Raw genomic sequence first — 56541 nt, forward strand, 5'->3', positions numbered from 1 at the left:
AACACTTTTTCTTCCCCGGTTTCGACCCCGCCAGCGGAGGACTAATCTGCGAGGACGGGCTGATGGACGCGCGGACCGCCTGGCAGGCTGACGAAGCGGCGCAAGACGCCTACTGGCGCCGCCGCGGCCTGCCGCCTCGCGCAGATGGCGAGCTGCGCGTCAGCCTGTTCGCCTATCACAACCCGGCGGCGGCCACGCTGCTGCAAGCGTGGGCCGACGGCTCGCAGCCGGTGCGCTGCCTGGTGCCGGAGGGCAAGGTGCTGCCCGACGTCGCCGGCCTGTTCGGCCATGCGCTGCAAGCCAGCGACCATGTCCGGCTGGGCAAGCTGGACGTCCACGTGCTGCCGCTGAGCGATCAGGACGACTACGACCGCCTGCTGTGGAGCTGCGATTTCAACTGCGTACGCGGCGAGGACAGCCTGGTGCGCTCGCAATGGGCGGCGCGGCCTATGCTGTGGCATATCTACCCGCAGGACGACGAGGCCCACATCGCCAAGCTGGAAGCTTTCCTGGCTCAATACTGCGCCGGCCTGCCGGCGGACATGGCCGCCGCGCTGCGCGCGCTGAACCTGGCCTGGAACCGCGACGGCGACATCGCCGCCGCCTGGCGTGACGCCGCGCCCTGGCTGCCGGCATGGCGCGCACATGCGACAAACTGGCAACAGCATCTGCTGAAAGACGGCGATCTCGCGGCCAGACTGCTGCACTTCATCGGCGAAATCGGCTAGAATGCCGTGTTTTGTCGGGAATCTTTCCCGGCTTCAATCAAGAGTTTGGGATTAGACAAGCATGAAAACCGCACAAGAACTGCGCGCTGGTAATGTATTCATGGTCGGCAGCGACCCGATGGTTGTTCAGAAGGCTGAATTCAGCAAGTCCGGCCGTAACGCCTCCGTCGTCAAGATGAAGATGAAGAACCTGCTGACCGGCGCCGGCAGCGAAGCCGTATACCGCGCGGACGACAAGTTCGACGTGGTGGTGCTGGATCGCAAGGATTGCACCTACTCCTACTTCGCCGACCCGATGTACGTGTTCATGGACACCGAATTCAATCAGTACGAAGTGGAAGCCGACAACCTGGGCGACACGCTGAACTTCATCGTCGACGGCATGGAAGACATCTGCCAGGTCACTTTCTACGATGGCAAGGCCATCTCCGTGGAACTGCCGACCACCGTCGTCCGCGAAGTGGAATACACCGAGCCGGCCGTGCGTGGCGATACCTCGGGCAAAGTGCTGAAGCCGGCCCGCCTGGTTGGCACCACGTTCGAAGTTCAGGTTCCGGCCTTCGTCAACACCGGCGAAAAGATCGAAATCGACACCCGCACCAACGAATTCAAGAAGCGCGCCTAAGCCTTCCGGATTGTTGTGCCGAAAAAAGCGCCCCATGGGGCGCTTTTTTGTTTCCGGACACGGCAAGGCCCGATCGGAATCCCATCCCCACGCACGTGGGGAACACGATCGCCAGTGAGCTGGCGAGCATGACGGACTCGGTTCATCCCCACGCACGTGGGGAACACTGAGCCTCGTCGATGATGGCGAGGCGAGGGGCCGGTTTATCCCCACGCACGTGGGGAACACACCAAATTCAAATCACTGATTTTTAAAGATAAAAATCCACCTCAAAAATCTACCGATTTTTCTACCCGCAAAACGCCGCTCAAATCCCCCATCAACACACCGCCCGCCTCGCTAGAATCACGGCTTTCGTCAGCAGCCAAAACCGCAGACGGCAAACGGCGGACATCATTGCTTGCGAATAGCGGGGGCGAGCCCGGCCAAGCTCCGTCGGGCAATAAAACCCCATCAGCATACCAACGCAAACCGCCGCCCGGCCGCTTTTTTCATGCCTGCCGCCAACTGGTATACTGTTTTCCCGCTCTATCCCGTCCGAACCGCGCCATGTCCGATCTTTTCTCCGTCGAACCGCAAAAACCGCTGGCCGAGGCCTTGCGTCCGCAGGCGCTCGATCAGGTGATAGGCCAGCAGCATCTGATCGGCCCGGACAAGCCGCTGAGCCTGGCCGTCGTGTCCGGCAAGCCACACTCGATGATATTGTGGGGCCCCCCCGGCGTAGGCAAGACCACGCTGGCGCGCATCCTGGCGGCCAGCTTCGACGCCGAGTTCATTCCGATCTCGGCGGTGTTCGCCGGCGTCAAGGACATCCGCGAGGCGGTGGAACGCGCCAATGCCGTGCTGCAGCGCTCCGGCCGGCGCACCATCCTGTTCGTCGACGAGGTGCACCGCTTCAACAAGAGCCAGCAGGACGCCTTCCTGCCCTTCGTCGAATCGGGCCTGGTCACCTTCATCGGCGCCACCACCGAGAACCCGTCGTTCGAGGTCAACTCGGCGCTGTTGTCGCGCGCCCAGGTCTATGTGCTGAACAGCCTGAGCGAGGACGAGCTGAAGCGATTGTTCGAGCGGGCGCGGACCGAGGGCGCGCTGGACGGGCTGAATTTCGCCGACGCGGCGGTCTCGACGCTGACCGGCTACGCCGACGGCGACGCCCGCCGTTTCCTGAACCTGCTGGAGCAAACCCGCACCGCTGCGCAGGCGCGCGGCATCGCCGATATCGACGCCGCCTTCCTCGAAGACGTGCTGACGCTGAACGCCCGCCGCTTCGACAAGGGAGGCGACGCCTTCTACGACCAGATCTCGGCGCTGCACAAATCGGTGCGCGGCTCCAATCCGGACGCGGCGCTGTACTGGCTGTGCCGGATGCTGGACGGCGGCGCCGACCCGCGCTATCTGTCGCGCCGCATCGTGCGCATGGCCTGGGAGGATATCGGCCTGGCCGATCCGCGCGCGATGCAGATCGCCAACGACGCCGCCGCCACCTACGAGCGGCTGGGCAGTCCGGAGGGCGAACTGGCGCTGGGACAGGCGGTGATTTATCTGGCGGTCGCCGCCAAGAGCAACGCCGGCTACCAGGCGTATAATGAGGCCCGCGCCTTCGTCAGGCAGGACAAGTCGCGGCCGGTGCCGGTACACTTGCGCAATGCGCCCACCCGGCTGATGAAGGAACTGGGCTACGGCCACGCCTACCGCTACGCGCACGACGAGCCCCATGGCTACGCCGCCGGCGAGACCTATTTGCCGGAGGGCCTGGACGATATCGAGTGGTACCGCCCGGTGCCGCGCGGGCTGGAAGGCAAGATTCAGGATAAACTGGCTTTTTTGCGCCGGCTGGACGCCGACGCGCAGCAGAATACCGATAGTGAAAAATAGGAATAACCATGCTCGACATCAATCTGCTTCGTAACGACATCGAAGCCGTAGCCGCCCGTCTGGCGGCCCGCGGATACGCCCTGGACACCGCAGCCTTCAATCAGCTGGAAGCCGAGCGCAAGTCTCTGCAATCCCGGATGCAGGAGCTGCAGGCCAAACGCAACGCCACCTCCAAGCAGATCGGCATCGCCAAGAGCAAGGGTGAGGATGTCTCCGCCATCATGGCCGAAGTGGCCACGCTGGGCGACGAGCTGAAGGCCGCCGAACAAGGCTTCGACGGTGTGCAGGGCAAGCTGGACGCCTGGCTGATGTCCATCCCCAACCTGCCGCACGAATCGGTGCCGGCCGGCAAGGACGAGGCGGACAATGTGGAAGTGCGCCGCGTCGGCGTGCCGCGCCAGTTCGATTTCGAAGCGAAGGACCACGTAGACGTCGGCACCCCGCTGGGCCTGGATTTCGACACCGGCGCCAAATTGTCCGGCGCCCGCTTCACCGTGCTGAAGGGCGACATCGCCCGCCTGCACCGCGCGCTGGCCCAGTTCATGCTGAACACCCATACCGGCGATCACGGCTATCAGGAACACTACACCCCGTACATCGTCAACGACAGCGCGCTGCTTGGCACCGGCCAGCTGCCCAAGTTCGCCGACGACATGTTCAAGGTGACCCGCGGCGGCGACGAGAGCGCCGTGCCGCAATACCTGATCTCCACGTCCGAAGTGACGCTGACCAATACCGTCGCCGACACCATTCTGCAGGCCGACGAGCTGCCGAAGAAGATGACCGCGCACTCGCCGTGCTTCCGCTCCGAAGCCGGCAGCTACGGCCGCGACACCCGCGGCATGATCCGCCAGCACCAGTTCGACAAGGTCGAGATGGTGCGCGTCGAGAAGCCGGAAGACTCCTACGCCGCGCTGGAAGAGATGGTGGGCCACGCCGAGAACATCCTGAAGGCGCTGGAACTGCCGTACCGCGTGATCACGCTGTGCACCGGCGACATGGGCTTCGGCTCGGCCAAGACCTACGATCTGGAAGTCTGGCTGCCGGCGCAGAACACCTACCGCGAAATCAGTTCCTGCTCCAATATGGGCGATTTCCAGGCCCGCCGGATGAAGGCGCGCTACAAGGACGAAAACGGCAAGAACCAACTGGTGCACACGCTGAACGGCTCCGGCCTGGCGGTGGGCCGCACGCTGGTGGCGGTGCTGGAGAACTACCAGCACGCCGACGGCAGCGTCACCATCCCGACCGTGCTGCGCCCCTACATGGGCGGCAAGGACAAGATAGGCGGCTGATCGCCGCCTGGCGAAACGACCGGCATCGCGCGATGCCGGTTTTTTTTGCGCCCGTTCAGGCCAGGCTGCCCGCCTGCGCCTCCGCCAGCAATGCGGCAAAGGCCTCGCGCGGCAGCGGCTTGCTGAACAGATAGCCCTGGGCGCAATTGCAGCCCTGCTCCAACAGGAATCGGCGCTGCGCCTCTTCCTCCACCCCCTCGGCCACCACGTCCAGCCCCAGGCTGCGGGCGATGGAGACGATGGCGCGGGTGATGGCGGCGTCGTCGCCGTCCCGGTGCAGGTCCATGATGAAGGAGCGGTCTATCTTCAATCCGCGCACCGGCAGCCGCTTCAGATAGGACAAGGACGAATAACCGGTGCCGAAATCGTCTATCGACAGATACAGCCCCAGCCGCTGCAGCCGCCGCAGCATCTCCACCATGCCCCCGTCGTCCTCCATCGCCACGCTTTCGGTGATCTCCAGCTCCAGCGCCCCGCTGTCCAACCGGTATTCGCTCAGCGCCCTCTCCAGCTGGCCGACGAAGTCGCCGTGCTTCAGCTGGCGCCCGGACACATTGACCGCCACCCGCCCCGGCCACAGGCCGGCGTCGCGCCAGCGGCGGATGTCGGCGCAGGCGGTGCTCAGCACCCAGTCGCCGATCTGCGCGATCAGCGCGCTCTCCTCGGCTATCGGAATGAAGCGTTCCGGCGACACCAGCCCCAGCTCCGGGTGGCGCCATCGCAGCAGCGCCTCGGCGCCGATCATCCGGCCGCTGTCCAGCGCCACCTTGGGCTGATACCACAACTCCAGCTCCTGCTGCGCCAGCGCGCGGTGCAGGCTGTATTCCAGCTTCAGCCGCTCCAGCGCGCGCGCGTTCATGTCGGCGGTGTAGAACTGGAAACCGTTCTTGCCGCGCTCCTTGGCCAGATACATCGCGGTGTCGGCATGCACCAGCAGCGTGTCGGCGTCGCGGCCGTCGTCCGGAAACATGCTGATGCCTATGCTGGCGGAAATGAACATCTGCTGCCCCGCCGCGCCGGACAGCGCGGTGATGGCGTCCAGCACCTGCTGCGCGCGCCCCGCCGCCTGCGCTTCGCCGCCTATGTCCTCCAGCAGCACGGTGAACTCGTCGCCGGCCAGCCTCGCCACCGTCTCGCCGGGTCGCAGTTGCAACTGCAATGCGCGCGCGATGCGGATCAGCAGCTGATCGCCGGCGTGGTGGCCCAAGGTGTCGTTGACCAGCTTGAAGCGGTCCAGGTCGATGAACAGCAGCGCCACGCCGTGGCCGCTGGCGCCGGCCCGCTCCAGCGCGCCCTGCAGCCGCTCCAGGAACAGGGTGCGGTTGGGCAGGCTGGTCAGCGCGTCGTGGTTGGCCAGGAAATGCAGCCTCTCCTCGGCCTGCTTGCGCTGGGTGATGTCGGAAAACACCGCCACATAGTGCAGGCATTCGCCGGCGCCGTCGCGTATCGCGGTGATGCTCAGGTGCTCGGTGTACAGCAGGCCGCCCTTGCGGCGGTTCACCACCTCGCCCTGCCAACGGCCGTCGCGCAATAGATTGTTCCACAGCTGCCGGTAGAATTCCGGCGGCTGCTTGCCGGATTTCAACAGCGCCGGCGTCTTGCCCAGCGCCTCCTCGCGGCTGTAGCCGGTGATGCGCGAAAAAGCCGGATTCACCGACTGGATCACGCCGTTGCGGTCGGTGATGACGATGCCCTCCATCGTCGACTCGAATACCTTGTCGGCCAGCAGCAGGCTGCGGCGCGACTGCTGCAGGGCCTCGTCGCGCTGCCGCAGCGCCTCGTTCAGCTCATGTAGATACTCGTGCTCTATGCCCTGGACGATGTCGTCGAAGCCCAAGAGCCGCGACAGCCGGCCGGCGGCATCGAACACGCCCAGATGGCGGATATTGTGTTGCTGGATCAGCCGCCTGGCCTGCAGCAGGCTGTCCGACTCCCCCACCCCTATCAGCGGCCGGCGGCAGCCTTCGCCCAGCGTGGCCGGCAGCGTGTCGGCCGCCAGCCAGCGCAGCACGTCGCGCTGGGTGACGATGCCGTAGCCGCCATCGTCCAGCGTCACCGCCAGCGCGGACAACGCGTGCTCGCGCATCTGCCGCATCGCCTGGCGCGGCTTGGCCGATCCCGGCAGCGCCCGCGCCGGCGGGCCGGACAGATCGCGCACGCGCTTGACGATCAGAAAGGATTCCAGTCCCTGGTTGCGCACGATGTCGGTCAGCGTGACCATGCCCAGCGGCTGGCCGTTCCGCAGCACCAGCGCGTGGCGCAGGCGGCGGCGGCGAAACTCCCCCACCGCCTCCGGCAGCGACATGTCGTGCGGCAGGCTGGCCAGCCGCGCGCTGACCGCCTGCTCCACCGGCAACGCCGGATCGCGCCGGCCAAGCGAAGCCTCCAGCGCGTCGGTCTCGGTCCAGATGCCTAGAATCTCGCCGCTCTCCTCGTCTCTCACCACGATGGAGCTGCAAGCCGCTGCCATCATCCGGCTGGCCGCTTCGCGTATCGGCAGCGACGGCGGGCAGCACAGCAGGTCTCGGGAGGCGATTTCATCTAGCGTTTGGCTGGAAACGGACATGGGCTTGCAATGGCTTCGTCATAATTCGTCCGGCCATTATACCGTTAACCATGCCGTGACAAGGGCCTACTGGTCAAAATCCTTGCACAAAGCAAAAACGGCGCAGGGCCAGGGGCCATGCGCCGTCTCATCGGAGGAAAACCGCCGTATTACTTGCGCACGCCCCACAGGTCGTGTTCGCTGCAATCGACGATTTCCACCTGGTAAAACTCGCCCGCCTTCATGCCGGCCGCGTCCTCGACGAACACCAGGCCGTCGATCTCCGGCGCGTCGGCGTAGCTGCGGCAAACCGCGGTGCCCTCGTCGTCGATCTCGTCCACCAGCACCTGCAGGGTCTGGCCGATGCGACGTTCCAGACGGCGCGCGCTGATCTCGGCCTGCACTTCCATGAAGCGCTCCTTGCGCGCCTCCTTCACGTCCTCCGGCACCGGATTCGGCAGCTCGTTGGCGGTGGCGCCGTCGACCGGGGAATAGGTGAAACAGCCCACGCGGTCCAGTTCAGCTTCGCGGATGAAGGTCAGCAGCTCCTCGAAATCCTCCTCGGTCTCGCCGGGGAAACCGACGATGAAGGTGGAGCGAATCACCAGCTCCGGGCAAATCTCGCGCCACTTCTTGATGCGCGCCAGCACATTGTCGCTGTTGGCCGGCCGCTTCATCAGCTTCAGCACCTTCTGGCTGGCATGCTGGAACGGGATGTCCAGATAGGGCAGGATCTTGCCGTCGCGCATCAGCGGAATCACCTCGTCCACATGCGGGTACGGGTAGACGTAGTGCAGGCGCACCCAGATGCCGTGGCTACCCAGCTCCTCGCACAGCTCGGTCATCCGGGTCTTGACCGGACGGCCGTTGTGGAAGCCCAGCTTGTACTTGGTATCCACGCCGTAAGCCGAGGTGTCCTGCGAAATCACCAGGATTTCCTTGACGCCGGCCTTGGCCAGGCTCTCGGCCTCGCGCAGCACGTCGTGGATGGGTCGGCTCTCCAGATCGCCGCGCATCGACGGAATGATGCAGAAGGTGCAGCGGTGGTTGCAGCCCTCGGAAATCTTCAGATAGGCGTAGTGCTTCGGCGTCAGGCGCACGCCGATGTCCGGCACCAGGTCGACGAAGGGATCGTGCGGCTTCGGCAGGTGGGTGTGCACCGCGCTCATCACTTCGTCGGCGGCATGCGGACCGGTCACGGCCAAGACCGACGGGTGGACTTCCCTCACCACATCGCCCTTGGCCCCCAGACAGCCGGTCACAATCACTTTGCCGTTTTCATTCAGCGCCTCGCCGATGGCGTCCAGCGACTCGGTGACTGCGGAATCGATGAAGCCGCAGGTGTTCACCACTACCAGGTCCACTCCGTCATAGGAGGCGGCGATATCGTAGCCTTCGGCGCGAAGGCGGGTAAGGATCTGTTCGGAATCGCTGGCGGCCTTGGGGCAGCCCAGCGAGACGAAACCGACGCGGGGGGTCTTATTCATAGCGGGATCGCGGGAAACGAAAAACGCGAAAGTATACAACGATTTACTGCCGCTGAGCATAGCGCCGCCTACGCCGGGGAAAACCGCGCGGCGCAGCCATCAGAAACCGCCGCACTCGCGCGATCAAGGCATTTCGAATCAATGCCTTGCAGGCGGGATCGCAGGCAGGGAAGCAGCGACACCGGTCGGTGCAGACTGCGCGTTTGGCCGCCGCGCCAATCCCCGCCGGCCCGCTTGCGGGAAACCCGCGGCAGGTAGCCGGCAGCCGATCCGTAATAAATTGGCTAAGCCTGATCTGCGCTAGCCGACACATTCAGCCGGGCGACGCATCGGGAAAGGGTGCGGCCATGGTGACGGATGAACCGCCCCCTCACCCGCCGTATCTGGCGTTGCGTTCAGCCGCAGCGAGTTATTGCCCCCCGTCGACAAAGGAGCCGGCATGAATCAATCCACATGCGTCGCCTCCGTCCCACCACGGCGCCAATCCGCGACCGGCGGGCGCGCGGTCCCCATCGCATCGACTGCCGGCACGCCGCCCACGCGGCTGTACCGAATTGAACCGGTTCGGCAATGGCGACCTTAAGCAGACGATCGATATTGAAGGCCTTTGCTGCCTTTCAGGACGCCAGAAAATACTGCATCCAGGAATTCGCCAAACTAGGCGTAAGAATCTATACGCCCACTCAACAGGAGCACACTGCCCTGGCCACGGCTTTCGGCCCCGCCAACCATGCCTGGGCTCCGGTCAAGACGGCCTTGCTCGGCCCGAACGGCATGGCGATATTCGACGAGCTGTACAAGGCGGCCATCGGCTAGCCGGCCGATGCCAGGCCAAACGGCGGCGCAGCCTTATCGGTTCAACGCGCCACATGGACCACGATTGATTGCGGGCTCCGCCACATTGCAGCGAGGTCACCGACAGGCCGGTCGTATCGGCGCTCAGGCCCAACCCTCCCCGCTCGCTGTGAATCTGGCCGCTGCTCAGCGGCCAGCGGCTGCTGCCGTTGCAACTACCCGTTCAAATCCCGGCAGCTCACAAGCCAGGGCGCTCAACAATCATCCCGATACTGCGCGGCGAGGCTTGCCATGCTGCTTGTACTGGCTGCCTCGGCGCGTCTCGCCGCTGACATAACGCTGACTCTGTTAGCTGCGCCGAGCTCATGCAAGCGTTGGCATCAAGATCAACGCCATCGCCTACATGGCAGGTATCGACCTTTGTCCATCGTCGCCCGTCCAATAAAGCGGAATGCCACCTTATGCACCCACCCAGTAAAGTAGACATGTATTCATGTTTACGATGACTGACATGCCAATCAATGATCTGTCTGGCGCAGACATGTTCCTACACAATGCGAGCCCGCAAAAATAGCGATAGGCACAATGCAAGTATTTCATTGCCAGTTAAATTTCAGACATTTCCCATCCAAAGCGGATTGACACCGGCATTTTCAAATCTCAGACTACCCCTACATCATCGATGATGCCTAATTACTTTGTGAGGAATTTTCCATGAATTCTACAAATGACTTGCAGTATGCAAATACCGATGCGGCAAGCGACTCTACATCAAGTAAAGACCCGATGGCCATCCGTACTCTGGCAACGATCCTGATGCGTGAAATTCCGGCAGCTGAATTAGAACTTGCAATAGGAGGGGCAATGATGCCCGATGCCGCTACATCTCAATACGCCGGCGGTGGAGACATTTCCATAATGTATTAGCTTGATTTAGCAGCCTCTATATAATTCATATGGAGGCTGCCAAATGCACAAACCATGAAAAAAGACTACTGATCATCTCCCACCCACTCGACTTACATGCCGCAATGGTTTCATTTTCATTAAAGTCGGCTGGTTATTTTGTCGACCTATGGCATCCATCAGAGTTTCCAGCATTTCAACAAATATCATATTGCATCGAAAACAACACTGAATCCTTTTACGTTGAAAATACTGACATTTTCAAAGCTAACTATACCTCCATCTGGAACCGAAAAGCGCCCATACCTGCCATCCCCAAAACCCTTCACCCTTTAGATATACAGAGCGCAACAAGACAGAGTCGTTGGTTTCTTGAATACATCCAGCACTTACTTCGACAGTGCCGATGGATCAACCCGCTAGAGAGTTGGCGCAAGGCCGAATACAAGCCATTACAGTTGAAAATAGCAAAAAAATGCGGCTTTAAAATCCCTCCCACCTTGATATCAAATGATTCTTTTCAAATAAAAGAATTTTTTCAAAAAGCACATGGCGAAATAATTGCCAAGCCTTTACTGCCTGAGTGCATTGAACTAGATAGCGGAGCGGTTGGGGCTGTTTTTGTGGAAAAATTGAATGAGAGTGACTTAGGTAATGAGCAGACACTGCACGCTATGCCTTACATATATCAATATAAAATAGATATTGATTATGAAATAAGAATAGTCGCTCTTGGAAAAGATCTCATTGCCGCAAAAATAATGCGGGATGAACGTAAAAAAATGTCAGATTCGCACTTAGATACTCACAATATAAAACCATTTACATTATCATCACAGGTAACATCTTGTTGTCTGAAATTAATGAAGGAAATGAATCTTGAATTTTCCTGCATTGACTTAGCAGTCAACAAAAAGGGAGAAGTGTTTTTTCTGGAGATTAATCAAGCAGGGCAGTTTCTTTTCTTAGATCAGGCATTAAAAAACAATAACATACTTAAAAAATTTTGCTCTTTCTTCACGCAAGACCTCAATCTTCAAGAAAAATCAATCAAATCGCTTACTGATACAGTATCCAATCCAGAATTTATCAAATATTTCAAACATATAATTCAAAATACTAAAAATCATGAAGGTTTAATTCCTAAAACCTCCGAAAAAAGCTTAAAACTATTATAAACACCAGAGCACCACTTGCCTGAAATCAAGGATTGAATATGCAAAACTCTATTGCCCCAGCTCAACCTCGATATGAAGCCAATGGTACTGGAAAAAACCTACCGGCACTCACTACCGATCAAAATCAGCTACTACAGTATCTGACAAAACCAGCAGACTGCTTTTCTCTACAGATGTCATATGATGGGAAATATATTTATTATATAAAGAATGAAAAAGCAGGCTCATCTATCATGTCCAGAAACATCGCCAATGGCGATGAGATTCAGTTATACAAGCACAATTCGTTCGTCTCGTCACTAAAGGTATCACCATCAAGTGAAAAACTCTCCTTGGATGTCTCTCTGGATGGCTCCATAAACACGCAAGTACTCACTATCAATTCAGCAGGAGAAACAATAAGGCAAATTCAGATTCCGAATACCATATGCCAGGCATCCGGCTGGATGAAAAATATAGACAACCTTGTAGTTTGGGTCTCTGGCTTTGATAAAACACCACGAGGGCTTTACATCATTGATGATACCTTGGCATGGCGACCACTCTTCATAGCTCGGGGCAGAAGCTGGCTCGCAGACTCGTCCAGAGACGGCCGCAAAGCCTTGATCATCAATCGCCCAGAGCGTGGCCTATCCCATTTGTATCTAGTTGATTGTTCCACTCAAGAAGCCAAACCACTCATACCGCTTAGTCTGGAGGCTGAAATACATTTTGCGCAGTTTTCTCAATGTGAAAAATACATCTATATCGTCAGCAATATAAATTCAGATCGATACTACTTAGGCATCATCTCGACCATTGAAGATTCTCCAATGCTGCCAGCCATAATCCAAGCATACGAAAACGCAGATTTGACACTTTTTTCAATGCTAAAAAAAAGGACCGCTGCCGCAGCGTGCTGGACCACTCCCAGATCCACTATGCTGGAAACTTACAAGCTTATAGGAAGTCAATTGCAAACCAGGAGAAAACGGGCATTCGCCCACATCAGAGAACTATCGTCGGCCATCGATGGAAAAACAATCGCCATTTCATCGTCCAGCGCCACGATGCCGAGCACCATTCATGCTCTCGACCTGGATATCAATCCAGATAAAGTCATACTGTCATCACTCAATAGAGACTTTGTAGAACCGGAATATATTACCTTGCAGGCGAGCGATGGACTTGAGATGTCTGGCTGGCTATATCAGGCCCGCTCTATCACGAGCCGCCCCGGACCCATTGTGATTTCTTTTCATGGTGGACCGGAAGCACAGGAAACTTCAGCATTCAACCCACTTTATCAATTCTTGCTGAAAACCGGCATTGCCATTTTCGCCCCCAATGTCAGAGGCTCCACCGGATTTGGCAAGAAGTTCGCAGAAATGGATAATGGAATTTTGCGGAAAAATGCGGTTCACGACATCAAGGACTGTGTTGAATGGATACTAAAAAAAGGCCTAAGCACTGCAGGGAGAATTGGAATCATGGGTAGCTCATACGGTGGTTATATGACTATGATGGGCATGATGGAATTTCCAGAATACTTTGGCGCCGGAGTTAGCACCTGCGGAATGTCAAGTTTTTTGACATTCTTCAAAAACACGACACCGTACATGGCAGAAATATCAAAACGAGAGTATGGCAACCCGAAAAAGGATTTCGCATTACTTAAATCACTATCTCCTTATTACAAGCTAGCATCTCTTAACGCCCCTATTTTATTGATACATGGAGAAAATGATGGCAATGTGCCATATACGGAATCACTCGCCGCATTTAAAAAACTTACAACACTAAAAAAGGACTCCGGCTTACTAAGCATCCCAAATGAAGGGCATTGCATTTCCGACAAGGAAAATCAGGCCCTGATATATGAGTACATTACCAGATGGTTTCTACGCTTTCTATGAGCGCATGCTTCACCATCAATGAATGGATTCGCGACAGAGCTCCAACCACCTAAATTATTTGCAACCGCTTCTCAGGGCTGCCTCCAAACCATATTACCGGCAAGCCATCCCCACCTCTGAATCTCATACCGTTGCCTGTGTGTCTTTCCGGTTTCGTTTCCTCTCACAACGCCGCAGCATCACCAGTTCAACGCGCCGGTGTGGACCATAATTGATTCCCAGCTCCGCCGCATTGCAATAACGTCACCGGCTGGCCGGTCGCATTGGCGCTCAGACACAGGCCGCTCTGCTTGCTGCGGATCTGGCCGCCGCTCAGCTGCCAGCGGCTGTTGCCGCTGCAACTGGCCACTTTCACGCCGGCCGCGTTTTCTTCCAGGCAATAATTGTTCTGCAACTGCAGCGTGGCATCGCGGGCATATACCCAGGACTGGTTGCTACCGCCGGTGCAGCCGTAGGTAATCGCCGCCACGCCCTCGCCCAGGCCGCCGCTGGCGTCCAGGCAGCGGCCGCCGTTGCTGATCGGCGCGCGGACGCTGTTGCCGATGGCGTTCTGCTGCGCACTGCCGCCGGCCTTCGCGCTCGCCTTGGAAAAGTCCGGGCAGGCCTTGCTAACCGAGGTGCCGCTGATGGCCGCAGCCACTTCGCGACCACCCGCCGTACCGCGCGGCAAGGCGAAGGTGGCCTGGCTATACGGCTGGCCAAGGCAGGTCGAACGGTTGTTGTTCCATTCGAAGTACTCGGTCCAGTTGACCATATTGTTCGGTGAAATCTTGTTCGACGCGGTCTTGATGCTGCCGAGCTTGAACGAAGTCCCCGCAGTCAGATCGCTGACGGTGACACCCAGCCAGCCGCCGCCTTCGTAAGCGACATGGAAGCGATAGCGGTGTCCCTGGTTCCAGTCGACGTGGATGCGGCAACTGCGGCCGCTGCCCTCGCCGGAGAAGGTCAGGCAATAGCTGCCGGCGGAGCCGGCCTTGGCGTCGGTGGTGTCCCAGGCGGAAAACAGGAAGGTGCGCTGGCTGCCGCCATTGCTCTGCATGCCGGCGTAGGCGCCGGATGTGCCAACCAGATCGAACTGGTTGGCCCAGTACACATTGGCGGAATAACCGGGATCGCGATCGACGGTGATCTCGAAATCGACGGCGTCAAGGCCGGCGGTGCCGGTCGGGAAGCGGTAATGGGTGTAGGTGCCCGGCGTCTTGCCCGCGGCATGCGCCATCGGCGCCAGTGACAACAGCAGCAAAACGGGAACGGCGGATTTCAGACTCATGGCGTATCCTCTCGGCGCGGCGCGCGCTGTGAGCGGATGGAGCCATCACGCCATCCGGCAGAAAACGGCCGACGCCGCAAAAAGATCGTGAACAGGCTTTAAAAATCCAAACTGATAATAACAGCTTGCAAGTTAAAAATTTCCATGCGTTTACACCATGCTGGAAAATTACCTATCGTCATTATACTGGGCGCAAACAAACCAGCCCTCGACCGGACAACCGGCCTCCTCTCGCAGAATGATCTCGCGCCATGCGGCGGCGCGCAGACCGGCCCTGCCCAGCGCCTCGGACAGATAGCGCCGGCCATGCCGGTAACGGCCGCAGTGATGCAGCCGGTAATCGCCGTCATCGTCGTCGGCCAGCCGCTCGACGCTCAACAGCAGCGCGCCGTTCGGGGCCAGCCGCGTCGCCAGCAGCGCGAACAGCCTGTCCAGGCTGCCCAGATAGATCAATGTGTCGATGCAGGCGATCAATGGGTAGCGCCGTTGATCGGCAGCCAGAAAATCGTGCAGTTCGGATTGCACCGTCGCGTCATACACCGCTTTGGCGCGCGCCTGCTCCAGCATGCCGGCGCTGAGATCCACGCCGATCAGCTCGCTCGCAAACGGCCGGAGTTCGGCGCCGACCAAGCCGGTACCGCAGCCCAGGTCCAGCGCCAGCAGCGAACGCGGCGCAAGCTCCTCCGCTTTCAGCCAGTCGGCGACCAGCCGCGGCCCGCGATAATGCAGGGCGCCCAGCGTCGTATCGAAATCGGCGGCGGCGGCATCGAAAGTCTGGCCGACGTAGGCGGCGCTGCAGGCCGATGGCGTCTCGCGCCAGCCGAAAGCCGCCAGCCAGTGGCTCGCCGCCGGGTGGTCCGGCCGGCCGTTCAGCCAATCCTCGGCCAAGGCCCGGGCCTCGGCCCGCCGTCCCAGCTCGACCAGGGCCTGCGCCCGCGCGACAGGCGCCGCCCGCTGCGGCGGCTCGGCCAGCACGCCTTCGGCATTGCTGCGCCTGGCCTCGTCGTAACGACCCTGGCGCAGCAACAGCCCGGTCAACAAGTGAAAGGCGTCCGGACGGACGGCATCCAGCGCGATCGCGCGGCGGCAAGCCTCCTCGGCCGGCGCCTGCTGCCCGTCTTCGTCCAGCAGCGCCGCCAGATTGGTCCAGTAGAAGTAGCCGGCGGGGTCAAGTGAGCTCGCCTGCCTCAACGCGGCGATGGCCTCGTCCCGCCGCCGCAGCCGGGCGCAGGCCATGCCCAGGTTGAAATGCCATTCGGCGTGGCCGCCATCGTCGGCCACCGCCTGCGCCAGCAGTTGCCGCGCCTCGGTCAGCCGGTCTTGCTGCAGCAACAGAAAACCCAGCCAATGACGCGCGGCGGCGCCGGCGGGACCATCGACGATCAGCGCGCGATAGCTGGACTCGGCCGCTGCCAGCTCACCCGCCAGATGCAGGCGCTGGGCGTCGCTCAAGCGTGGATCTTCCGTACTCATCGCGTCTCCCGTCCGTCAAAAAGACAAAGCCGGAGGCATCCCTGCCTCCGGCCGATATCGGGTGAGCCGCGGCGCCGACGGCGCCGGCCCAAGCCACTCAGGGCTTGTCCTTGTCTTCCGCGCCGGGGTAGCCGGGAAACGAGAAGCCGCCGAACAGCTGCTTGGTCTGTTCCTGCATCCGGTTCTGCATTTCCAGGAACATGCCGGTGCTCTGTTCCATGTAATTGGCCATCATGCTCTGGATCGCCGGGCCCTGCAGCTTCATGAATTCGCCCCACAGCGAGGTGTTGAGCATGGCGTTTTCGCCGTACATCGCGCGGGTCTGCTCCTGCATCTTTTGCTGCAACTGCGAGAACAACTGCAGGTTCTTCTCCAGGAACGGCCCCATCATGCCCTGCATGGCCTGGCCGTAATAGCGGATGAACTGGGTCAGCACTTCGTAGCTGAACATCGGCATGCCGCCGTTTTCTTCTTCCAGGATGATCTGCAACAACACGCTGCGGGTGATGTCTTCCTGCGTCTTCGCGTCCTGCACCTGGATGTCCACATTGTCCAGAACCAGCTGCTTGACATCGCCCAGCGTGATGTAGGAACTAGTGGCCGTATCGTACAAACGACGGTTCGGGTACTTCTTGATGACCCGTTTCTCAACACTCATTTAACGCTCCTGGTTTATTGTCATGGCGTTGTACGCTGGCAATCTAACATAAATACAACAGGCTAGAGTAAATCTTCTATCACCCCGGAATACGGTGTGCTACATTTCCACGTCATTGTGCGGCGCACAATCATCCCACACGGAAATCGTTGGACCCCATTTTCCACGCAATGGAGGTTTTACACCATGTCCTTCAATAATGAACAGTTGAACAAGCTCTCGCTGACCGGCCTCGAATCGACGCTGCGCTTCGCCCAGATCGCCCTGGACAGCTCCGAGCGGCTGATCAAGCTGCAGTTGGAAGTATCCAAACAGTCGCTGGAAGACAATACCAAGGCCGCCCGCCAACTGGCCGAGTTCAAGGATGCCCAGGACGCGGTCAACCATCTGAACAAGCTGGCTACCCAGTCTGTGGACAAGATCGTCAGCCACTCGCGCAATCTGTATGAAGTGGTATCCGGCGCGCAGAGCGAACTGAGCAAGCTGATCGAAGAGAGCGTCGGCCTGTTCAACAAGTCGCTGATCAACTCCATCGAATCGGTCGCCAAGAACGCCCCGGCCGGCTCCGACGCCACGCTGAACGCGGTGAAGACCTCGGTCGCCGCCGCCGCCGCCGCCGTCAACACCTTCAGCAAGGCCGCCCAACAAGTGGCCGAGTTCACCGACAGCAGCGTCAAGGCCGCCACCAGCGCCACCGTCGACGCGGTGAAACAGTCCGCCAAACGCGGCGCCACCGTCTGAGTCCGACCGGACTCGCGCACCGAACCCCGCCCCGACGCGGGGTTTTCTCTTTATAACGGATGCGCGCAGCCCGCTCGCGGGGTTACAATCCCGATTCCAGAGTATCGAGCAAGCCCCACAGGTCCACCCATGAAGATCAGCAGCAACTTCGACGCCGGCAGTATCGAAATCGTCGCCACCGACCACCTTGAAGACATCCAGCTGCGCATCCGCCGCGACAACGCGGCCGAGTTCGCCCAGTGGTTCTACTTCCGCGTGCAAGGGGCTGCCTATCAACACTGCACCTTCCGCTTCCTCAATGCCGCCGAGTGCGCCTATCCGCAAGGCTGGGTCGACTACCAGGCGATGGCCTCCTACGACCGCGTCAACTGGTTCCGCGTCCCCACCCGCTACGAAGACGGCGTGATGGTGATCGAACACGTGCCGCTGTCGGGCAGCATCTACTACGCCTACTTCGAACCGTACTCCTATGAGCAGCACCTGAGCCTGATCGGCCAGGCGCAAGGCTCGGGCCTGTGCCAGGTGTCCGATCTCGGCTCCACCGTGCAGGGCCGCGACATGAACCTGCTGACGATAGGCCACGAGGTCGAGTCCGATCTGAAGATCTGGGTCACCGCGCGCCAGCATCCAGGCGAGACGATGGCCGAATGGTTCGTCGAGGGCCTGCTGACCCGTCTGCTGGATCCGCAGGATCCGACCAGCCGCGCGCTGCTGGACCGGGCCACGTTCTACGTGGTGCCCAATATGAACCCGGACGGTTCGGTGCTGGGCAATCTGCGCACCAACGCCGCCGGCGCCAATCTGAACCGCGAATGGGCGGAACCCAGCGCCGAACGCAGCCCGGAAGTGCTGGCCGTCAGACAGAAAATGCTGGAAACCGGCGTCGATCTGTTCCTGGACATCCACGGCGACGAGAACATCCCTTACGTGTTCCTGGCCGGCACCGAGGGCGTGCCGTCGTGGAACGCCAAGCTGGAGCAGCTGGCCGACAGCTTCCGCCACCACTTCCTGCTGGCCAGCCCGGACTTCCAGACCGAGCACGGCTACCCGCGCAACGAAGCCGGTCAGGCCAATATGGGCATCGCCACCAACTGGGTGTGCGAGCAATTCGGCTGTCTCGCCTTCACGCTGGAAATGCCGTTCAAGGACAATAACAACCTGCCCGACGACGACTTTGGCTGGAGCGGCCAGCGCAGCCTGCGCCTGGGCGAAGCGGTATTGTCGCCGCTGTACGCGGTGGTCAACGAGCTGGTGCGCGGATAAGACGCGTCAGCAACGAAAAAAGCCGGCAAACGCCGGCTTTTTTCATGCCCTGCTCAGCCCACCGGCAATTTATCCAGCGTCTTCACCAGCTCCACCTCGGCCATGCACCAGTCGCTGCCCTTTTCCAGCACCTTGCCCAGCGCGATCTGGAAGTGCTTGCCGCGGGCGGTCATGTAGAACTGCTTGCCCAGCATGTACAGCGACAACGGCAGGATCAGCGCGTTGATCAGCTTGCCGGCGCGCCGGTACGGCATGAAGAGGCTGATGTGGCCGGCCAGCCATACCTGGTCCGGCGGCAGCGTCGGATCGATCAGCCTGGCGTCGGTCGGGCGCAGCGAAGCCGCCAGCGGCCGGCTGCTGAGGCTTTCTATGCCCAGATAGATCCGCTCCCGGCCGGTGCGTTTGACTCGCCGGATGATGCCGAGGCTCCAGCTGTCGTTGTCCGACTCGCGAAAGCCGATCAAGCCGCCCAGCCCCACCCACTCATTGCCCATCACGTCCAGCGACACGCCTAGCCCGGTCTGGCTGATATTCTCCAGTTCCCATTTCAGGAACTCGCTCGGCGCGGCCGACTCCCCGGTTTCTCCGGACAGCGACAGGGAGCTGCTGCCCGGCGTCGGCGACAAGGATTTGTCGCGCTTGCGGCTAGTGACGAAGCCGTAAATCCGGAGATTGGCGGCATCGTCGTAGGTATCCCGCTCGCCCATTCGCGGCGACTGCATCGTCTCCTCGTCCGGCTTGCGGATCAATTTGTGCAGCACCGTCAACCGGTGCGCCACCTCGACCTGGCGGTTGCTGACCGCCACCCGCTCGGCCCGCTCGAACACCACCGCTCGAGGCGCCCATTCCCGGGTCAGCACCCGCAACAGGCCCGCATCGATGCCCGGCTCCACCAGGCGCTTCAGGTCCGGTGGGATGCGACCGGCCTCCATCACCACCGCCCAGCCATGCAGCATCTCGACCAGGTCGGTGGTACTCCAGTAGCGGCTCCATTCGCCGCCGGCCTCATGAACCCGAGAGGCCGGTCGCGGATCGCTCAGGGCGACGCCGAAGCTCGCCTCGGCGAAATAGGATTTCTTCAATGTCATCCGGTTGCTGAGCAACGCCAGCAACTCGTAGGAAAAATTGGTCTGGCGAACGCTGAGGTTGCCGTTGCACGTCACCGACAACATCTGCAATACCAGATACAGGTCCTGCACCGTGGTGGCGGCGGTCTTGTCGCCAAACAGGAAAACCGGTTGCGAGTCGAAACCGCGCTGTTCGGCCAACCGGTACAGCTGATTTACATTCAGCCAGAAAACCTCGTCCGGTTGAAAGTTACGGATATATTGCCAACGCGCGTATTCGGTCAGGTAATACATCATCCGCGCCAGCACCAGCGGCAATAACCCCTGAATCTTCACGCCATTGGGGCTGTCGGCCACCACCGGCAAGGCATATTGATAGAAATCGGTAAATTGCTTGCCATAATTGAGAATCTGCCCGCGCAACTGGCTTTCCAGCACCTTGGGCATGCGGCTGTTCATCAGGTACTGCACGCACAGGCTGTCGTGCAGCGATTGGGTTTCCTGATTAAGCGTCAGCACCGCTTCCAGCAGATCGGCCGACAATTCCAGCGACGGCGAATTGAGGCCGCCAAGCAGATCGCTTACCCGGTCATGGGTGGCCGCGCCGAACTCCAGCTTCAGGGCATCTGCATAGGCCTTGGCCGTCACGGCGTTGGTCAGGGGATCCGGCTTGCCCTTGGACCCCCTCGAAAAGAAATCCAGCATGCTTTTGTCCAGTCTCGTTCAACATCCGGGCAATGCCTCGGCATCGCGATCTCGGCACTGCTACAAGTCGTTATAGCAACGGCCAAACACTATCGCAGCGTGGCCTACAGGTCAAAAAAAAGCGCCCGGAAGGCGCTTTTTTCATACAGTGCGGGTCCAAACTCAGATGGTCAGCGCGTCCAGCGACTTGCCGCTGTCGATCCAGGCCTGCACCCAGGCCGGCTTGCGGCCGCGGCCGGTCCAGGTCAGGTCGGCGCTGTCCGGATGGCGATATTTGGCTTCCACCGGCTTGCGCACAACGACGGACTTGCTCAACACGTCTTCCACGCTCAGGCCGTAAGCGCGGGCCAGCTCGATAATCTGCTTCTTGGCCTTGGACTTTTCTTCCACTTCGCGGCGCTTGATTTCGTTCTCGACTTCACCCTTCAACGCCACCAGCGCGGTAAATTCCAGTTTGGACAGATCCATGAGATGTTCCTTGAATTATTGGTTCCCAATTACAGGATGTAATGTAGCCAATACAATTGGGACAAGTCAAGAATTAAAAAGAAAACAGATTACCCATTATTCAGTCACGGACTCCAATGGATAAGGCAATTCCAGCGCCTGCAAGGCAATAGTATGGCCCTCATCGGCGAATACCCCGTCAGACCAGGTTTGCGACTGCACGACAGCCAGTCCGAGATAACGTTCTTCGTCCACTTGGCAAACCGCCGCCAGCATACCGACAGACTGCGCCGGCAATTGAGGGCTATATAACTTGCAACCGGCAAGCAGCGGCTGAGCAAACTGAACCTTGAACATCCGGCGCTTCATCTTGCCAAGATACTGGCTACGGGCCACGATTTCCTGTCCCGGATAGCAGCCTTTCTTGAAATTGACGGCGCCGATCAATTCCATATTCGCCATTTGCGGCACGAACTGTTCCTGGGTTGCCAAAGTCACCCACGCCACGCCGGCCTCGATATCGTGCAGCGCCCATACTTCGGGCGCCACCGCCTGCCACTCATCCGCCGCGGCGATATCTTTCGGCAAAGCGCCGGCCCCGGCCAGCAAATACACCCCTTGACGCAACTTCACCAGGCTCGCATCGCCGCTTGCCTGCTGCTGCAATTCAAGCCAGGACTCAACATCCGGGAAATACCGCTGCAATATCTGCTCCACGCGCGGACCGGACAGACCCAGCAGGGAGCAGTCTTCCACCAGGCTAACCTTGACTTTTGAACGCAGGACAAACATCGCCAGCCGTTTGGCAATCGCCTGGGCGACATCGATCGACACCATCAAATAATAGGCGTTCTGCTGTTGCCAGATCAGGAAACTGGCCAGCATCCGGCCTTTGGCTGTCGAATAGGTGCTGTACTGCGCGCGCCCGTCTTTCACATCCCGAATATCACTGGACAATTGCCCTTGCAGGAAAGTTTCTGCGTCGTCGCCTTCCACCCGGATCACGGCGTAATTATCGAGCGGAGCCAGCGCCGATCCGTTTTTCAAGGCCTGTACCTGCTGCAGATGCTGCGCCGTCGGCAATTTGCCTTCCCCATCTCTCGCCACGCCTTTTTGACGCAGCCATTCGTCCCAGAATGCATTCATTCCTTGCGGCTCCCTAATTGATTTCGATGCGCGATCTTAACGCCAAGCGCCATCGCATCGCCAGCCATCCGCTGCCGCGCGCGCGCCACATAGCAAAATATCCTGTCACAACAACAACCTAGCTGCCAAGCGCTGCCGCAACGAGCCGATAGCGGCACTTTTTGCCCCGCCAAGCATTGACAGCCCAACCCGGCTCCGTATATAGTTCGCCCTCACTCAATTCCCTGATAGCTCAGTTGGTAGAGCGACGGACTGTTAATCCGCAGGTCGCAGGTTCGAGCCCTGCTCGGGGAGCCAGTTAACCCTGGCGAGTTGAGTATCATGTGTTCCCTGATAGCTCAGTTGGTAGAGCGACGGACTGTTAATCCGCAGGTCGCAGGTTCGAGCCCTGCTCGGGGAGCCACATACCGCCTTGAAAAGGCATACGAATTCCAAGTTTTGTTCCCTGATAGCTCAGTTGGTAGAGCGACGGACTGTTAATCCGCAGGTCGCAGGTTCGAGCCCTGCTCGGGGAGCCAGAATACGATAAGCCGCAGCGAAACGCTGCGGCTTTTTCGTTTGGCCTTTCCCACTTACAATCGTTTCCATCCACCGGAGAAACGATGTTGAACAAACCGATACCGCTCGCCATCGGCGCCATCCTGCTTTGGGCTTCGCTGGCCACGCTGGGCGCGCTGACCCGAGGCCTTCCGCCCTTTTTCGTCGTCGGCGTCAGCCTCTGCGTCGGCAGCCTGCTGTCCATCCATCGCGCCCGCGACTGGAAAGTCCCGCCGCTGACCATGCTGATCGGCGTCTACGGCCTGTTCGGCTACCATTTCCTGTTGTTTTTCGCCTTCCGCCTGGCGCCGGCGCTGGAGGCCAATCTGCTCAACTATCTGTGGCCGCTGCTGATGGTGATGCTGTCGCCGCTGCTGCGCCCCGGCACCCGGCTGACGCGCCGGCACGTCATCGGCGGCGTCCTGGGCTTCATCGGCGCCGGCCTGATCGTCACCGGCGGCAAGCTGGCGCTGTCGCAACAGTACTTGCCCGGCTATCTGCTCGCCCTCTCTGCCGCCGTGGTCTGGTCCACCTTCAGCCTGTTGCTGGGCCGCCTGCCGGCCTTTTCCGGCAGCGCGATGGGCGGCTTCTGCCTGGCATCCGGCCTGCTGTCGCTGCTGTGCCACGCGCTGTTCGAACCGGCGGCGCAAGCCACCGCCTCCCAGTGGGCCGCGCTGCTGCTGCTCGGGCTGGGTCCGATGGGCGGCGCCTTCTTCCTGTGGGCGCGCGCGCTGAGGCTTGGCGATCCCCGCCAGATAGGCTCGCTGTCCTACGCGACGCCGCTGCTGTCGACGCTGTTGCTGACCGCCAGCGGCCAGGGCCGGCTCAATCCGCTGGCCGCCGTCGCCATCCTGCTGATCCTCGGCGGCGCCCTGCTAGGCACGCTGCCCGACAGGCGCGCCGCCGCGCCGCAGACGCAGTAATCTTTGCACAGCCGGTGTTAACAGTTAACATTCTTTCCATTCAAGCAAAGGGAAAACCATGTCGGTATTGAAGGAATTCAGGGAGTTCGCCGTCAAAGGCAATGTGATCGACCTCGCGGTCGGCGTGGTGATAGGCGGCGCTTTCGGCTCCATCGTCAAATCGCTGGTCGACGACGTGATCATGCCGCCGGTCGGCCTGCTGATCGGCAATGTCGACTTCTCCAACCTGTTCTTCGTGCTGAAGGAAGGCGCCAAGCAGGCCGGCCCCTATGTTTCGGTGGCCGCCGCCAAGCAGGCCGGCGCCGTGACGCTGAATCTGGGTCTGTTCATCAACTCGCTGGTCAGCTTCACCATCGTCGCCTTCGCCATCTTCATGCTGGTCAAGGCGATCAACCGCCTGAAACGCGAACAGCCGGCGGCCGAAGCCGCCGCCGCACCGGCCACCCAGGAATGCCGCTATTGCCTGTCGACCATTGCGGAAAAGGCAACCCGCTGCCCCTGCTGCACTTCGCAACTGAACTAGAACACGCGCCAGACCTCTTGCCCGCGCCGGGCAATTCCCCTACAATCCGCCTCGTTCTGGGGGAGTAGCCTCGGCGCGCGACAGCGCCGGCAACTGTCAACATGCTTGGCCTTCGGCCATGGCAGTTGCGACGAGCTTCCGTTTGGCAAGACCTATGACATGCTTGCGCGCAGCGGGGCCGCCGCGCAAGTTTGTCATGGTGTGCGCGCGGCCCCTGGAGTTTCCATGCAAGCCTTCCTGATTTCCACCGGTGTGGTGGCGCTGGCCGAGATCGGCGACAAGACGCAATTGTTGGCGCTGTTGCTCGCCTCCCGCTTCAAAAAACCGGTACCCATCATTCTCGGCATCTTCGCCGCGACGCTGATCAACCATTTCGCCGCCGCCGCCGTCGGTCAATGGTTGATGAGCAAGATCGGCCCGGACATCATGCGCTGGGGCCTCGGTCTGTCCTTCGTCACCATGGCCGCCTGGATGATGATCCCCGACAAGCTGGACGACGACAGCCGGCTGAGCGAGCGCTTCGGCGTTTTCGGCACCACGGTGCTCGCCTTCTTCCTGGCCGAGATGGGCGACAAGACCCAGATCGCCACGGTGGCGCTGTCGGCTCGCTTCCCGGAACAGTTGTACATGGTGGTGACCGGCACCACGCTGGGCATGATGATCGCCAACGTGCCGGCGGTGCTGCTGGGCGAGGTGGCGGCGAAGAAAGTGCCGCAGAAACTGATGCACGCGATTGCCGCGCTGCTGTTCGTCGCCCTCGGCATCGTCACGCTGATGACGCCGCTGTCGTTCTGAAGATCGATGCGAAAAGGGAGGCCGAGGCCTCCCTTTTTCTTTCCCGCGATCCGGATCAGACCTGGGCCAGCAGGCTGTTCGGATCGAAGCCGACCCGCAGCGCTCCCCAGTGGCGTCCGCGCACTTCCAGCGGCAACACCACCTCGGACAGCACCTCGCCGGTGTCGCGGCTATAGGTCTGCATCAGGAAGGGCTGCACATTGCGGGCCGCCCGCAGGCCGGCCGGATCGTTGAAGATGCGCTTGTCGCGGCTCTCCGCCAGATCCCGCGCCGGATCGCCCGACTGCGGCCTGCTGTACCAGCTGTTATGCGTCGGCGCATAGCCGTTGCCATCCACCGCCACGCAGAACTTGCCGCCCGGAATCAACTGCACCAGGCGGTCCAGCATAGGCTGCAGCAGCTTCTCCAGCCTGCCGTCGTAAGCGGTCCGGTACTTGATCGGCTGAGTGCCGGCGATCTGCTGGTAACGCTGGTCGAACAGATCGACGCCGCGCTGCAGCTCGCCCTGCAGCAACTGCTGCACCTCGTCGCGCACCTCGCGCGCCTGGCTCACCGCCTGATCGAACGCGCCCTCGCCGATCACGAACTTGGAAACCAGCTCCTGCACCTGCTCCGCCGCCGCCGTCAATTCGTTGGCGGCATGCTCGGTCCGGCCCAAGCGGCTGCTGACCTGCTCGCCCAGCTGGTGGATTTCCGCCACATGCTGGTTCACCTGATGATTGGCGGTGGCGAATTCCTGCATCGTCGCCGCGATCTGGCTGAGACTGCTGGACGTCGATTCGAAATCGCCCATCATCTTGCTGAAATGCTCGGACGCGCGCGAAATCACCTCGCGCGCGCGGTGGGTATCCTCGGTGATCTCCATCGTTTCCTGCTGCGTCTCCGACACCAGGCCCAACATGCCGTCGATATTGTGCGAAATCTCGTCGGTGGCCTTCTTCACCCGCTCCGCCAGCTTGCGCACCTCGTCGGCCACCACCGAGAAGCCGCGGCCGCTTTCGCCGGCCCGCGCCGCCTCGATCGCCGCGTTCAGGGCCAGCAGATTGGTCTGCTCCGACACATCCTTGATCAGGTCGACGATGGTCTTGATGCTGGCCGAACGCTGGCTCAAATCCTCCACCGTGTGGTTGAAATGGCCGACCTTGCGGCTGATGTCGTGGATGCTGTCGGTCACCGAACGCAATTCCTCGTACGATTCGCGCGCCACGTCCAGATTTTCGCCGGTGGTGGCGGAGATCGCCTGGGTCTGGTCGGTCACCTGCTCGACGCCGCGCGTGGACTGCTCGCTAGCCTGGCGCACCTGGCGCGCCAGTTCGTCCTGCTGCTGGGCGCCGCTCAGCGATTCGCCGACATTGCGCCGCGTCACCGCCGAATCCATCGCGATGCGCACCGTCATCAGCCGCACATTGCTGATGATCTCGCGCATCTTCAACAAGAAGCGGTTGTACGACAGCGACAGGTCGCGGATCTCGTCATGGGTGATCGCCGGGATGTCGCGCGACAGATCGCCGGCGCCGGCGCCGATCTCGTTGAAGATCTGGATGATCATCCGCAGCGGCCGCACGATCAGATAGCGCAGATACCACACCATGAAGGCGATGAAGACCAAACTCAGCGCCCACAGTCCGATCGTCCAATACAGCGCGCTGTCGACGCGCCCCTCCACCTGCGCCAGCACCTGCGGCGCGATGCCGGCGGCGCGCAGCGTGTCGCGGATGTCGCCGAGCACGTAGTAGCAATAGCCGGCCATCAACAACTGGAACAGGCTGATGAAGAAGAAGCTGCACAGCTTCTTGGTCAAGCTGTTCCAGAATGTCTTTTCCGAAAACGTGTACAAACGCCAGAACCACTCCATTTGCTCTCCTCCTGAACAATCTGCGTCGTTATTTTTATTGGACGGTTATTTTTTCCGAAATCGATGCCAATGGCCAGACAATCACGGCGTCAAACCTTGATCCAGATCAAGCTTGCGCCTGCGCCACACCATCCAGCCCTCCCGGCCGCGGAACACCGGCAGGCCATTCGGCAACGATTCGCTCTCCTCCAGCTCGAACCATGGCTCCAGCAAGTCGGCCAGTTGCTCGCAAGCGATGCCGAACGGAGGCCCGGTCTCGGTGTCGGCCAGGAAGAACACGCCGGCCAGCGCGCCGCCGGGTTTCACCATGCCCGCCACCCTGACAGCATATTGCTTTCGCATATTAATCGGCAAGGCGCACAAAAAAGCCCGCTCGAACACACAGTCGAAAACGGGCATTTCCAGATGAAAAAAATCGGCCAACAGCAATTGCTCCGCCAGCGCCGGCCACTGCCGCCTGGCCATCTCCAGCGCGGCCTCGCTGAAATCGACGGCCAGCACCTCGTGCCCCAGCGCCTGCAACTGCGGCAGGTCCGACGCGCTGCCGCAGCCCGGCATCAACACCCGGCACGGCGACCCGGCGGCGAAAAAGCGCCGCGCCGGCTCCGGCAGGCTGGCGCCGTCCCACGGCATCACCCCTTCGCGATAGCGCTGCTCCCAGAAATCCACCTGCGAACTATCGGCCATGTCCTCTCCTTAAGAGCCGGTTCAAAGTCTTTTTGCGAGCCGCGCAGGCCAGCCGACGGGCCAGATGCAGGGCGGAGGGCGCAGCCTCTTATTGCCGCATCAGCCAGGCCGCCGCATCCTCCAGCGACAGTGCCGGCGCCCTCAGGCAGTCGACGCGGTCATCAGCCCCCCGCCAGTGGAGTCCGCCGGTCTCGTCCAGCCGATAACGGCCTCCGCCGGGCAGCCGCCCCCATTCCATTCCGTCCAGATCATCCAGCTCCAGCAGCGCGCCGCAGGCCGCCGCCAACTGCAGCAGCCGCTGCCGCCGCGGCAGGCATTGCCAAACCCGTTCGCGCTCGGCTTCGTCCATGAAGCACCACTGGCTGATTTCGCCGAAAGTGCGCGCGCAGCCGCGGCAGACATTGTCCCCCAGCGCGGTGGAACACAGGGCGATGCACGGTGAATCGGGGCGGGTGCTGCTCATTGGGATCAATCACTCAATTCGAAAATAGAAACAAAGACTTGTCGTCGCGCACTCCAGGCTGTCGCGCAACGGGAATCGGCCTGCACGAGTATATCAGCTGGCACCGTGATCGGGACCCATCACAAACGGACAACGGCCGGATCGTGAAATAGCGCCCCCTCCCCGATTCGAGCGACATGGTTACGCAATGCGTGTCAATCGATTTGCCGGCGCATCCCGGATACCTGTTGAAGCGCTTTTGCGACAGCGGCAGTGTCATTCACGGCGAGAGGCGCTTGATCATGCAGAAAACAGCCCGGGATGCTCACGAAAAAACCTGAAACAGGCTCTAAGACTATTCCGAATTAAACCGTGCCCCCTTAAAACATCAGCACATACAACTAATTTCAAACCGCAATATCGCTTTAAGGTGTACCGGGAAGCGGCATATCGCGTCCACCATCCCATCGACTGGAATCCACATGAAACACTATTAATTCGGCAGTAATAATCCGTACAGATTGTATACTTCCGGCATGGAAAAAATCGATGTGCGCAAGCTTGAACTGGCCGCCCGTGAGCAGCTGAGGCGTACCGCTATCCGGATGTACAAGCGAGGCCGGTCTCAAGCCAGTATTGCCGAAGAACTCGGGCTGCGCCGCCCCACCATTTCCGCCTGGGTGGTGCGTGAGGCAGCACTAGGTGCGCAGGGATTCAAAGAACAGAAGCGCGGTCGCGCCGAAGGCACCGGCCGTCGGCTGACCGAGGCGCAGGAAGCCCGGATCAAGCAGGACATCGTGGATCGCACGCCAGACCAGATGAAGCTGAGGTTTGCCCTGTGGAGTGCTCAGGCGGTCAAGGCTGTAATCAAGCAGATGTTTCTGATCGATCTGCCGATCCGTACTGTCCGTCTGTACTTGGCCCGCTGGGGCTTTACGCCGCAGCGCCCGCTCAAACGCGCTTATGAGCAGCGACCGGCAGCAGTCGAGAAATGGCTCAAGGAGGAATACCCGGCTATCGTCGCGCGTGCCAAAGCGGAAATGGCTGAAATCAGCTGGGGCGACGAATCGGCGGTGTCGAGTGTTGAGCACTTTCCGCGTGGCTACGCCCCAAAAGGCCAAACCCCAGTTCTGGTGTTATCCCAATCGAAAAGAGCGCGCATCAACTTGATTTCGGCCATTACCAACCAAGGCAAGATGCGCTTCATGCTGTACCGGGAGACCTTGACGGCCCGGGTGCTGATCAAGTTTCTGATGCGGCTGATCCGTGATGCTGGCGGCAAGAAGGTGTTCTTGATCCTCGACAACTTGCGCGTGCATCACAGCAAGCTGGTGCAAGCATGGTTGGAGGAGGAAGAGAACAAGAAGGCGATTGAGTTGTTCTTCCTGCCCAGCTACTCACCGGAACTGAACCCGGATGAATACTTGAACGGCGACCTGAAGGCCAGAATGAGCGCAGGTGAGCCGGTTCGATCAGACGGTCAACTTCAAGGGAAAGTGCTGTCCCATTTACGCTCATTGCAGAAGCAGCCGGCCAGAATCCGGTCGTACTTCCGGCATGAAAAAATCCGCTACGCGGCATGAGCTTTCTGTACGGTATTTGACTGCCGGATTAATATCCCTCCCTCGCAATGGCATTGCATTGGCTGAGCGCGGCGGTCATATTATGGGCGCTGTGCAGCGGATTCGCGCTAGCCGCCCATGCCTTGCCGCCGCCGCTGGCCAAAGCAGTGCCACCAGTGAACGTCGCTCTGACCACACTGCTGCTCCCGTTCTGGCTGCTTCGAATTTTCTATCGCTTCCGCTTTCACATGCCGCCGCCGGAAAACATGCCTGCGAGGTCCTGGAAAATGGCCCGGTACGGACACCTGGCGCTCTACGCATTCGGATCGCTGTCTTTGCTCAGCGGCGTCTTGATGATGGAACGTGCGGTAAGCGTCTTCGGGTGGTTCACGCTGGCCCCGCCCCTGCCCCCCGGCCTGCTTACGCATGGACTCGCGCGAGTCCATTTCGCCAGCAATGTGCTATTGGCCCTGACGGTGATGTCCCACGTCACGGCGGTTGCCTTGCACCACCGGCAAGGCTTGTTCATTTTGCGGCGCATGGGACTGGGCCAGACAGGGTGATGGCGGATCGAGCGACGGCCGCCCCAACACCACTCAACTCTGGGCGTGGCATGGATACAGGCTCGGCGCGACAAGCGCGAAACAAGTCCGTCTTGAATAGAACAAAATGGCAGAACGCCGTGCACGGCGGCAGAGGGAAACGTACCAATCCCGCTGCGCGGAAAGGCAATAAAAAAGCCCTGCGGGAACAGGGCTGAATTTCTTTTAAAACTTAATTTCTATAATGGTCGGGGTGAGAAGATTCGAACTTCCGACCCCCTGCACCCCATGCAGGTGCGCTACCAGGCTGCGCTACACCCCGACTCAAGAGAAACACAGTCTAACCGATTTATTATTTCTTGCCAATACCCGAATCCAGCCATTCGAGAATGGATTCCAATTCGGCGCGCACTTCCTGCGCCGTGATCGGACGATCGTCGACATCGCCCATGCCCAAGCGCTGGCGCGCGCCCTGAATGGTGAAGCCATCGTCGTAAAGCAAAGCGCGAATACGCCGCACCAGCAAAACCTCATGGTGCTGATAATAACGGCGATTGCCGCGCCGTTTCACCTGGCGCAGCTGGGAAAATTCCTGCTCCCAATATCGCAGCACATGCGGCTTTACCCCGGCCAGTTCGCCGACTTCGCTAATGGTAAAGTAGCGCTTCGATGGAATCGACGGCAGATCAGCCTTGCTTGTTAGCATGGTATTGCTCAACCATTCCCTTGAGTTTCTGGCTAGCGTGGAACGTTACCACACGGCGCGCGGTGATGGGGATCTCTTCCCCGGTCTTGGGGTTGCGGCCAGGACGCTGTGGCTTGTCGCGCAGCTGGAAATTGCCGAAACCGGACAACTTCACCGAATCCCCGGACTCCAGAGCCAGCCGGATTTCCTCGAAAAACGACTCGACCATGTCCTTGGCTTCACGTTTGTTCAGACCTACCTGGTCAAACAGCAAATCGGCCAGTTCAGCCTTCGTCAAAGTCATGACATTCCCCTCAAACTTCTAAACCCAATCGACGGGCGTCCCATCCGGACACGCCCGCCCACTTCCACTAATCAAACGCGCAGTTGCGCGCCCAGTTCCGACGCGGCCTCGAGCAGAGCCTGCATCGCCGGCTCCACGTCCTCGTCGGTCAGGGTCCGGCTATTGTCCTGCATCAGCACGCTAAAGGCCAGACTCTTCTTGCCTTCGGCGACGCCTTTGCCTCGATAGACGTCAAACAGTGCGATATCGGTAACGATCTGCGCGCGTTTTGCGGCAAAAGCGCCCTGCAGTTGCGCCACAGTCACCTGCTCGTCCACCAGCAAGGCCAGGTCGCGGCGCACCGGCTGGAACTTGCTGACCGACTGCGCCTTGACGCGGCCTCGGGCCACGACGCCGCCCAGGTCCAGCTCGAACAGCACCGGAGCGTTGATCAGATCATACGCCTGCACCCACTGCGGATGCAGCTCGCCGATCACGCCGACAGGCTTGCCGTCCACCAGCACCTCGGCGCAACGGCCGGGGTGGAAGGCCGGATGGGCGGCCTTGCGGTACTCGGCCTTGACCGGGTGCAGCAGAGCCTCGACATCGGCCTTGGCGTCGAAGAAGTCGACACGCTCGGCCTTGGCGCCCCACTGCTCCGGCAGACGCGGCCCCCAGGCCAGGCCGGCGACCTTCTCCGGCTGGTCGAAACCGTCGTCGCCGCGCAGGAAGACCCGCGCCACTTCGAACAGCCGCACGCGCGGGTGCTTGCGATTGATGTTGCCGGCCAACACATCGACCAGGCCGCCGATCAGCGTCGAGCGCATCACGCTCATCTGACTGGCGATAGGGTTCTGCAAACGGATCGCCTTGTCGTTGCCGGCGAAATCATGCTCCCAGCGCTCGTCGACGAAGGCGTAGCTGACCACCTCCTGATAATCGCGGGAGGCCAGCAGGTGGCGCAACTGGTCTACCGGGCGTTTTTCCTCCGGCTGCGTCAACATCCGCATGCCGGAGCGCGGCGCGTCGGACGGGATATTGTTGTAGCCGTAGACACGGGCCACTTCCTCGATCAGATCTTCCTCGATCTCGATATCGAAGCGGAACGACGGCGCCTGCACGGTGAAGATTTCGTTTTCCAGCGTGAACGCGAGGCCCAGACGGGACAGGATGCCGCCGATCTCTTCGCTGGACAGCGTCACGCCCAGCACCTTGGGCACCCGCGCCACGCGCAGCTGGACGGCATGCCGCTTCGGCAGCTCGGCCACGTCCTCGACCACCGGACCGGCTTCGCCGCCGCAGATGTCCAGCACCAGGCGGGTGGCGCGCTCGATCGCGTCGCGTTGCAGCTCGAAATCGACGCCGCGCTCGTAACGGTAAGACGAATCGGAACCGAAGCCCAGTTCCCGCGCCTTGCCGGCGATCGCCTCCGGCGCGAAGAACGCCGATTCCAGGAAGATGTCGCGGCTTGCCGTGGTGACGCCGCTATGTTCGCCGCCCATGATGCCGCCCATGGCCAGCACCTTGGCGTCGTCGGCGATCACCAGGTGTCCGGCTTGCAGTTCGACAGTCTTCTCGTTCAGACACAGCAGGCTCTCGCCGGCGCGCGCCATGCGCACGGTGATGCCGCCGTCCAGCCTGGCCAGATCGAAGGCGTGCATAGGCTGGCCCTGCTCGAGCAGGATGTAGTTGGTGATGTCGACGACGGCCGAGATCGAACGCAGGCCGGAACGCTCCAGGCGCTGACGCATCCAGTCCGGCGTCGCCGCGGCGGCGTTGACACCCTTCAGCACGCGGCCCAGGTAGCGGCCGCAGGCTTCGCGGGCGGCGATCTTGACCGGACGGACGTCGTCGATCGACGGCGCCACCGGGGCGATGGCCACCGGCTTCAACTCGGCGCCGGTCAGCGCCGCCACTTCGCGGGCGATGCCGCGGATCGACAGGCTGTCGGCGCGGTTCGGCGTGATCTTCAGCGTGAACAGCGCGTCGTCCAGGCCCAGGTAGTCGCGTATGCTCTGCCCTACCGGCGCGTCGGCCGGCAGCAGCATCAGGCCGTCGACGTCTTCCGGCACGCCCAGCTCCTTGCCGGAGCACAACATGCCGTTCGATTCCACGCCGCGCATCTTGGTCGGTTTGATTTTGAATTCGCCGGGCAGCACCGCGCCCGGCAGCGCGCACGGCACGCGCACGCCGACGGCGACATTCGGCGCGCCGCAGACGATCTGGATCAGTTCGCCGGTGCCGACGTCCACCTTGGTGACGCGCAGACGGTCGGCGTTTTCATGCTTGGCGCACTCCTTCACTTCGGCGATCACCACGCCGGAGAAGGCCGGCGCGGCGGCGGCGGTTTCTTCCACCTCCAGGCCCGCCATCGTCAGCAGCTCGGACAATTGTTCGGTGTTCAGCGCCGGATTGACCCAGCTTCTCAGCCATTGTTCGGAAAATTGCATAGTCGGCTCCGTGCGCGATCAGTTGAATTGCTTCAGGAAGTTGAGATCGTTCTCGAAGAACAGCCGCAGGTCGTTGACGCCATAGCGCAGCATGGCGAAACGGTCGAGGCCGATGCCGAAGGCGAAGCCGGTGTATTTTTCCGGATCGATATTGGCGATGCGCAACACTTTCGGGTGCACCATGCCGCAGCCGCCCACCTCCAGCCAACGCCCCTGCTCGTCCAGCACGTCGATCTCGGCCGAGGTCTCGGTGAACGGGAAGAAGGACGGGCGGAAACGCACCTGCAGGTCGTCGCGCTCGAAGAAGCGGCGCAGGAAGTCGGTGACCACCGCCTTCAGATCGGCAAAGGACACGCCCTCCTCGACCCACAGACCTTCCATTTGGTGGAACATCGGCGAATGGGTGGCGTCCGAGTCGACGCGGTATACGCGGCCGGGCGCGACGATCTTGATCGGCGGCTGATGGCTTTCCATGAAGCGCGCCTGGATCGGACTGGTATGAGTGCGCAACACGTCGCCGTTCTCGACGTAGAAGGTGTCCTGCATCGCGCGGGCCGGGTGGTTCTCCGGGATGTTCAACGCCTGGAAGTTGTAGAAATCGCTTTCGATTTCCGGGCCGTCGGCCACTTCGAAGCCCATGCTGCGGAACAGGCCGGCGATGCGCTCCAGCGTCAGCGCCACCGGATGCAGGCCGCCGCCGACCGCGCCGCGGCCCGGCAGCGTGACGTCCAGCGCCTCGGCGGCCAGCTGGGTTTCCAGCTTGGCCCGGTTCAGCGCGTCGCGCTTGTCGTTGTGCGCGGCCTCGAACGCCTGCTTGGCCTGGTTGATCGTGGCGCCGGCAGCCTTGCGCTGCTCCGGCTCCAGCTTGCCCAGCTGCTTCAACAGTTCGGTCAGCTCGCCGCTCTTGCCCAGATAACGGGCCTTGACCTGCTCAAGCTCGATCGGATCGCTCACCGCGGCCACGGCGGCCAGACCGGCTTGGAGAATCGCGTCAACGTTGTTCATCGTGTTCCACACCGTATGCGAATAGAAGGCTGATCACAGCGGGCATTGCGCATACCCGTTCTGATCAGCGTTCTGAAAGGGAGCCGGCAGAAAAAAAAGGGAGGCATGTGCCTCCCTTTCAGATTCCGTCCCGGCGATTAAGCAGCGAGGCTTGCTTTCGCCTTTTCGACGATCTGCGCAAAAGCCGGCTTGTCGAACACGGCCAGATCGGCCAGGACCTTGCGGTCGATTTCGATGGCGGCTTTCTTCAGACCGTTCATGAACTTGCTGTACGGCAGACCGTTTTCACGGGAAGCTGCGTTGATACGAGCAATCCACAGTTGGCGGAACTGACGCTTTTTCTGACGACGGTCGCGGTAGGCGTATTGACCCGCCTTCATCACCGCCTGTTTGGCGATGCGATAGACGTTCTTCCGGCGGCCGCGATAGCCTTTCGCCAGGGCGAGGATTTTCTTGTGACGAGCACGTGCGGTTACACCGCGTTTTACGCGTGGCATCTTTCAGGTCTCCTTAAGCGTAGGGCAGCATGGCGCGAACAGAAGCCATGTTGGTTGCGTCCACCATGGAGGTGCCGCGCAGTTGGCGCTTGGTCTTGGTGGTCTTCTTGGTCAGAATGTGACGCTTGAAGGCGTGACCACGCTTAACACCGCCATTGCCCAGTACTTTGAGACGCTTCTTCGCGCTCGACTTGGTCTTCATTTTCGGCATGGAAATGCTCCTGCTGAATTTTGTTTAGATTAGACACAGGGTGGCCCCAGACGAGTCTGGTTGCTCTTGAAACCACTGCGTCACGCTTTTGAGCAGATCGTTGCCGACCTACAAAACCGACACGGCAGAGCGAACTCTGCCGTGTCGAAGTGACGATTATACCGATTATTTCTTCTTCGGCGCAATCATCATCACCATCTGACGGCCTTCGAGGCGCGGGAACTGTTCCACCGTGCCTACTTCCGCCAGATCGGCTTCGACGCGCTTGAGCAGCGCGAGGCCGATGTCCTGGTGCGCCATTTCACGACCGCGGAAGCGCAGGGTGACCTTGGCCTTGTCGCCTTCAGTCAGGAAACGGACCAGGTTGCGCAACTTGACGTTGTAGTCGCCATCGTCGGTGCCCGGACGGAACTTGATTTCCTTGATCTGAACCTGTTTCTGCTTCTGCTTGGCTTCGTGACGCTTCTTGGACTGCTCGTACTTGTACTTGCCGTAGTCCATCAGCTTGCACACCGGCGGCTGAGCGGTCGGGGAAATCTCCACCAGATCCACATCGCCCTCTTCGGCAAGAGCCATTGCTTCACGCAGACTGACGATGCCAATCTGCTCACCTTCCTTACCAACCAGACGGATCTCGCGAGCGGTAATCTCGCCGTTGATCCGTGCTTCGCGTTCCTGAGCTATAGCTGAAATCTCCTAATAAATGTTTAGTTCGCCGCCGCCGGATCAAGCCTCGGGCATCTCAGCCTTGAGGCGGGCCACGAAGGCATCCAGCGTGAGCTGGCCCAGATCTTCGCCCCGGGCGCGCACGGCAACCAGTTCGTCCGCCTTTTCCTTGTCGCCGACGATGATCTGATACGGCAACTTTTGCAGACTGTGTTCGCGGATTTTATAGCCGATCTTCTCGTTTCTCAAGTCGAGCTCGACACGGAAGCCTTGTTTCTCAAGCGCTTTGGCAATGCCAACCGCATAATCAGCCTGTGCTTCGGTAATATTCATCACCACCATCTGCACCGGAGCCAGCCACAGCGGGAAGGCGCCGGCATGGTTTTCGATCAGAATGCCGAGGAAGCGCTCCAGCGAGCCCAAGGCCGCGCGATGCAGCATTACCGGGCGTTTGCGGCTGTTGTCGTCGGCCACGTACTCGGCGTCCAGGCGCTCCGGCAGCATCAGATCCAGTTGCAGCGTGCCGCACTGCCAGGAACGGCCCAGCGCGTCCTTGATGTGATATTCGATCTTCGGGCCGTAGAAGGCGCCCTCGCCCGGCAACTCCTCCCATTCGACGCCGCAGGCGCGCAACGCGTCGCGCATGCCTTCCTCGGCCTTATCCCAGGTGGACTCTTCGCCGATGCGCTTTTCCGGACGCAAGGCCAGCTTGATCGACACCTTGTCGAAGCCGAAGCGCTCGTACACTTCCATCACCAGGCGGTGGAAAGCCGTAGCCTCCTGGTTGATCTGATCCTCGGTACAGAAGATGTGGCCGTCGTCCTGCACGAAGCCGCGCACCCGCATGATGCCGTGCAGCGCGCCGGACGGCTCGTTGCGGTGGCAGGAGCCGAACTCGGCGTAGCGCAGCGGCAAATCGCGGTAGGAACGCAGGCCGCTGTTGAAGATCTGCACGTGACCCGGGCAGTTCATCGGCTTGACCGCGTAGTCGCGCTTCTCGGACTCGGTGATGAACATGTTCTCGCGATAGTTGGCGGCGTGGCCGGAACGCTCCCACAGATTGGCGTCCATCATCATCGGCGTGCGCACTTCCTGATAGCCCTCGCGGTTCAGCTTGGCGCGCATATACTGCTCGACGTTTTGCCACAGCTGCCAGCCTTTCGGGTGCCAGAACACCATGCCCGGCGCCTCGTCCTGCAGGTGGAACAGGTCCAGTTGCACGCCCAGCTTGCGGTGGTCGCGCTTCTCCGCCTCCTCCAGCATATAAAGGTAGGCGTCCAGGTCTTCCTTCTTGGCCCAGGCGGTGCCGTAGACGCGCTGCAGCATCTCGTTCTTGCTGTCGCCGCGCCAGTAGGCGCCGGCCACCTTCATCAGCTTGAACACCTTCAGCTTGCCGGTGGACGGCACGTGCGGGCCGCGGCACAGGTCGGTGAACTCGCCTTCGCGGTACAGGCTCAACACCTCGCCCTGCGGGATCGACGCGATGATCTCGGCCTTATAAGCCTCGCCTATGCTCTTGAAGTAGGCGATGGCCTCGTCGCGCGGCAGCTCGTAGCGCTCGACCGGAATGTCCTTCTTCGCCAGCTCGGCCATTTTCTTCTCGATCGCCACCAGATCTTCCGGCGTGAACGGGCGCTTGTAGGCGAAATCGTAGTAGAAGCCGTTCTCGATCTCCGGCCCGATGGTCACCTGCGCCTCCGGGAACAGCTCCTTGACGGCGTAGGCCAGCAAGTGGGCGGTGGAGTGGCGGATGATGGACAGGCCGTCGGCGTCCTTGTCGGTGACGATGGCCAGATCGGCATTGCCGTCGATGCGGTAGCTGGTATCGACCAGCTTGCCGTCGACCCGGCCGGCCAGCGCGGCGCGCGCCAGGCCGGCGCCGATGGAGGCGGCGACTTCATGAACCGTTACCGGTTTGTCGAAAGAACGGACCGAGCCGTCCGGCAAGCGAATGTCTGGCATGTCAACTCCAACGAGGGCGTGAGGTTTTCTGTGATCGAGTCTAAAGCAAAAGGACAAAAAAAAAGTGCGGCCTGAGCCGCACTTCTTTTTCGCATGGTACAACCCGCAAGGCTCAGCTTTCGTGAGTATTTTGGGTTGTGGTAGTTCGCAAGACTTTCATCTGAAACTCCATGCATTTAATTTGGTAGGCACGATTGGATTCGAACCAACGACCCCCACCATGTCAAGGTGGTGCTCTAACCAACTGAGCTACGTGCCTGTCGTCGAGGAATGCATAGTAAAAGAGCTGCCCTATTTTGGCAAGCACTTTTTTGCATCCCCGACGCAGGCCGCGTGCTTGCTGTATACTAGCGGACTGATTTTGCTAAACAAACCCTGAAGCGATACTTCGAATAATGTTGAAGTTTACCGTACACAAGACCTCCGGCGGCGCCCGTCGCGGTACGCTGGAGCTGAACCACGGCACCGTGGAGACCCCGGTCTTCCAGCCGGTGGGCACCTATGGCTCGGTCAAGGCGATGAGCCCGGTCGAGCTGAACGACATCGGCGCCGAGATCATCCTGGGCAACACTTTCCACCTGTGGCTGCGCCCGGGCCTGGAGGTCGTCGAGCAGTTCGGCGGCCTGCACGAGTTCATAGGCTGGGACAAGCCCATCCTCACCGACTCCGGCGGCTTCCAGGTGTTCAGCCTGTCCGACATGCGCAAGCTGACCGAGGAGGGTTGCACCTTCCAGAGTCCGATCAATGGCGACAAGCTGTTCCTGAGCCCCGAGATCTCGATGAAGATCCAGACCGTGCTCAACTCCGACATCGTGATGCAGCTGGACGAGTGCACGCCGGGCCAGGTCGACCACGCCACCGCGCAGAAATCGTTGCAGATGAGCCTCAGATGGGCCGAGCGCTCGCGCCGCGCCTTCGACGACCTGAAAAACCCGAACGCGCTGTTCGGCATCGTGCAAGGCAACCTATATACTGATTTGCGTCGCGAATCATTGGAAGGCCTGATGCAGGTCGGCTTCGACGGCATCGCCATCGGCGGCCTGTCGGTCGGCGAGCCGAAGCCGGAGATGTACCGGATGCTGACCGAGCTGAAGGACATGCTGCCGGCCGACAAGCCGCACTATCTGATGGGCGTCGGCACGCCGGAGGACCTGGTGCACGGCGTGGCCAACGGCGTGGACATGTTCGACTGCGTGATGCCGACCCGCAACGCGCGCAACGGCTGGATCTTCACCCAGTGGGGCGACGTCAAGATCAAGAACGCGCGCTACAAGGACGACAAGAAGCCGCTGGACGAGGAATGCGCGTGCTACGCCTGCCGCAACTTCAGCCGCGCCTACCTGCATCACCTGCACCGCGTCGGCGAAATCCTGGGCGCGCGTCTGAACACCATACACAATCTGTTCTACTACCAGGAGCTGATGCGCGAGATGCGCAAGGCCATCGAAGAGGACCGCTTCGAGGACTTCCGCCTGGAGTTCGCGGCCAAGCGCGCGCGCGGCGTCAACTGATCGGGCCGGGCGGGGAACTGCGGCACGCCGCCGCCGGTCCCAAGCCCTTGCCGCGCTCCATGGTTGGAAAAGATATGGAGCATGGCTACAATGCCCTGTTCGAACTTGAAGTCATAACGAAATTTAGGAGTTTCCCTGATGTCCTTCATTACTCCCGCCTTCGCCTCCGGCGGCGCAGCTCCCGCAGGTTTCGATCTGATGAGCTTCCTGCCGATGATCGTGATCTTCGTGCTGTTCTGGTTCCTGATGGTGCGTCCGCAGCAGAAGCGCATGAAGGAAACCCAGAAGATGCTGTCCGAGCTGCAGAAGGGCGACGAAGTGGTCACCCAGGGCGGCATCGTCGGCCGCGTGGCCAAGACCAGCGAACAATACCTGACGCTGGAAATCGCCGACAACGTGGAAATCCACGTTCAGCGCTCGGCGGTCAGCGCCAAGCTGGAAAAGGGCACGCTGAAGTCCCTGTAATGCAAGCTGCGGCCGCCCCGACTCGTTTCGCCGGCGGCCTGTTCATTTCCCTATCCAGAACTAGAACATGAACCGCTTCCCTCTCTGGAAATACCTCGTCATCGTGGTGGCGCTGATTCTGTCGGCGATCTACACGCTGCCCAACTTCTACGGCGAGACGCCGGCGGTGCAGGTCTCCAGCTCGCGCCAATCGATCCCGGTCGATACCGCCGTGATGGCGCGCGTGGAAGATGCCCTGAAGGCGCAGAACCTGAATCCCGACGGCGTGTTCCTCGAGAACAACAGCCTGAAGGTCCGCTTCAAGGACACCGACACCCAGCTGAAGGCGCGCGACGCCATCCAGCACGCGCTCGGCGACAACTACATCATCGCGCTGAACCTGCTGCCGGCCTCCCCCGCCTGGCTGTCCTCGCTGCACGCCAACCCGATGTTCCTCGGCCTCGACCTGCGCGGCGGCGTGCACTTCCTGCTGGAAGTGGACATGAAGGCCGCCATCGACAAGGCGATGGAGCGCTACGCCGGCGACCTGCGCCGCGAGCTGAAGAACAAGCAGGTGCGCTACGGCGACATCAAGCGCGTCGGCAATACGCTGCAAGTGCAACTGCGCGACGCCGACACGCTGAAATCGGCGCAGGACGTGGCCTACCGCTCGCTGCCGACGCTGGCCGTCCGCACCGACGACGTCTCGAACAAGCTGCTGCTGACGCTGAAGCCTGAAGAGATCACCAAGATCCAGAACGACGCCGTCAAGCAGAACATCACCACGCTGCACAACCGCGTCAACGAGCTGGGCACCACCGAGCCCATCATCCAGCAGGCCGGTCCGAACCGCATCGTGGTGCAGCTGCCCGGCATCCAGGACACCGCCCGCGCCAAGGACATCATCGGCCGCACCGCCACGCTGGAAGTGCACATGGTCGAGGACGACCAGGGCAAGGTGGCCGAGGCCCAGGCCGGCAACGTGCCGGCGGGCTACGAACTGTTGGACGAAGTCACCTCGCGCGGCAGCGGCAAGATCCTGCTGAAGAACGACGTGGAGCTGACCGGCGACAATATCAACGACGCCCAACCGAGCTTCGACCAGTTCGGCGCGCCCGCCGTCAGCATCAATCTGGACAGCACCGGCGCCGCCATCTTCCGTCAGCTGACCGCCGAAAACGTCGGCAAGCGCATGGCGATGGTGCTGGTGGAGAAGGGCCGCAAGGAAGTCGTCACCGCCCCGGTGATCCGCACCGAGATCGGCGGCGGCCGCGTCGAAATCTCCGGCAGCATGAACGCCGCCGAGGCCAACGACACCGCCCTGCTGCTGCGCGCGGGCTCCCTGGCCGCACCGATGAACATCATCGAGGAGCGCACCATCGGCCCGAGCCTGGGCAAGGAGAACATCGAGAAGGGCTTCCACGCCACGCTGTGGGGTTTCGCCGCCATCGTCGTCTTCATGGTGCTCTACTACGGCCTGTTCGGCGTGTTCTCCGGCCTGTCGCTGGCGATCAACGTCTTCCTGCTGGTGGCCATCCTGTCGATGCTGCAGGCCACGCTGACCCTGCCCGGCATCGCCGCCATCGCGCTGGCGCTGGGCATGGCCATCGACGCCAACGTGCTGATCAACGAGCGCATCCGCGAGGAGCTGCGCAACGGCTTGCCGCCGCACTCGGCGATCCAGGCCGGCTACGGCCACGCCTGGGCCACCATCCTGGACTCCAACGTCACCACGCTGATCGCCGGCCTGGCGCTGATGATCTTCGGCACCGGTCCGGTGCGCGGCTTCGCCATCGTTCACTGCCTGGGCATCCTGACCTCGATGTTCTCGGCGGTGCTGGTGTCGCGCGGCCTGGTGAACCTGTGGTACGGCCGCCGCCGCAAACTGACCTCGCTGGCCATCGGCCAGGTGTGGAAACCGGAAAACAAGGGCTAAAGCAATGGAGCTTTTCCGCATCAAACGGGACATCCCGTTCATGAGTTACGGCCGGCTCACCACGGCGATCTCGCTGGTGACCTTCGTGCTGGCCGTGTTCTTCCTGGCCACCCGCGGCCTGAACTTCAGCGTGGAGTTCACCGGCGGCACCGTGCTGGAAGTGCAGTACCAGCAATCGGCCGACCTGGACAAGATCCGCGACCGCGTGGACGGCTTGAAGCTGGGCGAGGCCACGGTGCAGAACCTGGGCACCAGCCGCGACGTGATGATCCGCCTGCCGAACAAGCCGGGCACCAGCTCGGCCCAGCTGTCGGACAAGGTGATGGGCGCGCTGAAGGGCGACAACGCCGACGTGCAGCTGCGCAAGGTGGACTTCGTCGGCCCCAGCGTCGGCGCCGAACTGGTGTCCAGCGGCCTGACCGCGGTCATCCTGGTCTGCCTGGGCATCATGCTCTACCTGGCGCTGCGCTTCGAATGGCGCTTCGCCATCGCCGCCATCATCGCCAACATGCACGACGTGGTGATCATCCTCGGCTGCTTCGCCTTCTTCCGCTGGGAATTCTCGCTGACGGTGCTGGCCGGCATCCTGGCGGTGCTCGGCTACTCGGTCAACGAGTCGGTGGTGGTGTTCGACCGGATCCGCGAAAACTTCCGCAAGCCCGGCATGCGCGGCCACGCGGTGGCGTCGGTGATAGACAACGCCATCACCTCGACGATGAGCCGCACCATCATCACCCACTTCTCCACCGAGATGATGGTGGTGTCGATGCTGGTGTTCGGCGGTCCGGCGCTGCACGGCTTCGCGATGGCGCTGACCATAGGCATCATGTTCGGCATCTACTCGTCGGTGCTGGTGGCCAGCCCGATCGCGCTGTGGCTGGGCGTGACCCGCGAGCACATGATCAAACCGGTGAAACCGAAAGAGGAAGCGGTGGTCTGATCCGCTGCTCCCGCTGAATCACTGGCCGGCTCGTCCGGCCAGTTTTTTGTTTCGCCCACCCCGCAACACGCACTGGAACCCTCATGGAAGTCCTGACATTCCTGATCGATTTCATCCTGCACATCGACACCCACCTGGCGCAGCTGGTGGCCAACTACGGCCCGTGGATCTACGCCATCCTGTTCCTGATCATCTTCTGCGAGACCGGGCTGGTGGTGACGCCGTTCCTGCCCGGCGATTCGCTGCTGTTCGTCGCCGGCGCGCTGGCCGCCATGGGCAAGATGGACGTGCACACGCTGACCGCCACGCTGATCGTCGCCGGCATTCTTGGCAACACCGCCAATTACACGATAGGCCGCTACCTGGGCAAGGCGCTGCTGCAGCGCTACCCGCGGCTGATCAAACAGCAGTATCTGGACAAGACCCACGCCTTCTTCGCGCGCCACGGCGGCAAGACCATCATCTTCACCCGCTTCGCGCCGATACTGCGCACCTTCGCGCCGTTCGTCGCCGGCATCGGCGCGATGGGCTATCGCCAGTTCACCATCTACAACGTGCTCGGCGCCGTGATCTGGGTGGCCAGCTTCGTCTACGCCGGCTACTTCTTCGGCAACCTGCCCTTCGTGCGCAAGAATCTGGAGCTGCTGGTCCTCGGCATCATCGTCGTGTCCTTCCTGCCGGCCATCATCGAGTTCCTGCGCCACAAGCGCGCGGCCGCCCGGCAGTAAACCGTAGTAAAATCGACAGGGCCGCCATCGCGGCCTTGTTTGTTTTCAGCCCTGATAATCGCGCCGCCCATGACACGCATCCAACGCCTGCCCGACCACCTCGTCAACCAGATCGCCGCCGGCGAAGTGGTGGAACGCCCCGCCTCCGCGCTGAAGGAAATGCTGGAAAACAGCCTGGACGCCGGCTCGACGCGAATCAGCGTCGACCTGGCCCAGGGCGGCATCAAATTGATACGCGTCACCGACAACGGCGCCGGCATCGCCGCCGACGACCTGCCGCTGGCGCTGGACCGCCACGCCACCAGCAAGATCGCCTCGCTGGACGATCTGGAATCGGTGTCCACGCTGGGCTTCCGCGGCGAGGGCCTGGCCAGCGTGGCGTCCGTTTCGCGGCTGACCCTGGTCAGCCGGCCGCACGACGCAGACCACGCCCATCAGATCATCGCGATAGACGGCACGCTGCACCCGGTGGAGCCGGCCGCCCACCCGCACGGCACCAGCGTCGAAGTAGTGGACCTGTATTTCAACACGCCGGCGCGGCGCAAATTCCTGAAGAGCGAGAACACCGAATACGCGCACTGCGCGGCGACCTTCGAGCGCATCGCGCTGGCGCACCCGGACGTGGAATTCCTGCTGCGCCACAACGGCAAGGTGGCGTGGCGACTGCCGGCGCAAAGCGCCGAGGACCGCGTGGCCGCGCTGTTGGGCAAGGACTTCATCGCCGCGGCCATCCCGCTGGACAGCCAGGCCGGCCCGCTGACGCTGAGCGGCTTCGTCGCCTCGCCCACCTATTCCAAGGCCAGCCGCGACGCCCAGTACTTCTACGTCAACGGCCGCTTCGTCCGCGACAAGACCGCCCAGCACGCGCTGCGCCAGGCCTATCGCGACGTGTTGCACCACGACCGCCACCCGGCCTACGCGCTGTTCTTCCAGCTTGAACCGTCCGGCGTGGACGTCAACGTCCACCCGACCAAGATCGAGGTGCGCTTCCGCGAAAGCCAGGCGGTGCACCAATTCCTGTTCCACAGCGTGCACAAGGCGCTGGCCGGCACCAGCGCCGGCGCCGCGCCGACGGTGCAGGTGGAGGGAAGCGAGCCGGCCGCGCCCCAGCTGCCGCGCGGCGAATCGGCGCCGCTGTTCGGCGGCCAGGCGGCCTCCCCCGCCCCGTCGTCCGGCGCGCCGGCCCCGCAACCGTTCCGCTATCAGCAGCAGTCCATCCCGCTGAGCGTCGCGCGCGAGGCGACCGGCATCTACGACAAGATGTTCGGCGGCCTGCGCGAAGAAGAACGGGCCTTGAACGCCGCCGAAGCGGCGATGCCCGCCCCGGCCGCGTCGCTGCCGCATCCTGCGGTGCTGGCGATTCCGACGCACGACGAGAACGGCATCCCGCCGCTGGGCTTCGCGCTGGCGCAACTGCACGGCGTCTACATCCTCAGCCAGTGCGCCGAGGGGCTGATCCTGGTCGACATGCACGCCGCCCACGAGCGCATCGTCTACGAACGGCTGAAAAACGCGCTGGAGGCCGATTCCATCCCCTTGCAGCCGCTGCTGCTGCCGGTGTCGTTCGCCGCCGACCGGATGGAAGTGGCCACCGCCCACGAGCACGGCAACGAGATGAAGAAGCTGGGCGTCGAACTGGCGCCGCTGTCGCCGACGCAGATCGCCGTGCGCGGCGTGCCGGTGTGGCTGAAGGACGGCGACCCGGTCGACCTGGCGCGCGCGGTGCTGAAAGACGTGCGCGAGTTCGGCCTGACCCAGGTGATGACCGAGCGCCGCAACGAACTGCTGGCGACGATGGCCTGCCACGGTGCGGTGCGCGCCAACCGCCAGCTGACGCTGCCGGAAATGAACGCGCTGCTGCGCGACATGGAAGTGACCGAGCGCTCCGGCCAGTGCAACCACGGCCGCCCGACCTGGAGCCGGCTGACGATGCGCGACCTCGACAAGCTGTTCATGCGCGGACAGTAACGCTGCGTGGCCGGCGCTGGCGCCGGCCGTTCACATCCGCCTCCCCCATCCGTCCCCAAGCTAGACGCCACGCATCGGCGCCGGCTCGCCTGCCAGCCAGGAGGAAGGGACGCATGCCATCCGACCACACCGCGCTTCGCGCCTTTTCCGTGCTGCCGCCGTCGGCGCGGGAGCAGATCCAGTTCAGCACGGTCTGCCTGAGCCATCCGCGCTACAGCTGCGCCGGCGCGCTGGTGGTCGACGCCAATCAGGTCCAGGGCATCGTCTCCGCCAAACACCATCTGTGCGCGCATGCCGGCATGGACACGCCGGCCATCTGGCACCAGGATCAGGTGAACAATCTGGCCGCGAACTTCTTAGACGGCCTGGAAGTCGGCTACGACTTCGCCGCCGCCGTCGGCGAGCCCGGCCGCCCGCCCTCGCCCAGGCTTTGGCAACGGCTGGACACCGACTGCTGCGGCATAGAGTTCCGCAACGGCTACGGCCGCTGGGACTACGACCTGATGTTCATCTGCCTCAGATCGCCGCAGCCGCTACGCGACTACATCGCCGCCAACCCCGCCCATCGCATCGCCTACGGCAACGGCGATCTGGCTTTCTACGGCCAGGACATGGCCGGCAAGGCGGTGTTCGCCACCGGCTTCGGCCACGCGCATGCGCTGCAGATTCACCACGCCCGCGTCGTGAACCGCCACCAGCAGGTAAGGCGCCAGCGCCATCCCAAGCTCCACTTCACCGATGTCCTGAGCCTGGACGGCGCCGCCGGCGGCGGCCCGGTCTTCCACGTCGCCGGCAATGGCCGGGTCTATTTGCTGGGCGCGACGCTGGACATCGACGTGCTGCCGGACCGGCCGCCGCCGGCCCCGGCCGTCATCCGCCACGCGGCGACGGCGCTGTATGCCGGGAATTATCTGTTCTGATCATCGGCCTGCGCCAAGAGCCCGGTTGCTTTGCAGCAGACTCGGGAACCCAAACGGCCTCTTAGACCCGCTAACAAAACCCCTGATCCTGCGTTGCGCCTCCTGGTCGTACGACTGGTACTGCCTACGTCGGCGCACCTTGGCTCAGGTTCTCTGCGAGGTTTTGTTAGCGGCTCTTAATCCCGCCACCGTGACACCGGGCGCCGCTTCCGCGCGGATCAGAAAGATCGAATCCGCATGCCCCCACGCCAGACGCATAACCCTTCGGCAGTTCCCATAAGAATTGGATTAAAAAATCGACAAGACATGCTTGTCGCACAAAGGGGCCTGCGCGGCTTTGCAATGGATTCCTTGTGTACTAGTTTTAAGAACTGCTAAAAATTCAATCATACCGTCAAGATAAAGCACATTCTTGGCAGCTATCGCAAGGGGACGGCGAGGCGGGGCGATACAATATCAAAATTCAGTCAAGCGCTCTTCCATAATGGCTTTAAAGCATTGAATGCATCTTGGAACGTGATCATGTTTTATTTTAGAGATATTGGTTGCTTGTTTTTCCATCCTGGTTCTCGTTATATATTATTGTTGCTTCTAGGATTTTTTCATCAGCCTGCATTTTCACAAACCGAGGTTGTCGTGGCAGCGGAAGTATGGGCGCCAATGATTTATTTTGGGAAAGATGGAAAACCAGCGGGATCTGTCGTGGAATTCATCGATCAGATGAATAAAGTTCAAGATCACTATAAATTCAAGTTCACCATCATACCGAAACTGAGGTTGAATCAGGTATTTCTGGAAAAACGAGCCGATGTCTACCCATTTCGCACTACCGTTTGGACAAAGAAGGAATTAAATTTACTGCCTACCAAAACAATCGTTTCCACCGGCGATGTCTACATCGCGCGAAAAGACAACAAGTATGGCGGCAAGGCGGTATTTTCAGATATTCCGTCGAAGAAAATCGCCGGCGTGCTGGGGTACCACTACGGCATTTTCAATCAAAACCCTGACGAAAAATACATCAAAAGAAACTTTCACGCGGAATTGCTGCCCTCGGACGAGGAAGTCATGAAGTTCATACTCATCGGGCGCGCCGAGGTGGGCATCATGTCGGAAATACTGGTTGGGGCGTTCATGCAAGACCAGGCGATAAGAAATCAACTCATCGTATCCAACACAGCCGACGCCAGAGTCGATTTATCAAATCTGGTTCGTGCCGATGGTCCCATTTCCGTGGCGGACATGAATGCCATCATTAGTAAAATGGACTCGATGGGGAAAATTGAAAAGTATAAAAAAATCATGCACATTGGCGAGTTCGTTCATTAAAGCCCCCATCCGATCGGCTGGCGCCGCCACGATGCCGATAAAGATCTTCCCCTCTTCGCGAAAAAGCCCGAGCCTGCTTTCGCACGCCCGGGCCCTGCGCATGATGCTCGCGCCAGCGCGCTACAGATAGTCCCGCATCCGGTAATAGGCCATTCCCAACACCAGCGCCGGCGTGCGCAATAGTTTGCCGCCGGGGAAATCGCGATGGCGGATTTTAGAGAACAGGTCCAGCCGCGACGCGGTGCCGGCTATCGCCTCGGCCACCACCTTGCCGGCCAGGCCGGTGATGTTGACGCCGTGGCCGGAGAAACCCTGCAGGTAGTAGACATTGCCGGACAGCCGGCCGAAGTCCGGCGCGCGATTGACGGTGATGTCGCAGAAACCGCCCCAGGCATAGTCGACGCCGACATCGGCCAGCTGCGGGAACACGCGCAGCATGTCCCGGCGCATCGCGCCGGCCAGGTCCCGCGGCTCGTGGCCGGAGTAGCTGACCTTGCCGCCGAACAGCAGCCGGTGGTCGGCCGACAACCGGTAGTAGTCGAGCACGAAATTGGTGTCGCACACCGCCATCGCGTCGGCGATCAGCGCGGCGGCGCGCGCCTCTCCCAGCGGCTCGGTGGCGATGACGTAGGTGCCGGCCGGCATGATGCGCCGCTCCAGCGCCGGCTCCAGCGCGCCGATATAGGAATTGCAGGCCAGCACCAGCTGGCGGCAGCGCACCGCGCCGCGCTCGGCATGCACCGTGGGCATCGCGCCGTGTTCTATCCGCAACGCCGGGCTTTGCTCGTGGATGGCCACGCCGGCGTCCAGCGCCGCGCGGGCCAGGCCCAGCGTGTAGTTCAGCGAGTGAAGATGGCCTGAGCGCGGATCGTACAGGCCGCCCTGGTAACGCTCGCTGGCCAGCTTGCCGCGCAGCGTGTCGCGGTCCCACAGCTGCTGGCCGGCATAGCCGTAGCGCTGCTCGGCCTCGCGCTGCCAATCCTCCAGTTCCCGCATGTGTCGCGGCTTGACCGCCACGCTGACATAGCCCCGCCGCCAGTCGCAGCGGATGTCGTGGCGGCGCACCCGCTCGTCTATGATGTCCACCGCCTCCACCGACATGTCCCACAGCGCCCGGGCCGCCTCGTCGCCGACCTGGGCGCGGATGGAGGCGATGTCGCTGGCGAAGCCGGCGATCACCTGGCCGCCGCTGCGGCCGGAGGCGCCAAAGCCCACTTGCGAGCCTTCCAGCACGATGACCGAGAATCCCATCTCGCGCAGGTTCAGCGCCGCCGACAGGCCGGCCAGGCCGCCGCCGACCACGCAGACGTCGCAGCTGGCCTCGCCCAGCAACGGCGGCTGCGCCTCCCAGGCGTTGGCGGTGGCGGCGTAATAGGATGGCGGATGCGGCTGATGGGCGAAACGCAGCATAAAATCCTCGGAAGACGGGGAAAGGAGCGGCTCCGGCGGCGCAGGAGCCGTACAGGGTCACATCGTCAGCACCACCGGGGAGTCGGCCCGCCAGCTGACGTGGACCGGCTCCTCCCAGGTCGGCGCGGTCTCGTTGGCGTCGAACCAGCGCGACGACGGCACCACCGCTTTGACGATCTTGCCGCCGGCCAGTTTCACGTGATAGACGGAGTAGCTGCCCAGATAGGCGATGTCCTCCACCGTGCCGGCGGCGCGGTTGGGTCCCGGCGGCAGAGGCTGCTTGTCCAGCCGCACGTCTTCCGGCCGCACGCTGGCCCATACCCGCATGCCCTTGGGACCGGTGATGCCGTGCTCGATGTGTATCATCCCGCCCAGCTCCTGCGAGTCGATCTCCACCAGGTCCGCCTCGTCCACCACCACCGCGCCCTCGAACATATTGGTGTCGCCGATGAACTCGGCGGTGAAGCGGCAGTTAGGATATTCGTAGATCTCGGTCGGCGTGCCGACCTGCAACAGCTTGCCCTCGCTCATGATGCCGATGCGGCTGGACATCGTCATCGCCTCCTCCTGGTCGTGGGTGACCATGATGCAGGTGACACCGACCGCCTCTATGGTATTGACCAGTTCCAGCTGAGTCTGCTGTCTGAGCTTCTTGTCCAGCGCGCCCAGCGGCTCGTCCAGCAGCAAGAGCTTGGGCCGCTTGACCAGGCTGCGCGCCAGCGCCACCCGCTGCTGCTGTCCGCCGGACAGCTGGTGCGGCTTGCGGCCGGCGAACTTGCGCATCTGCACCAGGTCCAGCATCTTCGCCACCCGCTCGGCGATCTCGTCGCGCGGCACATTGTCCTGCTTCAGGCCGAAGGCGACGTTCTGCTCCACCGTCATGTGCGGGAACAGCGCGTAGTTCTGGAACATCATGTTGACCGGCCTCTCGTACGGCTGCAGCCCCTGCAGGTCCTGGCCGTCCAGCACGATGCGGCCGGCGGTCGGCGCCTCCATGCCGGCCAGCATGCGCAGCAGCGTCGACTTGCCGCAGCCGGAGCTGCCCAGCAGCGCGAAAATCTCGTTTCTGCGGATGTCGAGGTCGATGTGGTCCACCGCCAGGTGGTCGCCGAATTTCTTCACCACTCCGGCGATTCTCAGATACGGCGCTTCTTCGACTGCGGCGGCTTGGCTGGCGCCGCGGGCGGGAACGGCGCTTGCGTGTTGGCTGGCCGCGATGGCTTCCGGCATGATCTGACTCCCTCCAGCTCGGGCGCCCGGCGGGGCGCCGCTACGGTTGAACGCGTGCTGCTAGTGAACGGGGAGACGCCGCGAGATCGGCCTCCCCGGCATGAACAGGCTTTAAAACGGCGGCCATGGCCGCGCCGTTGCCGGCGTGGCGAGATCGATGACGGCGTGCCTGAAAAAATTAAACGAATAATAGCTAGAGCGGGAAGGTGCGGACGGCGGCGCGGCCGTCACGGCGATGCTGCTGACCATGATGTCTCCTCTTATCTGCCGCATCGTCGGCGGCATAGGCCGGGAGTCTGTCGCTCCGGCTCTTGCGACACAGCCTATGCCATGTTTAATAAATTTGACAAGAGGCGCCGCCGCCGCGCCGCGATAGCTGTCACTTTCCCGCCGCAGGCGATGGCCGGCGACGCCGCTTCAGGACTGTCCGCAACGACAGGATGCCGGCTCTCCCGGCTGGCGGCATTCGACGAACAGGCTGTTGCCCGGCATTTTCTTGGCCCGCTTCTTCGCTTCGGCCGTCGCCGCGCCGATCTCGCGGTGGCTGTGATACTGCCCGGCCCTGACCTTGACCACGCCCAGCGACAAGGCGGTCAGCGGCAGAAACACCGTCTCGCCGCTGCGCGCGGCCACCTCGAAGCCGCCGGCGGCGCGGTGCGCCTCGGAGAAGTGCGCCGACGCCTGCTCGCCGAAACGGGCCAGCATCCGCCGCAGCCGCGCCTCCCAGTCGTCGGACTGCATCAGCAGCACGAAATCGTCGCCGCCGACATGGCCGACGAAATCGCGCTCCGGATCGGCGTGCGCCAGCAGCAGATGTGCGACCAGCTCGATCAGGCTGTCGCCGGCGGCGTAGCCGTACAGATCGTTGAAGGGCTTGAAGTGGTCCAGGTCGGCGTAGGCCACGACGAAGGGCGCGTCCATGCCCAGCAGCCGGTCCACCGTCTCGTTGATCGGCACATTGCCGGGCAGGCCGGTCAATGGATTGGCGTAGCGCGCCGCCGACAGCTGCAGCTCGGTGATCTTGCGCATCAGCGCGAAGCCGGTGCCCATGCCGAGATAGCGGCCGTTGTCGGTGATGATGAAGCCGTCCACCAGGTAGCGCCGCTCCGCCGCCACCACCAGGCTGGACAGCTCGTGCACATTGATGTCGGCGTTCACCACCAGCGGCTGCTTGTCCATCATCATCCGGCAGGGTTTCTTGCCGTACAACTCGCGGTTGAACGGTTTGGCGAAGCGCTCCAGCAGATGGTGGCGGCGCAGCAGCCCCACCGGCACGCCGTCCTGCACCACCGGAATGGCGAAGCAATCCGGGTGTTCGGCAAAGCGGCGGTAGGCGGTTTCATTGGGCACGCGGTCCTCCAGCGGCGCCACCTCCAGCAGCAGATCGCGCGCCAGCGGCTGGTAGCGCGAACTGGGGCGGCGGCCGGCCCACGGCAGCGTGTCGGCCATCGACGGCAAGGCTTGCGGCGGCCTGGCCTGCGGCCGCGCCAGCAGATAGCCCTGGCCGTAGCGCACGCCCAACCGGCACAAGGTGCGCAACTCCGCCGCCGACTCGATTCCCTCGGCCACCAGCAGCGCGCCGGACTGACGGGCGATGTCGACGATGGAGCGAACGAACTGCTCCTTCAGCGGGTCCAGATGTATGTGCCGCACGAAGTGCTTGTCCAGCTTGACGATGTCCGGCCGCAACTCCGACCACAGCCTGAGATTGGAAAAGCCCTCCCCCAGATCGTCGAGCGCGATGCGCAAGCCATCCCGGCGGCAGCCGTCGGCCACCTCGCGCAAGGCCGGATAGCCGCCGCTGGGCCGGGTCTCGGTCAGTTCCAGAATCACGCGCCGGCTGTCCAGCCCCGCCCCCTCCAGCAAGGCGAGCACCGCCGCGGGACGCCGCCCCTGCGCCAGTAAGGTCTCCGGACTGATATTGACGAAAAGCAGCCCGGGCAGCGCCAGCTCGGCGAAACGCTCGGCGCAGGCCCGCAAACAGGCCAGATCCAGCGCCAGCGTCATCCGGCAGCGCTCGGCGGCCTCGAACAGCATCGTCGGCGAATGCAGCGCGCTGTCCGACGGGCCGCGAATCAGCCCTTCGTGGCCGAGCACGGTCCCGGCCTCCAGGTCGACGATGGCCTGGAACACCGGCAGCAGCCTGCCCTGCCGGATAATGGCCTCCAATTGCTGGCAGCCGTCCGCCAGCCCGGGCGGCGGCGATGGCTCGACACAAGTTTGCATGATGGGGAAAAACGGTCCGCTACGATAAAACCGTCCCAATTTAAGACAATGAGGTGTCAATGGCGTGACATCCGGCCATTCTGCGTCTCCGGCCTGTTCAGCGCCCGGCCGCCGGTTCTAGAATGAAGACACCCTAGCCAGCAGGAGCATGCGATGCCCCACGCCCAGATAGCCGGACACACAGTCTATTACGAGGACAGCGGCCATGGCTCGCAGACGCTGCTGCTGCTGAACGGCATCACCATGTCCACCGTGGGCTGGACCTTGATGCTGCCGCTGCTGGAGCCGCATTTCCGTCTGCTGCGGATGGACTTTCTCGGCCAGGGACAAAGCGATCATCCGCCCGGCGACGCCTATCTTCTGACCGAGCAGGCCGACCTGGCCGCCGGCCTGCTGGACTGGCTGCAACTGGACCGGGTCTACGTGACCGGCCTGTCGTACGGCGGCATGGTGGCCCAACACCTGGCCCACCGCCATCCGGGCCGGGTCGAACGGCTGCTGCTGGCCGGCACGCTGGCCTGGGCCGACAGCGTCAACGGCCATATCGGCGACAGCTGGATCGCCGCAAACCGTCAGGGCGGACTGGACCTGCGTTATCAGATCAGCGTACCGTGGCTGTTTTCCAGCCGCTTTCTCGCCGCCAACGCCGCGATGCTGGACGATCTGAAAATGCTGGCCGGACTGGTGGACTGGGACGCGGTGATCCGGCTGATCAACGGCGTCAAGCAGCACGACGCCCGCACCTGGCTGCCTCAGTTGCAACTCCCGGTCCATATCCTGGTCGGAGACGAGGACAGGCTGACGCCGCTGTATCAGGCCAGGTTGCTGCACGACCTGATCGCCGGCTCCGAACTGGAAATCCTGCCCGGCGCCGGCCACGTGCTGCACATCGAAGCCGCGGACGCCTTCGCCCGCAGCATCATCCGCTTCGGCTCGCGCTGAGGCGGCCACGAACAAGAGGGGAGATTGATGAGCACCGACGCCGTACTGCTGACCGTAGACAAACAGGGCATCGCCACCGTCGCGCTGAACCGCGCCGACCTGCACAACGCGCTGGACGACGAAACCATCAGCCTGCTGGCCGCCACGCTGGAAACGCTGGCCGAGGACGCCACGGTGCGCGCGGTGGTGCTGACCGGCAACGGCATCAGTTTCTCCGCCGGACACGATCCCGACTGGCTGCGTCGGCTGTCGCAGTTCTCCGCCAGCGAGCTGAACCGCTACGCCCAGCAGATGGCACGGCTGCTGCACACGCTGGACACGCTGCCCCAGCCGACGCTGGCGCGGGTCCAGGGCTCGGCCTTCGGCCTGGGCGTCGCGCTGGTCGCCTGTTGCGACATCGCCATCGGCGTGTCTGAAGCGCTGTTCAGCCTGTCCGAGGTCAAGTTCGGCCAGATCCCGGCGCTGGCCGCCCCGTATCTGGTGCGCGCCATCGGCGAACGCGCCGCGCGCCGCTACTGCATCAGCGCCGAGCGCTTCAACGCCGGCAAGGCCAAGCGGCTGGGCCTGCTGCACCAGGTGGTGGAAAACGACGAACTGGACGCCGCGGTGCAGCACCTGCTGGACCATCTGCGGCTGAACAGCCCGGCGGCGATGCGGGCCGCCAAGCACCTGCTGGGCGAGATCGGCAGCCAGGAGATCACGCCGCAGGTGATGCAGCGCTGCATCGAGCACAGTCTGGCGGTGCGGATGAGCGACGAGGGCCGCGAGGGCATACAAGCGCTGATCGAGATGCGCCGTCCCGGCTGGATGGAATAACCGCCGTCACGGACTGGCCGCTGGGCGGCCGCGGTGCGACAATGGCCGCGTCAACATCTGCCGTCCAAGCCATGTCCAACCACACTTTTTTCTGGCACGACTACGAAACCTTCGGCGTGGTGCCCCGCCAGGACCGGCCGTCTCAGTTCGCCGGCATCCGCACCGACGCCGAACTGAACGAGATCGGCGAGCCGGTGATGCTGTACTGTCGCCCGGCGCCCGACTACCTGCCGACGCTGCAGGCCTGCCTGCTGACCGGCATCACGCCGCAGCAGTGCCTGCACAACGGCGTCGCCGAACACGAATTCGCCGCCGTGATCGAGCGCGAGCTGGCCACGCCCGCCACCATAGGCGTCGGCTACAACTCGCTGCGCTTCGACGACGAGGTCACCCGCTTCCTGTTCTGGCGCAATCTGATTGATCCGTACGCGCGCGAATGGCAGAACCACTGCGGCCGCTGGGACCTGCTGGACCTGGTGCGCGCCACCTACGCGCTGCGCCCGAACGGCATCGTCTGGCCCCAACACGAAGACGGCCGCGTCAGCTTCAAGCTGGAACACCTGTCGGCCGCCAACGGCCTGGCCCACGAAGCCGCCCACGACGCGCTGTCCGACGTGCGCGCCACCATCGCCCTGGCGCGGCTGATCCGCCAGCGCCAGCCGAAGCTGTTCGACTACTATCTGACCTTGCGCAAGAAGGACGCGGTCAAGGTGCAGCTGTCGCTGCACGCTCCGCAACCGGTGCTGCACGTCTCCGGCATGTATGGCGCCGAGCGCGGCAACCTGGCGGTGGTGTGGCCGCTGGCCGCGCATCCGACCAATGCCAACGAGGTCATCGTCTGGGATCTGGCCCACGATCCGGCCGAGTTGCGGGGCCTGAACGCCGACAAGCTGCGCCAGCGGATGTTCAGCCGAGCCGAAGACCTGCCCGAAGGCGTCGCGCGGCTGCCGATCAAGACCATACACATCAACAAGTCGCCGTTCGTCGTCGCCAATCTGAAAGTGCTGAGCGACGAACGCGCCGCACACTGGGGCGTCGATCTCGCCGCCGTCCACCGCCACGCCGAGACCGCCCGCGCGCTGCCCGACCTGTCGGCGCAGTGGCGCAAGGTCTACCAGCGCGAGGCCGGCGAGCCGCAGGACGTGGACCAGAATCTGTACGGCGGCTTCGTCTCCAACAACGACCGCAAGGTGCTGCAGAAGATGCGCCGGCTGTCGGCGCCGCAACTGGCCGGCGAAATGGCGCTGTTCGAAGACCCGCAGCTGGCCGAGCTGCTGTTCCGCTACCGCGCGCGCAACTTCCCCGACACCCTGTCCGGCGACGAGCGGCGGCGCTGGCGGCAATGGTGCCGCGCCCGGCTGGGCGCCGCGCAGCCGGCGTTCGAGCGGGAACTGGCGGAACTGCTGGCGACCGAGCTGACGCCGCCGCAGCGACAGCTACTGCAGCAGGTGGCCGACTACGCCGCCACGCTGCAGGCGCAAACTGACTAAAACCGGGCCAGGCCGGGGCCCGCGACCCCGGCCTACGCGTTTTCTCGTATGAATTTTCACTAATTGATCAACTAAAACTATTTATATGTAGAACGGCGATGCCATCCGGGAGGCCCGCATGCTGCAACAACTGACTGTCCGACAGAAACTGCTGAGCGGTTTTTCGCTGTTGATCCTGCTGCTGTGCGCCGTCGTGGTGGTGGCCTATCAAAAGTTGCAGACCATCCAGGACAACGTCCACGAGATCAAGGAAGACCGCTATCCGAAAATCGTGCTGTCCAACCGCGTCTCCCTCAATCTGCTGTACATCAGTCGCGAAGTGCGCGACGGCATCCTGTCCCGCGACCCGCAGAAGGTGGAGCGCCACATCCGCAACGTGGAGGCCTTGCGCGCCAGCAACCAGGCCGACCTCGACCGCATGGAGCCGTTGCTGTCGCAACCGGAGGGACGCGCGCTGTTCGTCAAGATCCGCGACGCCCAGACGCAGCAGCGGCCGCTGTTCGCGCCATTGTACGAATTGATGCGCAGCCACCAGATCGACGCCGGCCGCGAATTCCTGGACCAGCGCTTCGCTCCGACCAACAACGCCTTCATCGCCGCGCTGCAGTCGTTGCGCGAACGGCAGCAGGGCCGGCTGGAGAAATCGATGCTGTCGGCCCAGCAGTCCAGCCAACAGGCCATCACCATCTTGCTGTCCACCGCGCTGGTCTCGCTGGTTCTGGCGGTGCTGGTGGCGCTGGCCATCTCCGATCTGATCACCACGCCGCTGCGCAAATCGGCCGAGCTGGTGCACCAGATCCGGCTGGGCGACCTGTCCGGCACCTCAGAACCGATCCCGCCGGCCCGCGACGAAGTGCTGGGCATCGCGCGCGACATCCAGGAAATGCGCGAGGGCCTGCGCGCCGTGGTGCTGAGCATCCAGGAAAA

49 protein-coding genes, 5 tRNA genes, 1 pseudogene and 1 riboswitch (2 of these 56 only partly in view) are annotated in these 56541 nt (G+C 62.1%); of the genes and pseudogenes, 30 read left to right on the forward strand and 25 right to left on the reverse strand.

The genetic code is table 11. The features are described 5' to 3' along the window. The 4 genes from earP to serS all read left to right on the forward strand — a co-directional run. On the forward strand, positions 1-728 hold the 3' portion of the coding sequence (gene earP / locus CXB49_RS15425) for an elongation factor P maturation arginine rhamnosyltransferase EarP (RefSeq protein WP_101709230.1). The gene continues 418 nt to the left of window position 1, outside the view; 728 of the gene's 1146 nt are visible here — the last part of the coding sequence; the start codon falls outside the window, past its left edge; the stop codon is at positions 726-728. 61 nt (positions 729-789) lie between these two features. Then, complete coding sequence (efp, locus tag CXB49_RS15430; protein ID WP_031296347.1) at positions 790-1353, forward strand: elongation factor P; 564 nt, start codon at positions 790-792, stop codon at positions 1351-1353. 549 nt (positions 1354-1902) lie between these two features. Further along, positions 1903-3228: a replication-associated recombination protein A gene (locus CXB49_RS15435; protein WP_101709231.1), complete on the forward strand. Its 1326-nt coding sequence runs from the start codon at positions 1903-1905 to the stop codon at positions 3226-3228. Positions 3229-3236: 8 nt separating this feature from the next. After that, positions 3237-4523 carry a serine--tRNA ligase gene (gene serS, locus CXB49_RS15440; RefSeq protein WP_101709232.1) on the forward strand — a complete coding sequence of 429 codons (1287 nt, stop codon included), beginning with the start codon at positions 3237-3239 and terminating at the stop codon, positions 4521-4523. A 55-nt stretch (positions 4524-4578) separates the two neighbouring features. Here the strand turns inward: serS and CXB49_RS15445 are convergent, their stop codons facing one another. Continuing rightward, complete coding sequence (locus tag CXB49_RS15445; RefSeq protein ID WP_101709233.1) at positions 4579-7089, reverse strand: EAL domain-containing protein; 2511 nt, start codon at positions 7087-7089, stop codon at positions 4579-4581. A 149-nt stretch (positions 7090-7238) separates the two neighbouring features. Continuing rightward, positions 7239-8555 carry a 30S ribosomal protein S12 methylthiotransferase RimO gene (gene rimO / locus CXB49_RS15450; RefSeq protein ID WP_101709234.1) on the reverse strand — a complete coding sequence of 439 codons (1317 nt, stop codon included), beginning with the start codon at positions 8553-8555 and terminating at the stop codon, positions 7239-7241. Positions 8556-9125: 570 nt separating this feature from the next. Here rimO and CXB49_RS15455 point away from each other — a divergent pair. The 4 genes from CXB49_RS15455 (at position 9126) to CXB49_RS15460 (ending at position 13329) form a co-directional block, all read left to right on the forward strand. Further along, positions 9126-9371, forward strand: a complete 246-nt coding sequence (locus CXB49_RS15455) for a hypothetical protein (protein WP_199406702.1) — start codon at positions 9126-9128, stop codon at positions 9369-9371. 693 nt (positions 9372-10064) lie between these two features. Continuing rightward, the gene (locus CXB49_RS23635; RefSeq protein WP_158300896.1) at positions 10065-10277 is read left to right on the forward strand and encodes a hypothetical protein; all 213 of its coding nucleotides are present in this window, start codon (positions 10065-10067) and stop codon (positions 10275-10277) included. 29 nt (positions 10278-10306) lie between these two features. Next, positions 10307-11434, forward strand: a complete 1128-nt coding sequence (locus CXB49_RS23640) for a hypothetical protein (protein ID WP_158300897.1) — start codon at positions 10307-10309, stop codon at positions 11432-11434. 38 nt (positions 11435-11472) lie between these two features. Further along, positions 11473-13329, forward strand: a complete 1857-nt coding sequence (locus tag CXB49_RS15460) for a prolyl oligopeptidase family serine peptidase (protein ID WP_101709235.1) — start codon at positions 11473-11475, stop codon at positions 13327-13329. 187 nt (positions 13330-13516) lie between these two features. Here CXB49_RS15460 and CXB49_RS15465 read toward each other — a convergent pair whose 3' ends face one another. From CXB49_RS15465 to phaR, 3 genes are all read right to left on the reverse strand, one after another. Then, a complete protein-coding gene (locus CXB49_RS15465; RefSeq protein WP_101709236.1) occupies positions 13517-14599 on the reverse strand; it encodes a ricin-type beta-trefoil lectin domain protein in 1083 nt (360 codons plus the stop codon). A gap of 168 nt (positions 14600-14767) precedes the next feature. Beyond that, positions 14768-16072 carry a methyltransferase domain-containing protein gene (locus CXB49_RS15470; RefSeq protein ID WP_101709237.1) on the reverse strand — a complete coding sequence of 435 codons (1305 nt, stop codon included), beginning with the start codon at positions 16070-16072 and terminating at the stop codon, positions 14768-14770. Between the two features lie 97 nt (positions 16073-16169). Beyond that, positions 16170-16730 carry a polyhydroxyalkanoate synthesis repressor PhaR gene (gene phaR / locus CXB49_RS15475; RefSeq protein ID WP_101709238.1) on the reverse strand — a complete coding sequence of 187 codons (561 nt, stop codon included), beginning with the start codon at positions 16728-16730 and terminating at the stop codon, positions 16170-16172. Positions 16731-16916: 186 nt separating this feature from the next. Here phaR and CXB49_RS15480 point away from each other — a divergent pair, with 186 nt between their 5' ends. Together CXB49_RS15480 and CXB49_RS15485 are read left to right on the forward strand one after the other, a co-directional pair. Next, positions 16917-17471: a phasin family protein gene (locus CXB49_RS15480; RefSeq protein ID WP_101709239.1), complete on the forward strand. Its 555-nt coding sequence runs from the start codon at positions 16917-16919 to the stop codon at positions 17469-17471. Between the two features lie 129 nt (positions 17472-17600). After that, entirely contained in the window at positions 17601-18734 is a 1134-nt protein-coding gene (locus CXB49_RS15485) for a M14-type cytosolic carboxypeptidase (RefSeq protein WP_101709240.1), read from the forward strand. Between the two features lie 53 nt (positions 18735-18787). Here CXB49_RS15485 and CXB49_RS15490 read toward each other — a convergent pair whose 3' ends face one another. The 3 genes from CXB49_RS15490 to CXB49_RS15500 form a co-directional block, all read right to left on the reverse strand. Further along, complete coding sequence (locus CXB49_RS15490) at positions 18788-20506, reverse strand: hypothetical protein (RefSeq protein WP_101709241.1); 1719 nt, start codon at positions 20504-20506, stop codon at positions 18788-18790. A gap of 162 nt (positions 20507-20668) precedes the next feature. Continuing rightward, positions 20669-20974, reverse strand: a complete 306-nt coding sequence (locus CXB49_RS15495) for an H-NS family nucleoid-associated regulatory protein (protein WP_101709242.1) — start codon at positions 20972-20974, stop codon at positions 20669-20671. 96 nt (positions 20975-21070) lie between these two features. After that, on the reverse strand, positions 21071-22099 hold the full coding sequence (locus tag CXB49_RS15500; protein WP_101709243.1) for a folate-binding protein YgfZ: 1029 nt from the start codon (positions 22097-22099) through the stop codon (positions 21071-21073). A 221-nt stretch (positions 22100-22320) separates the two neighbouring features. Between CXB49_RS15500 and CXB49_RS15505 the strand changes: the two genes are divergently transcribed. From CXB49_RS15505 to CXB49_RS15530, 6 genes are all read left to right on the forward strand, one after another. Continuing rightward, a tRNA-Asn gene (locus CXB49_RS15505) sits at positions 22321-22396 on the forward strand. 30 nt (positions 22397-22426) lie between these two features. Beyond that, a tRNA-Asn gene (locus CXB49_RS15510) sits at positions 22427-22502 on the forward strand. Positions 22503-22541: 39 nt separating this feature from the next. Then, positions 22542-22617, forward strand: a tRNA-Asn gene (locus CXB49_RS15515). An 84-nt stretch (positions 22618-22701) separates the two neighbouring features. Continuing rightward, positions 22702-23559 carry a DMT family transporter gene (locus CXB49_RS15520; RefSeq protein WP_101709244.1) on the forward strand — a complete coding sequence of 286 codons (858 nt, stop codon included), beginning with the start codon at positions 22702-22704 and terminating at the stop codon, positions 23557-23559. Positions 23560-23617: 58 nt separating this feature from the next. Further along, positions 23618-24082, forward strand: coding sequence for a large conductance mechanosensitive channel protein MscL (mscL, locus tag CXB49_RS15525; RefSeq protein WP_101709245.1), 465 nt, complete (start codon positions 23618-23620; stop codon positions 24080-24082). 47 nt (positions 24083-24129) lie between these two features. Further along, positions 24130-24309: riboswitch (yybP-ykoY riboswitch) on the forward strand. Further along, positions 24308-24877 carry a TMEM165/GDT1 family protein gene (locus CXB49_RS15530; RefSeq protein ID WP_101709246.1) on the forward strand — a complete coding sequence of 190 codons (570 nt, stop codon included), beginning with the start codon at positions 24308-24310 and terminating at the stop codon, positions 24875-24877. Its footprint overlaps the riboswitch before it by 2 nt. A 55-nt stretch (positions 24878-24932) precedes the next feature. Here the strand turns inward: CXB49_RS15530 and CXB49_RS15535 are convergent, their stop codons facing one another. The 3 genes from CXB49_RS15535 to CXB49_RS15545 form a co-directional block, all read right to left on the reverse strand. Next, positions 24933-26732: a methyl-accepting chemotaxis protein gene (locus tag CXB49_RS15535; RefSeq protein ID WP_101709247.1), complete on the reverse strand. Its 1800-nt coding sequence runs from the start codon at positions 26730-26732 to the stop codon at positions 24933-24935. Between the two features lie 81 nt (positions 26733-26813). Further along, positions 26814-27419 (reverse strand): methyltransferase domain-containing protein, encoded by a 606-nt coding sequence (locus tag CXB49_RS15540; protein ID WP_101709248.1) that lies wholly within the window; start codon positions 27417-27419, stop codon positions 26814-26816. A gap of 88 nt (positions 27420-27507) precedes the next feature. After that, positions 27508-27882 (reverse strand): DUF1289 domain-containing protein, encoded by a 375-nt coding sequence (locus tag CXB49_RS15545; RefSeq protein WP_101709249.1) that lies wholly within the window; start codon positions 27880-27882, stop codon positions 27508-27510. A 515-nt stretch (positions 27883-28397) separates the two neighbouring features. On the opposite strand from CXB49_RS15545, the gene CXB49_RS15550 reads away from it, so the two are divergent. Beyond that, positions 28398-29444 carry an IS630 family transposase gene (locus CXB49_RS15550; RefSeq protein WP_101706528.1) on the forward strand — a complete coding sequence of 349 codons (1047 nt, stop codon included), beginning with the start codon at positions 28398-28400 and terminating at the stop codon, positions 29442-29444. A 44-nt stretch (positions 29445-29488) separates the two neighbouring features. Further along, positions 29489-29986, forward strand: a pseudogene (locus CXB49_RS15555) (cytochrome b); the annotation flags it as partial. A gap of 224 nt (positions 29987-30210) precedes the next feature. On the opposite strand, the gene CXB49_RS15560 reads toward CXB49_RS15555, so the two are convergent. The 10 genes from CXB49_RS15560 to CXB49_RS15605 all read right to left on the reverse strand — a co-directional run bounded on the left by CXB49_RS15560 (position 30211) and on the right by CXB49_RS15605 (position 37983). Next, positions 30211-30287, reverse strand: a tRNA-Pro gene (locus tag CXB49_RS15560). Between the two features lie 30 nt (positions 30288-30317). Then, positions 30318-30671 carry a MerR family transcriptional regulator gene (locus tag CXB49_RS15565; protein ID WP_101709251.1) on the reverse strand — a complete coding sequence of 118 codons (354 nt, stop codon included), beginning with the start codon at positions 30669-30671 and terminating at the stop codon, positions 30318-30320. Next, the gene (locus CXB49_RS15570) at positions 30652-30954 is read right to left on the reverse strand and encodes an integration host factor subunit alpha (protein WP_011134908.1); all 303 of its coding nucleotides are present in this window, start codon (positions 30952-30954) and stop codon (positions 30652-30654) included. Before CXB49_RS15570 ends, CXB49_RS15565 begins: the two co-directional genes overlap by 20 nt. Positions 30955-31025: 71 nt before the next feature. Continuing rightward, positions 31026-33383: a phenylalanine--tRNA ligase subunit beta gene (gene pheT / locus CXB49_RS15575; RefSeq protein WP_101709252.1), complete on the reverse strand. Its 2358-nt coding sequence runs from the start codon at positions 33381-33383 to the stop codon at positions 31026-31028. Positions 33384-33401: 18 nt separating this feature from the next. After that, positions 33402-34388 carry a phenylalanine--tRNA ligase subunit alpha gene (gene pheS, locus CXB49_RS15580; protein ID WP_101709253.1) on the reverse strand — a complete coding sequence of 329 codons (987 nt, stop codon included), beginning with the start codon at positions 34386-34388 and terminating at the stop codon, positions 33402-33404. A 137-nt stretch (positions 34389-34525) separates the two neighbouring features. Beyond that, positions 34526-34885 (reverse strand): 50S ribosomal protein L20, encoded by a 360-nt coding sequence (gene rplT, locus CXB49_RS15585; protein ID WP_021477050.1) that lies wholly within the window; start codon positions 34883-34885, stop codon positions 34526-34528. Between the two features lie 13 nt (positions 34886-34898). Then, entirely contained in the window at positions 34899-35096 is a 198-nt protein-coding gene (gene rpmI / locus CXB49_RS15590; RefSeq protein ID WP_101709254.1) for a 50S ribosomal protein L35, read from the reverse strand. Positions 35097-35261: 165 nt separating this feature from the next. After that, positions 35262-35789 carry a translation initiation factor IF-3 gene (gene infC / locus CXB49_RS15595; protein WP_101709255.1) on the reverse strand — a complete coding sequence of 176 codons (528 nt, stop codon included), beginning with the start codon at positions 35787-35789 and terminating at the stop codon, positions 35262-35264. 33 nt (positions 35790-35822) lie between these two features. Next, a complete protein-coding gene (thrS, locus tag CXB49_RS15600) occupies positions 35823-37724 on the reverse strand; it encodes a threonine--tRNA ligase (RefSeq protein WP_101709256.1) in 1902 nt (633 codons plus the stop codon). A 182-nt stretch (positions 37725-37906) separates the two neighbouring features. Next, a tRNA-Val gene (locus CXB49_RS15605) sits at positions 37907-37983 on the reverse strand. A 136-nt stretch (positions 37984-38119) separates the two neighbouring features. Here CXB49_RS15605 and tgt point away from each other — a divergent pair. The 8 genes from tgt to CXB49_RS15645 all read left to right on the forward strand — a co-directional run bounded on the left by tgt (position 38120) and on the right by CXB49_RS15645 (position 47500). Then, positions 38120-39235, forward strand: a complete 1116-nt coding sequence (tgt, locus tag CXB49_RS15610; RefSeq protein ID WP_101709257.1) for a tRNA guanosine(34) transglycosylase Tgt — start codon at positions 38120-38122, stop codon at positions 39233-39235. A 138-nt stretch (positions 39236-39373) separates the two neighbouring features. Beyond that, the gene (yajC, locus tag CXB49_RS15615) at positions 39374-39700 is read left to right on the forward strand and encodes a preprotein translocase subunit YajC (protein WP_101709258.1); all 327 of its coding nucleotides are present in this window, start codon (positions 39374-39376) and stop codon (positions 39698-39700) included. Positions 39701-39767: 67 nt separating this feature from the next. Beyond that, complete coding sequence (gene secD, locus CXB49_RS15620; protein ID WP_101709259.1) at positions 39768-41615, forward strand: protein translocase subunit SecD; 1848 nt, start codon at positions 39768-39770, stop codon at positions 41613-41615. 4 nt (positions 41616-41619) lie between these two features. After that, positions 41620-42555, forward strand: a complete 936-nt coding sequence (gene secF / locus CXB49_RS15625; protein ID WP_101709260.1) for a protein translocase subunit SecF — start codon at positions 41620-41622, stop codon at positions 42553-42555. An 83-nt stretch (positions 42556-42638) separates the two neighbouring features. After that, on the forward strand, positions 42639-43283 hold the full coding sequence (locus tag CXB49_RS15630; RefSeq protein ID WP_101709261.1) for a DedA family protein: 645 nt from the start codon (positions 42639-42641) through the stop codon (positions 43281-43283). Positions 43284-43352: 69 nt separating this feature from the next. After that, positions 43353-45251: a DNA mismatch repair endonuclease MutL gene (mutL, locus tag CXB49_RS15635; RefSeq protein WP_101709262.1), complete on the forward strand. Its 1899-nt coding sequence runs from the start codon at positions 43353-43355 to the stop codon at positions 45249-45251. 113 nt (positions 45252-45364) lie between these two features. Next, positions 45365-46171 (forward strand): hypothetical protein, encoded by an 807-nt coding sequence (locus CXB49_RS15640; RefSeq protein ID WP_101709263.1) that lies wholly within the window; start codon positions 45365-45367, stop codon positions 46169-46171. Positions 46172-46693: 522 nt separating this feature from the next. Then, complete coding sequence (locus CXB49_RS15645; RefSeq protein WP_101709264.1) at positions 46694-47500, forward strand: ABC transporter substrate-binding protein; 807 nt, start codon at positions 46694-46696, stop codon at positions 47498-47500. A 120-nt stretch (positions 47501-47620) separates the two neighbouring features. Here CXB49_RS15645 and CXB49_RS15650 read toward each other — a convergent pair whose 3' ends face one another. From CXB49_RS15650 to CXB49_RS15660, 4 genes are all read right to left on the reverse strand, one after another. Then, the gene (locus tag CXB49_RS15650) at positions 47621-48910 is read right to left on the reverse strand and encodes an FAD-binding oxidoreductase (protein WP_101709265.1); all 1290 of its coding nucleotides are present in this window, start codon (positions 48908-48910) and stop codon (positions 47621-47623) included. A gap of 57 nt (positions 48911-48967) precedes the next feature. Next, positions 48968-50140 (reverse strand): ABC transporter ATP-binding protein, encoded by a 1173-nt coding sequence (locus CXB49_RS15655; RefSeq protein ID WP_101709266.1) that lies wholly within the window; start codon positions 50138-50140, stop codon positions 48968-48970. A gap of 111 nt (positions 50141-50251) precedes the next feature. Beyond that, a complete protein-coding gene (locus CXB49_RS23645; RefSeq protein WP_158300898.1) occupies positions 50252-50389 on the reverse strand; it encodes a hypothetical protein in 138 nt (45 codons plus the stop codon). Positions 50390-50557: 168 nt separating this feature from the next. Beyond that, entirely contained in the window at positions 50558-52366 is a 1809-nt protein-coding gene (locus tag CXB49_RS15660; RefSeq protein WP_101709267.1) for a GGDEF domain-containing protein, read from the reverse strand. Between the two features lie 153 nt (positions 52367-52519). Between CXB49_RS15660 and CXB49_RS15665 the strand changes: the two genes are divergently transcribed. The 4 genes from CXB49_RS15665 to CXB49_RS15680 form a co-directional block, all read left to right on the forward strand. Beyond that, positions 52520-53308 (forward strand): alpha/beta fold hydrolase, encoded by a 789-nt coding sequence (locus tag CXB49_RS15665; RefSeq protein ID WP_101709268.1) that lies wholly within the window; start codon positions 52520-52522, stop codon positions 53306-53308. Positions 53309-53335: 27 nt separating this feature from the next. After that, positions 53336-54124 carry an enoyl-CoA hydratase-related protein gene (locus CXB49_RS15670; protein WP_101709269.1) on the forward strand — a complete coding sequence of 263 codons (789 nt, stop codon included), beginning with the start codon at positions 53336-53338 and terminating at the stop codon, positions 54122-54124. A gap of 71 nt (positions 54125-54195) precedes the next feature. Beyond that, entirely contained in the window at positions 54196-55614 is a 1419-nt protein-coding gene (sbcB, locus tag CXB49_RS15675; protein WP_101709270.1) for an exodeoxyribonuclease I, read from the forward strand. 118 nt (positions 55615-55732) lie between these two features. Beyond that, a protein-coding gene (locus tag CXB49_RS15680; protein WP_101709271.1) for a methyl-accepting chemotaxis protein crosses the window boundary here: on the forward strand, positions 55733-56541 show its 5' portion. Its footprint extends 820 nt past the window's final position; 809 of the gene's 1629 nt are visible here — the first part of the coding sequence; it begins with the start codon at positions 55733-55735; its stop codon lies beyond the right edge, outside the window.

The sequence above is a fragment of the Chromobacterium sp. ATCC 53434 genome, assembly GCF_002848345.1.
Classification (GTDB): domain Bacteria; phylum Pseudomonadota; class Gammaproteobacteria; order Burkholderiales; family Chromobacteriaceae; genus Chromobacterium.

Excerpts from the sequence above, each read along its gene's own strand:
- yajC (WP_101709258.1), top strand. The coding sequence starts at position 39,374 with ATGTCCTTCATTACTCCCGCCTTCGCCTCCGGCGGCGCAGCTCCCGCA.
- CXB49_RS15465 (WP_101709236.1), bottom strand. The coding sequence starts at position 14,599 with ATGAGTCTGAAATCCGCCGTTCCCGTTTTGCTGCTGTTGTCACTGGCG.
- CXB49_RS15495 (WP_101709242.1), bottom strand. The coding sequence starts at position 20,974 with ATGGATCTGTCCAAACTGGAATTTACCGCGCTGGTGGCGTTGAAGGGT.
- CXB49_RS15500 (WP_101709243.1), bottom strand. The coding sequence starts at position 22,099 with ATGAATGCATTCTGGGACGAATGGCTGCGTCAAAAAGGCGTGGCGAGA.
- CXB49_RS23645 (WP_158300898.1), bottom strand. The coding sequence starts at position 50,389 with ATGGTCAGCAGCATCGCCGTGACGGCCGCGCCGCCGTCCGCACCTTCC.
- CXB49_RS15470 (WP_101709237.1), bottom strand. The coding sequence starts at position 16,072 with ATGAGTACGGAAGATCCACGCTTGAGCGACGCCCAGCGCCTGCATCTG.
- CXB49_RS15520 (WP_101709244.1), top strand. The coding sequence starts at position 22,702 with ATGTTGAACAAACCGATACCGCTCGCCATCGGCGCCATCCTGCTTTGG.
- CXB49_RS23635 (WP_158300896.1), top strand. The coding sequence starts at position 10,065 with ATGAATTCTACAAATGACTTGCAGTATGCAAATACCGATGCGGCAAGC.
- CXB49_RS15650 (WP_101709265.1), bottom strand. The coding sequence starts at position 48,910 with ATGCTGCGTTTCGCCCATCAGCCGCATCCGCCATCCTATTACGCCGCC.
- CXB49_RS15490 (WP_101709241.1), bottom strand. The coding sequence starts at position 20,506 with ATGCTGGATTTCTTTTCGAGGGGGTCCAAGGGCAAGCCGGATCCCCTG.
- serS (WP_101709232.1), top strand. The coding sequence starts at position 3,237 with ATGCTCGACATCAATCTGCTTCGTAACGACATCGAAGCCGTAGCCGCC.
- mutL (WP_101709262.1), top strand. The coding sequence starts at position 43,353 with ATGACACGCATCCAACGCCTGCCCGACCACCTCGTCAACCAGATCGCC.
- sbcB (WP_101709270.1), top strand. The coding sequence starts at position 54,196 with ATGTCCAACCACACTTTTTTCTGGCACGACTACGAAACCTTCGGCGTG.
- CXB49_RS15460 (WP_101709235.1), top strand. The coding sequence starts at position 11,473 with ATGCAAAACTCTATTGCCCCAGCTCAACCTCGATATGAAGCCAATGGT.
- phaR (WP_101709238.1), bottom strand. The coding sequence starts at position 16,730 with ATGAGTGTTGAGAAACGGGTCATCAAGAAGTACCCGAACCGTCGTTTG.
- CXB49_RS15535 (WP_101709247.1), bottom strand. The coding sequence starts at position 26,732 with ATGGAGTGGTTCTGGCGTTTGTACACGTTTTCGGAAAAGACATTCTGG.
- CXB49_RS15545 (WP_101709249.1), bottom strand. The coding sequence starts at position 27,882 with ATGAGCAGCACCCGCCCCGATTCACCGTGCATCGCCCTGTGTTCCACC.
- tgt (WP_101709257.1), top strand. The coding sequence starts at position 38,120 with ATGTTGAAGTTTACCGTACACAAGACCTCCGGCGGCGCCCGTCGCGGT.
- CXB49_RS15570 (WP_011134908.1), bottom strand. The coding sequence starts at position 30,954 with ATGACTTTGACGAAGGCTGAACTGGCCGATTTGCTGTTTGACCAGGTA.
- secD (WP_101709259.1), top strand. The coding sequence starts at position 39,768 with ATGAACCGCTTCCCTCTCTGGAAATACCTCGTCATCGTGGTGGCGCTG.
- CXB49_RS15455 (WP_199406702.1), top strand. The coding sequence starts at position 9,126 with ATGGCGACCTTAAGCAGACGATCGATATTGAAGGCCTTTGCTGCCTTT.
- rpmI (WP_101709254.1), bottom strand. The coding sequence starts at position 35,096 with ATGCCGAAAATGAAGACCAAGTCGAGCGCGAAGAAGCGTCTCAAAGTA.
- thrS (WP_101709256.1), bottom strand. The coding sequence starts at position 37,724 with ATGCCAGACATTCGCTTGCCGGACGGCTCGGTCCGTTCTTTCGACAAA.
- CXB49_RS15480 (WP_101709239.1), top strand. The coding sequence starts at position 16,917 with ATGTCCTTCAATAATGAACAGTTGAACAAGCTCTCGCTGACCGGCCTC.
- mscL (WP_101709245.1), top strand. The coding sequence starts at position 23,618 with ATGTCGGTATTGAAGGAATTCAGGGAGTTCGCCGTCAAAGGCAATGTG.
- CXB49_RS15665 (WP_101709268.1), top strand. The coding sequence starts at position 52,520 with ATGCCCCACGCCCAGATAGCCGGACACACAGTCTATTACGAGGACAGC.
- pheS (WP_101709253.1), bottom strand. The coding sequence starts at position 34,388 with ATGAACAACGTTGACGCGATTCTCCAAGCCGGTCTGGCCGCCGTGGCC.
- rimO (WP_101709234.1), bottom strand. The coding sequence starts at position 8,555 with ATGAATAAGACCCCCCGCGTCGGTTTCGTCTCGCTGGGCTGCCCCAAG.
- CXB49_RS15435 (WP_101709231.1), top strand. The coding sequence starts at position 1,903 with ATGTCCGATCTTTTCTCCGTCGAACCGCAAAAACCGCTGGCCGAGGCC.
- CXB49_RS15640 (WP_101709263.1), top strand. The coding sequence starts at position 45,365 with ATGCCATCCGACCACACCGCGCTTCGCGCCTTTTCCGTGCTGCCGCCG.
- CXB49_RS15655 (WP_101709266.1), bottom strand. The coding sequence starts at position 50,140 with ATGCCGGAAGCCATCGCGGCCAGCCAACACGCAAGCGCCGTTCCCGCC.
- CXB49_RS15550 (WP_101706528.1), top strand. The coding sequence starts at position 28,398 with ATGGAAAAAATCGATGTGCGCAAGCTTGAACTGGCCGCCCGTGAGCAG.
- CXB49_RS15670 (WP_101709269.1), top strand. The coding sequence starts at position 53,336 with ATGAGCACCGACGCCGTACTGCTGACCGTAGACAAACAGGGCATCGCC.
- CXB49_RS15445 (WP_101709233.1), bottom strand. The coding sequence starts at position 7,089 with ATGTCCGTTTCCAGCCAAACGCTAGATGAAATCGCCTCCCGAGACCTG.
- secF (WP_101709260.1), top strand. The coding sequence starts at position 41,620 with ATGGAGCTTTTCCGCATCAAACGGGACATCCCGTTCATGAGTTACGGC.
- CXB49_RS15530 (WP_101709246.1), top strand. The coding sequence starts at position 24,308 with ATGCAAGCCTTCCTGATTTCCACCGGTGTGGTGGCGCTGGCCGAGATC.
- CXB49_RS15645 (WP_101709264.1), top strand. The coding sequence starts at position 46,694 with ATGTTTTATTTTAGAGATATTGGTTGCTTGTTTTTCCATCCTGGTTCT.
- CXB49_RS15660 (WP_101709267.1), bottom strand. The coding sequence starts at position 52,366 with ATGCAAACTTGTGTCGAGCCATCGCCGCCGCCCGGGCTGGCGGACGGC.
- pheT (WP_101709252.1), bottom strand. The coding sequence starts at position 33,383 with ATGCAATTTTCCGAACAATGGCTGAGAAGCTGGGTCAATCCGGCGCTG.
- CXB49_RS23640 (WP_158300897.1), top strand. The coding sequence starts at position 10,307 with ATGGAGGCTGCCAAATGCACAAACCATGAAAAAAGACTACTGATCATC.
- CXB49_RS15565 (WP_101709251.1), bottom strand. The coding sequence starts at position 30,671 with ATGCTAACAAGCAAGGCTGATCTGCCGTCGATTCCATCGAAGCGCTAC.
- CXB49_RS15540 (WP_101709248.1), bottom strand. The coding sequence starts at position 27,419 with ATGGCCGATAGTTCGCAGGTGGATTTCTGGGAGCAGCGCTATCGCGAA.
- CXB49_RS15630 (WP_101709261.1), top strand. The coding sequence starts at position 42,639 with ATGGAAGTCCTGACATTCCTGATCGATTTCATCCTGCACATCGACACC.
- rplT (WP_021477050.1), bottom strand. The coding sequence starts at position 34,885 with ATGCCACGCGTAAAACGCGGTGTAACCGCACGTGCTCGTCACAAGAAA.
- CXB49_RS15485 (WP_101709240.1), top strand. The coding sequence starts at position 17,601 with ATGAAGATCAGCAGCAACTTCGACGCCGGCAGTATCGAAATCGTCGCC.
- efp (WP_031296347.1), top strand. The coding sequence starts at position 790 with ATGAAAACCGCACAAGAACTGCGCGCTGGTAATGTATTCATGGTCGGC.